General features: G+C 66.9%; 53 protein-coding genes. 15 read left to right on the top strand and 38 right to left on the bottom strand.

The features are described 5' to 3' along the window. The first annotated feature begins 13 nt into the window (after positions 1 to 13). Positions 14 to 1,537, top strand: coding sequence for a fumarate hydratase (locus tag ACE3SL_RS13675; protein WP_374526280.1), 1,524 nt, complete (start codon positions 14 to 16; stop codon positions 1,535 to 1,537). A 48-nt stretch (positions 1,538 to 1,585) separates the two neighbouring features. On the opposite strand, the gene ACE3SL_RS13670 is transcribed toward ACE3SL_RS13675, so the two are convergent. The 6 genes from ACE3SL_RS13670 to ACE3SL_RS13645 all read right to left on the bottom strand — a co-directional run bounded on the left by ACE3SL_RS13670 (position 1,586) and on the right by ACE3SL_RS13645 (position 6,030). Further along, positions 1,586 to 1,798, bottom strand: a complete 213-nt coding sequence (locus tag ACE3SL_RS13670) for a hypothetical protein (protein ID WP_374526279.1) — start codon at positions 1,796 to 1,798, stop codon at positions 1,586 to 1,588. 62 nt (positions 1,799 to 1,860) lie between these two features. Then, positions 1,861 to 2,904, bottom strand: a complete 1,044-nt coding sequence (locus ACE3SL_RS13665; protein WP_374526278.1) for a copper resistance protein B — start codon at positions 2,902 to 2,904, stop codon at positions 1,861 to 1,863. After that, positions 2,901 to 4,676, bottom strand: coding sequence for a copper resistance system multicopper oxidase (locus ACE3SL_RS13660; RefSeq protein WP_374526277.1), 1,776 nt, complete (start codon positions 4,674 to 4,676; stop codon positions 2,901 to 2,903). The genes ACE3SL_RS13665 and ACE3SL_RS13660 overlap by 4 nt, the downstream gene beginning before the upstream one ends. Before the next feature lie 96 nt (positions 4,677 to 4,772). Then, positions 4,773 to 5,345, bottom strand: coding sequence for an RNA polymerase sigma factor (locus tag ACE3SL_RS13655; protein ID WP_374526276.1), 573 nt, complete (start codon positions 5,343 to 5,345; stop codon positions 4,773 to 4,775). Beyond that, positions 5,342 to 5,782: a periplasmic heavy metal sensor gene (locus ACE3SL_RS13650; RefSeq protein ID WP_374526275.1), complete on the bottom strand. Its 441-nt coding sequence runs from the start codon at positions 5,780 to 5,782 to the stop codon at positions 5,342 to 5,344. The genes ACE3SL_RS13655 and ACE3SL_RS13650 overlap by 4 nt, the downstream gene beginning before the upstream one ends. Continuing rightward, positions 5,782 to 6,030 carry a hypothetical protein gene (locus tag ACE3SL_RS13645; protein WP_374526274.1) on the bottom strand — a complete coding sequence of 83 codons (249 nt, stop codon included), beginning with the start codon at positions 6,028 to 6,030 and terminating at the stop codon, positions 5,782 to 5,784. The genes ACE3SL_RS13650 and ACE3SL_RS13645 overlap by 1 nt, the downstream gene beginning before the upstream one ends. 136 nt (positions 6,031 to 6,166) lie before the next feature. Between ACE3SL_RS13645 and copC the strand changes: the two genes are divergently transcribed. Continuing rightward, positions 6,167 to 6,538 (top strand): copper homeostasis periplasmic binding protein CopC, encoded by a 372-nt coding sequence (copC, locus tag ACE3SL_RS13640; protein ID WP_374526273.1) that lies wholly within the window; start codon positions 6,167 to 6,169, stop codon positions 6,536 to 6,538. A gap of 118 nt (positions 6,539 to 6,656) precedes the next feature. Here the strand turns inward: copC and ACE3SL_RS13635 are convergent, their stop codons facing one another. From ACE3SL_RS13635 to ACE3SL_RS13615, 5 genes are all read right to left on the bottom strand, one after another. Beyond that, positions 6,657 to 8,219 carry a carboxylesterase/lipase family protein gene (locus ACE3SL_RS13635; RefSeq protein WP_374526272.1) on the bottom strand — a complete coding sequence of 521 codons (1,563 nt, stop codon included), beginning with the start codon at positions 8,217 to 8,219 and terminating at the stop codon, positions 6,657 to 6,659. A 41-nt stretch (positions 8,220 to 8,260) separates the two neighbouring features. Further along, positions 8,261 to 10,471 carry a TonB-dependent receptor gene (locus tag ACE3SL_RS13630; RefSeq protein WP_374526271.1) on the bottom strand — a complete coding sequence of 737 codons (2,211 nt, stop codon included), beginning with the start codon at positions 10,469 to 10,471 and terminating at the stop codon, positions 8,261 to 8,263. A 194-nt stretch (positions 10,472 to 10,665) separates the two neighbouring features. Beyond that, positions 10,666 to 11,688, bottom strand: a complete 1,023-nt coding sequence (locus ACE3SL_RS13625; protein WP_374526270.1) for a sugar phosphate isomerase/epimerase family protein — start codon at positions 11,686 to 11,688, stop codon at positions 10,666 to 10,668. A gap of 23 nt (positions 11,689 to 11,711) precedes the next feature. Continuing rightward, entirely contained in the window at positions 11,712 to 12,878 is a 1,167-nt protein-coding gene (locus tag ACE3SL_RS13620) for a Gfo/Idh/MocA family protein (protein ID WP_374526269.1), read from the bottom strand. Continuing rightward, positions 12,875 to 14,392, bottom strand: a complete 1,518-nt coding sequence (locus ACE3SL_RS13615) for a sugar MFS transporter (RefSeq protein WP_374526268.1) — start codon at positions 14,390 to 14,392, stop codon at positions 12,875 to 12,877. Before ACE3SL_RS13615 ends, ACE3SL_RS13620 begins: the two co-directional genes overlap by 4 nt. 111 nt (positions 14,393 to 14,503) lie before the next feature. Between ACE3SL_RS13615 and ACE3SL_RS13610 the strand changes: the two genes are divergently transcribed. Then, positions 14,504 to 15,514: a LacI family DNA-binding transcriptional regulator gene (locus ACE3SL_RS13610; RefSeq protein WP_374526267.1), complete on the top strand. Its 1,011-nt coding sequence runs from the start codon at positions 14,504 to 14,506 to the stop codon at positions 15,512 to 15,514. Positions 15,515 to 15,531: 17 nt separating this feature from the next. Here the strand turns inward: ACE3SL_RS13610 and ACE3SL_RS13605 are convergent, their stop codons facing one another. After that, a complete protein-coding gene (locus ACE3SL_RS13605; protein WP_374526266.1) occupies positions 15,532 to 17,220 on the bottom strand; it encodes a GMC oxidoreductase in 1,689 nt (562 codons plus the stop codon). Positions 17,221 to 17,234: 14 nt separating this feature from the next. Beyond that, positions 17,235 to 17,852 (bottom strand): gluconate 2-dehydrogenase subunit 3 family protein, encoded by a 618-nt coding sequence (locus tag ACE3SL_RS13600; protein WP_374526265.1) that lies wholly within the window; start codon positions 17,850 to 17,852, stop codon positions 17,235 to 17,237. A gap of 156 nt (positions 17,853 to 18,008) precedes the next feature. On the opposite strand from ACE3SL_RS13600, the gene ACE3SL_RS13595 reads away from it, so the two are divergent. Next, on the top strand, positions 18,009 to 18,419 hold the full coding sequence (locus ACE3SL_RS13595; RefSeq protein ID WP_374526264.1) for a cytochrome c family protein: 411 nt from the start codon (positions 18,009 to 18,011) through the stop codon (positions 18,417 to 18,419). 34 nt (positions 18,420 to 18,453) lie between these two features. Further along, entirely contained in the window at positions 18,454 to 19,494 is a 1,041-nt protein-coding gene (locus ACE3SL_RS13590) for a sugar phosphate isomerase/epimerase family protein (RefSeq protein WP_374526263.1), read from the top strand. A gap of 33 nt (positions 19,495 to 19,527) precedes the next feature. Here the strand turns inward: ACE3SL_RS13590 and ACE3SL_RS13585 are convergent, their stop codons facing one another. The 9 genes from ACE3SL_RS13585 to ACE3SL_RS13545 all read right to left on the bottom strand — a co-directional run bounded on the left by ACE3SL_RS13585 (position 19,528) and on the right by ACE3SL_RS13545 (position 29,652). Further along, the gene (locus ACE3SL_RS13585) at positions 19,528 to 20,127 is read right to left on the bottom strand and encodes an NADPH-dependent FMN reductase (RefSeq protein WP_374526262.1); all 600 of its coding nucleotides are present in this window, start codon (positions 20,125 to 20,127) and stop codon (positions 19,528 to 19,530) included. Between the two features lie 14 nt (positions 20,128 to 20,141). Then, positions 20,142 to 22,382, bottom strand: a complete 2,241-nt coding sequence (locus ACE3SL_RS13580; RefSeq protein ID WP_374526261.1) for a TonB-dependent receptor — start codon at positions 22,380 to 22,382, stop codon at positions 20,142 to 20,144. A gap of 25 nt (positions 22,383 to 22,407) precedes the next feature. Continuing rightward, entirely contained in the window at positions 22,408 to 24,147 is a 1,740-nt protein-coding gene (locus ACE3SL_RS13575) for a sulfatase-like hydrolase/transferase (protein WP_374526260.1), read from the bottom strand. A 115-nt stretch (positions 24,148 to 24,262) separates the two neighbouring features. Further along, entirely contained in the window at positions 24,263 to 25,549 is a 1,287-nt protein-coding gene (locus ACE3SL_RS13570) for a hypothetical protein (protein WP_374526259.1), read from the bottom strand. 96 nt (positions 25,550 to 25,645) lie between these two features. After that, positions 25,646 to 26,119 carry a MarR family winged helix-turn-helix transcriptional regulator gene (locus tag ACE3SL_RS13565; RefSeq protein ID WP_374526258.1) on the bottom strand — a complete coding sequence of 158 codons (474 nt, stop codon included), beginning with the start codon at positions 26,117 to 26,119 and terminating at the stop codon, positions 25,646 to 25,648. Between the two features lie 4 nt (positions 26,120 to 26,123). After that, positions 26,124 to 26,414: a hypothetical protein gene (locus tag ACE3SL_RS13560; protein ID WP_374526257.1), complete on the bottom strand. Its 291-nt coding sequence runs from the start codon at positions 26,412 to 26,414 to the stop codon at positions 26,124 to 26,126. A gap of 80 nt (positions 26,415 to 26,494) precedes the next feature. After that, positions 26,495 to 27,583, bottom strand: a complete 1,089-nt coding sequence (gene pip / locus ACE3SL_RS13555; protein WP_374526256.1) for a prolyl aminopeptidase — start codon at positions 27,581 to 27,583, stop codon at positions 26,495 to 26,497. Between the two features lie 12 nt (positions 27,584 to 27,595). Next, positions 27,596 to 28,300, bottom strand: coding sequence for a histidine utilization repressor (hutC, locus tag ACE3SL_RS13550; protein ID WP_374526255.1), 705 nt, complete (start codon positions 28,298 to 28,300; stop codon positions 27,596 to 27,598). Then, entirely contained in the window at positions 28,297 to 29,652 is a 1,356-nt protein-coding gene (locus ACE3SL_RS13545; protein WP_374526254.1) for a formimidoylglutamate deiminase, read from the bottom strand. Before ACE3SL_RS13545 ends, hutC begins: the two co-directional genes overlap by 4 nt. 83 nt (positions 29,653 to 29,735) lie before the next feature. Here ACE3SL_RS13545 and hutI point away from each other — a divergent pair, with 83 nt between their 5' ends. Genes hutI through ACE3SL_RS13520 form a run of 5 tightly spaced genes read left to right on the top strand, consistent with a single transcriptional unit; the run spans position 29,736 to position 35,491 of the window. Beyond that, complete coding sequence (gene hutI, locus ACE3SL_RS13540; RefSeq protein WP_374526253.1) at positions 29,736 to 30,935, top strand: imidazolonepropionase; 1,200 nt, start codon at positions 29,736 to 29,738, stop codon at positions 30,933 to 30,935. Continuing rightward, positions 30,932 to 32,461: a histidine ammonia-lyase gene (gene hutH, locus ACE3SL_RS13535; RefSeq protein ID WP_374526252.1), complete on the top strand. Its 1,530-nt coding sequence runs from the start codon at positions 30,932 to 30,934 to the stop codon at positions 32,459 to 32,461. Before hutI ends, hutH begins: the two co-directional genes overlap by 4 nt. After that, on the top strand, positions 32,461 to 33,261 hold the full coding sequence (hutG, locus tag ACE3SL_RS13530; RefSeq protein WP_374526251.1) for an N-formylglutamate deformylase: 801 nt from the start codon (positions 32,461 to 32,463) through the stop codon (positions 33,259 to 33,261). Before hutH ends, hutG begins: the two co-directional genes overlap by 1 nt. Beyond that, a complete protein-coding gene (hutU, locus tag ACE3SL_RS13525; protein ID WP_374526250.1) occupies positions 33,261 to 34,928 on the top strand; it encodes a urocanate hydratase in 1,668 nt (555 codons plus the stop codon). Before hutG ends, hutU begins: the two co-directional genes overlap by 1 nt. Further along, entirely contained in the window at positions 34,925 to 35,491 is a 567-nt protein-coding gene (locus ACE3SL_RS13520) for a HutD family protein (protein ID WP_374526249.1), read from the top strand. The genes hutU and ACE3SL_RS13520 overlap by 4 nt, the downstream gene beginning before the upstream one ends. On the opposite strand, the gene ACE3SL_RS13515 is transcribed toward ACE3SL_RS13520, so the two are convergent. Beyond that, positions 35,476 to 37,110: a sulfatase-like hydrolase/transferase gene (locus tag ACE3SL_RS13515; RefSeq protein ID WP_374526248.1), complete on the bottom strand. Its 1,635-nt coding sequence runs from the start codon at positions 37,108 to 37,110 to the stop codon at positions 35,476 to 35,478. The genes ACE3SL_RS13520 and ACE3SL_RS13515 overlap by 16 nt on opposite strands. 124 nt (positions 37,111 to 37,234) lie before the next feature. Here ACE3SL_RS13515 and ACE3SL_RS13510 point away from each other — a divergent pair, with 124 nt between their 5' ends. After that, on the top strand, positions 37,235 to 37,840 hold the full coding sequence (locus tag ACE3SL_RS13510; protein ID WP_374526247.1) for a TetR/AcrR family transcriptional regulator: 606 nt from the start codon (positions 37,235 to 37,237) through the stop codon (positions 37,838 to 37,840). A 41-nt stretch (positions 37,841 to 37,881) separates the two neighbouring features. Here the strand turns inward: ACE3SL_RS13510 and ACE3SL_RS13505 are convergent, their stop codons facing one another. Next, a complete protein-coding gene (locus ACE3SL_RS13505; RefSeq protein WP_374526246.1) occupies positions 37,882 to 39,699 on the bottom strand; it encodes an arylsulfatase in 1,818 nt (605 codons plus the stop codon). Positions 39,700 to 39,825: 126 nt separating this feature from the next. Here ACE3SL_RS13505 and ACE3SL_RS13500 point away from each other — a divergent pair, with 126 nt between their 5' ends. Continuing rightward, positions 39,826 to 40,554, top strand: a complete 729-nt coding sequence (locus tag ACE3SL_RS13500) for an enoyl-CoA hydratase/isomerase family protein (RefSeq protein WP_374526245.1) — start codon at positions 39,826 to 39,828, stop codon at positions 40,552 to 40,554. 118 nt (positions 40,555 to 40,672) lie between these two features. On the opposite strand, the gene ACE3SL_RS13495 is transcribed toward ACE3SL_RS13500, so the two are convergent. Genes ACE3SL_RS13495 through ACE3SL_RS13485 form a run of 3 tightly spaced genes read right to left on the bottom strand, consistent with a single transcriptional unit; the run spans position 40,673 to position 43,004 of the window. Beyond that, positions 40,673 to 41,422 carry an N-acyl homoserine lactonase family protein gene (locus ACE3SL_RS13495; protein WP_374526244.1) on the bottom strand — a complete coding sequence of 250 codons (750 nt, stop codon included), beginning with the start codon at positions 41,420 to 41,422 and terminating at the stop codon, positions 40,673 to 40,675. 5 nt (positions 41,423 to 41,427) lie between these two features. Further along, positions 41,428 to 42,231 carry an enoyl-CoA hydratase/isomerase family protein gene (locus ACE3SL_RS13490; RefSeq protein ID WP_374526243.1) on the bottom strand — a complete coding sequence of 268 codons (804 nt, stop codon included), beginning with the start codon at positions 42,229 to 42,231 and terminating at the stop codon, positions 41,428 to 41,430. After that, positions 42,228 to 43,004, bottom strand: coding sequence for an SDR family NAD(P)-dependent oxidoreductase (locus tag ACE3SL_RS13485; RefSeq protein ID WP_374526242.1), 777 nt, complete (start codon positions 43,002 to 43,004; stop codon positions 42,228 to 42,230). Before ACE3SL_RS13485 ends, ACE3SL_RS13490 begins: the two co-directional genes overlap by 4 nt. A 316-nt stretch (positions 43,005 to 43,320) precedes the next feature. On the opposite strand from ACE3SL_RS13485, the gene ACE3SL_RS13480 reads away from it, so the two are divergent. After that, positions 43,321 to 44,904 carry a Na+/H+ antiporter gene (locus ACE3SL_RS13480; RefSeq protein WP_374526241.1) on the top strand — a complete coding sequence of 528 codons (1,584 nt, stop codon included), beginning with the start codon at positions 43,321 to 43,323 and terminating at the stop codon, positions 44,902 to 44,904. Between the two features lie 23 nt (positions 44,905 to 44,927). Here ACE3SL_RS13480 and ACE3SL_RS13475 read toward each other — a convergent pair whose 3' ends face one another. The 11 genes from ACE3SL_RS13475 to ACE3SL_RS13425 are packed head-to-tail and all read right to left on the bottom strand — an operon-like array spanning position 44,928 to position 53,929. Next, positions 44,928 to 45,455, bottom strand: a complete 528-nt coding sequence (locus ACE3SL_RS13475; RefSeq protein WP_374526240.1) for a 3-hydroxyanthranilate 3,4-dioxygenase — start codon at positions 45,453 to 45,455, stop codon at positions 44,928 to 44,930. A gap of 4 nt (positions 45,456 to 45,459) precedes the next feature. Next, positions 45,460 to 45,891 (bottom strand): RidA family protein, encoded by a 432-nt coding sequence (locus tag ACE3SL_RS13470; RefSeq protein ID WP_374526239.1) that lies wholly within the window; start codon positions 45,889 to 45,891, stop codon positions 45,460 to 45,462. Next, positions 45,888 to 46,667 carry a 2-keto-4-pentenoate hydratase gene (locus ACE3SL_RS13465; protein WP_374526238.1) on the bottom strand — a complete coding sequence of 260 codons (780 nt, stop codon included), beginning with the start codon at positions 46,665 to 46,667 and terminating at the stop codon, positions 45,888 to 45,890. Before ACE3SL_RS13465 ends, ACE3SL_RS13470 begins: the two co-directional genes overlap by 4 nt. Positions 46,668 to 46,677: 10 nt before the next feature. Then, complete coding sequence (locus tag ACE3SL_RS13460) at positions 46,678 to 48,150, bottom strand: 2-hydroxymuconic semialdehyde dehydrogenase (protein WP_374526237.1); 1,473 nt, start codon at positions 48,148 to 48,150, stop codon at positions 46,678 to 46,680. Then, positions 48,147 to 48,977 (bottom strand): alpha/beta fold hydrolase, encoded by an 831-nt coding sequence (locus ACE3SL_RS13455; RefSeq protein ID WP_374526236.1) that lies wholly within the window; start codon positions 48,975 to 48,977, stop codon positions 48,147 to 48,149. The genes ACE3SL_RS13460 and ACE3SL_RS13455 overlap by 4 nt, the downstream gene beginning before the upstream one ends. Continuing rightward, the gene (locus ACE3SL_RS13450; RefSeq protein WP_374526235.1) at positions 48,974 to 49,717 is read right to left on the bottom strand and encodes an ABC transporter ATP-binding protein; all 744 of its coding nucleotides are present in this window, start codon (positions 49,715 to 49,717) and stop codon (positions 48,974 to 48,976) included. The genes ACE3SL_RS13455 and ACE3SL_RS13450 overlap by 4 nt, the downstream gene beginning before the upstream one ends. A gap of 2 nt (positions 49,718 to 49,719) precedes the next feature. Further along, the gene (locus ACE3SL_RS13445) at positions 49,720 to 50,472 is read right to left on the bottom strand and encodes an ABC transporter permease (protein ID WP_374526234.1); all 753 of its coding nucleotides are present in this window, start codon (positions 50,470 to 50,472) and stop codon (positions 49,720 to 49,722) included. After that, positions 50,469 to 51,026, bottom strand: a complete 558-nt coding sequence (locus tag ACE3SL_RS13440) for a VOC family protein (protein ID WP_374526233.1) — start codon at positions 51,024 to 51,026, stop codon at positions 50,469 to 50,471. Before ACE3SL_RS13440 ends, ACE3SL_RS13445 begins: the two co-directional genes overlap by 4 nt. After that, positions 51,023 to 52,075, bottom strand: coding sequence for an ABC transporter substrate-binding protein (locus ACE3SL_RS13435; RefSeq protein WP_374526232.1), 1,053 nt, complete (start codon positions 52,073 to 52,075; stop codon positions 51,023 to 51,025). Before ACE3SL_RS13435 ends, ACE3SL_RS13440 begins: the two co-directional genes overlap by 4 nt. After that, positions 52,072 to 53,094, bottom strand: coding sequence for a fumarylacetoacetate hydrolase family protein (locus tag ACE3SL_RS13430; RefSeq protein WP_374526231.1), 1,023 nt, complete (start codon positions 53,092 to 53,094; stop codon positions 52,072 to 52,074). The genes ACE3SL_RS13435 and ACE3SL_RS13430 overlap by 4 nt, the downstream gene beginning before the upstream one ends. A 7-nt stretch (positions 53,095 to 53,101) precedes the next feature. Beyond that, positions 53,102 to 53,929 (bottom strand): sulfite exporter TauE/SafE family protein, encoded by an 828-nt coding sequence (locus tag ACE3SL_RS13425; protein WP_374526230.1) that lies wholly within the window; start codon positions 53,927 to 53,929, stop codon positions 53,102 to 53,104. Positions 53,930 to 54,113: 184 nt separating this feature from the next. Between ACE3SL_RS13425 and ACE3SL_RS13420 the strand changes: the two genes are divergently transcribed. After that, positions 54,114 to 54,917, top strand: a complete 804-nt coding sequence (locus ACE3SL_RS13420; RefSeq protein WP_374526229.1) for an aspartate dehydrogenase — start codon at positions 54,114 to 54,116, stop codon at positions 54,915 to 54,917. 25 nt (positions 54,918 to 54,942) lie between these two features. Continuing rightward, the gene (locus ACE3SL_RS13415; RefSeq protein WP_374526228.1) at positions 54,943 to 55,389 is read left to right on the top strand and encodes a VOC family protein; all 447 of its coding nucleotides are present in this window, start codon (positions 54,943 to 54,945) and stop codon (positions 55,387 to 55,389) included. The last annotated feature ends 263 nt before the right edge of the window (positions 55,390 to 55,652 follow it).

The following is a 55,652-nucleotide window of genomic DNA, read 5'->3' as shown; positions in this document are numbered from 1 at the left end:
AAAGACTGCACCCATGAACACCGTCATCATCCGCGAGGACGACCTCGTCGAAACCATCGCCGACGCGCTCCAGTACATCAGCTATTTCCACCCGATGGATTATATCCGCGCATTGGGCGCCGCGTACGAACGCGAAGTCTCGCCCGCCGCGAAGGACGCAATGGCGCAGATCCTCTCGAACAGCCGGATGTGCGCCGAGGGGCATCGCCCGATCTGTCAGGATACAGGCATCGTCACCGTCTTCATCAAATGGGGCATGGACTGCCGCCTCGACTCACCCCGCAGCCTGCAACAGGTCGTCGACGAAGGCGTGCGCAAGGCTTACCTCCACCCCGACAACAAGCTGCGCGCCTCGATCCTCGCCGATCCGGCGTTCAGCCGCGTCAACACCAAGGACAACACGCCGTCGGTCCTCAACGTCGAGATGGTGCCCGGCAACAAGGTCGTGATCGACGTCGCCGCGAAGGGCGGCGGCAGCGAGAACAAGTCCAAGTTCAAGATGATGAATCCGTCCGACAGCATCGTCGACTGGGTGCTCGAAATGGTGCCGCAGATGGGCGCCGGCTGGTGCCCGCCCGGCATGCTCGGCATCGGCATCGGCGGCACCGCCGAAAAGGCGATGCTGCTCGCCAAACAGTCGCTGATGGACCCGATCGACATGACCGAGCTGCTCGCGCGCGGACCGTCGAACCCGACCGAGGAGCTGCGCATCGAGCTTTATGAAAAGGTCAATGCGCTCGGCATCGGCGCGCAGGGGCTCGGCGGGCTCGCGACCGTGCTCGACGTCAAGATCGCCGACTGGCCGACCCACGCCGCGTCGAAGCCCGTCGCGATGATTCCGAACTGCGCCGCGACGCGCCACGCGCATGTGACGCTCGATGGTAGCGGCCCCGCCTTCCTCGAGCCGCCGGTGCTGGCGGACTATCCGCAGATCGACTGGACGCCCGACAAGGCGGCGATCCGCGTCGATCTCGACACTCTGACGCCCGAGGTGGTCGCGAGCTGGAAGCAGGGCGACCGCCTGCTCCTGAACGGCAAGATGCTCACCGGCCGCGACGCCGCGCACAAGCGCATCGCCGACATGCTCGCGAAGGGCGAGGAGCTGCCGGTCGATTTCAAAGGCCGCGTGATCTATTATGTCGGCCCGGTCGATCCGGTCGGCGAGGAGATCGTCGGCCCCGCGGGTCCGACGACCGCGACGCGCATGGACAAGTTCATGGGACTAATGCTCGATCAGGGCCTGCTCGCCTGCGTCGGCAAGGCCGAACGCGGCCCCGCCGCGACGCAGGCGATCGCGAAGCACAAGAGCGCCTATCTGATGGCGGTCGGCGGCGCGGCTTATCTGGTGGCGCGCGCCATCAAAGGCAGCAAGGTCGTCGGCTTCGCCGACCTCGGCATGGAAGCGATCTACGAGTTCGAGGTGCAGGACTTCCCCGTCACCGTCGCCGTCGACAGCGAAGGCCAGAACGTCCACGTCAACGCGCCGCTGGTCTGGCAAAAGCGGATCAAGGACGAGGGGCTGCTGGAGAAGGCGTAAATCCAGGACGTCGCGGCGCGGAATTCCGTGCCGCGACGGGCCCGAACGTCAGACGCCGCAGATCAGCTCGCTCTGTCCGCGCGATCGATTGTTCGCGTCGGTCGCCCTGATCGTCGTCGTGACCGCGACATCGTCGGCGGTGGCGAAATCGCCATTCTTGCCGATCTTGAAGCCCATCTGCCGAAAGGCAGCCTGAACCTTGCTCGCCGGGTCGCCGGACGCCACGCCCTGCCACTCATAGCCGACGATCACCGCGGTCACGCGCAGGCCGCGGCGGGCGGGTGTCCGGATCGCGGCTGACCGGGTGCTAATAGCGTCGGCGATCAGAACCAGGCTTTCACTCCCATCACGAAACTGACGCTGCTCGCATCCTCGCCCGCGGCGCGGGCAAAGCGCGCGGTGTCGCCAATCTTGCGCGTCCATTCGACGCCGACATAGGGCGCGAATTCCCGAACGATCTCATAGCGGAGGCGGAGGCCGAGTTCGACGTCGGAAACGCCCGACCCGATGCCGTTTTCGGGCACGTCCTGCGCCGCGACGTTGATCTCGGCGCTCGGTTGCAGGATCAGCTTCCGGGTGAGGCGCTGGTCGTAGCTTCCTTCGAGCCGGGCGGAGAGGTCGCCCTTGTTGGACAGGAACAGCGCGCCCTCGACCTCGAACCAATAAGGCGCGAGCCCTTCAAAGCCCAGCGTAGCATATGTCCGGTCGGGCCCATGGCCGAAATCCTGCCGGATGCCCGCCTGCGCGTTGAAATAGGGACCGATCGCGCGGCTGTAGAGCGCCTGCGCCTCGCCGCTTTCGATCCCTTCGCCAAACGCCGTTTCGCCTTCGCTTTTCAAGGTCAGCCGGTCGATGTCGCCGCCGTACCACGCCTCGCCTTCCCAGCGGAAACCGTCGCGGCCCTTACGCGCCTGATATTCGGCGAGGTTGAGACTGATGAAACCGATCTGCTGCGCGCCGTTTTCGAGCATCATTTCGTGGCGCGAATGCGCCATTGCGTCTTTCGGGAAGATGCGGTCGGCGTACCAGTCCTCGGGCGGCGGCGGCGCGGGCGCATCGCCCGGCGGCAGATCCGTACCGCTGGCTGCCGGCTTTTCGGACATCGCCGTCCTATCGTGTGCGGACGCCTGTTTGGGGGTGCAATGCCCCATGCGCGCATGTTCGGGCGGACAGTCGGGATCGGACGCTTCGCCGGCCGGCGCGCTGTCGATCGTGCAATGGCCCATTGCCGCGTGCTCGGGGGCACAGGTCGGCGCTTCGGGCGCGGGCTGCGAAGTGTGCATCGCATGATCCATCGGCTGCGCCGCGGCCGGGGTCGCAAAGACAAAAGGCGCGATGCCGGAAAGGAGGAGCACGATGCGGCTCATTCGCCGTCTCCCTTCGGACGCACGCTGACGACGCGCATCATCCCGGCGTGCATATGATAGAGAAGGTGACAGTGAAACGCCCAGTCGCCGAGCGCGTCGGCGGTGAAATCGAAGCTCGCGGTCCCGCCCGGCTGGACGAGCACCGTATGCTTGCGCGGCGAGCGGTCGCCCTTCCCCGTGACCAGTTCGAAGAAATGGCCGTGCAGGTGAATGGGATGGCTCATCATCGAATCGTTGATGAGGTTGATCCGCACGCGCTCGCCCAAAGTGAAGGGGATCGGCTCGTGATGGTCGGACATCTTCACCCCGTCGAACGACCACATGAAGCGTTCCATATTGCCGGTGAGGTGGATGTCGAGCGAGCGCGAGGCGGCGCGCACGTCGGGATTGCGGTCGAGCGCGACGAGGTCATGATAGGTGAGCACCCTGTGCAGGGCATCCTCGAGCCCCTGCCCCGGCTCGCCCATGCGGTCGACCGGCATCGGCGAGATCGACTGGACGCCCGGGTCGCGCTTGACCTGCGGGGCGAGGTCGAAATCGCGCATGCTGTGCTTCATGCCGCCGCCCGCGCCATGGTCCATGCCCGCCATCGCGGCGCCTTCGGTCGCAGGGGTGCAATGGCCCATCGCGGCGTGTTCGGGCGGGCAATCGCCCTCCCCCATCGCGCCCATGCCCATGTCCTTCATCGTCGCGAGCGGGCGTTCGCGCAGCGGCGGCACCTCGGCGGCCATGCCGGCGCGCGGGGCGAGCGTCGCGCGCGCCATGCCCGAACGGTCGTTCGCCTCGGCAACGAGCGTGTAGGCGCGGTCCAGGGCGGGGGTGACGATGACATCATAGGTTTCGGCGACCGCGATCTGGAATTCGTCGATTTGGGCCGGCACGACATTGAGCCCGTCGGCCTGCACCACCGTCATGCGAAGGCCGGGGATGCGGACGTTGAAGATCGACATCGCCGAGGCGTTGATGATGCGCAGCCGCACGCGCTCGCCGGGCCGGAACAGCCCGGTCCAATTGTCGCGCGGGCCGTGGCCGTTGACGAGGAAGCTGTAGGTCGAGCCGTTGACGTCGGCGATGTCCGCCGGGTCCATCCGCATCTTGCCCCACTCGATGCGATCCTTCAGCGGCTGGTCCTTCCCAGCAAGCAGCCCGGCGAGCGTCTGTCGCTGCCGGTTGAAATGGCCGGGATCGGCCTTGAGCTTGCGGAAGATTTCCTCGGGCGCGAGCCGGCTGTGGTCCGACAGCACGACGACATGCTCGCGGTCGTAGCCAATCGGGTCGGCGCCTGCGGGATCGATGACGATCGGTCCATAATGGCCGAGCTGCTCCTGCAGCCCCGAATGGCTGTGATACCAGTATGTCCCTGACTGAACGACGGGGAATTCATAGACGAAGGTCGATTTCGGCCCGATCCCCGGAAAGCTGACCCCCGGCACGCCGTCCATGTGAAAGGGCAGGATCAGCCCGTGCCAGTGGATCGAACTGTCCTCGTCGAGGTCGTTGACGACGGTGAGGCGCGCGGTCTGCCCCTCCTTCAGCCGGACGAGCGGCGCGGGAACCGTGCCGTTGATCCCGATCGCGCGGGAGAGCTTGCCGTCGATCCGCATCGTCTGCCGTGCGATGCGCAGCGTGATGTCGTTCCCCGAAACGGTCGGCAGGGTCGCGGCGATGCCGGGCGATAGCGTTTGCGCCCAGGCCGGGAACCAGGGCGCGAGCGCGGCCGCCGCGCCGCCGCCCAATGCTCCGCTCACGAAACGACGCCTGTCTATCTGCATGATCTTCCCGATTGTTGACGCTGGGCTGCAACTCCTTACGCAGCGGCGCGCGACGCCCCTTGCCGCAGCGGGAGATTTTTGGATAGCCGGACTGGCCTATTCCGCGCGCTCGCCCAGCAGCGCGCGCAATCGGGTCCGGGCGCGATAGAGCCGCGTCTCGACCGTCTTTTCGCTGACCTGCAGCAATTCGGCGGTCTCGGCCTGGCTGAGGTCCTCGACCCCGCGCAGCACCAGCACCTCGCGCAGATTGTGCGGAAGCGCCGCCATCGCGGCGCGGACGCGGGCGAGTTCGGCGCGGTCTTCGGCTTCGACGTCGGGCGGCGGCCCGTCGCTCGCCACGTCGTGCGCGCTTTCGAGCGGCAGCGCGCGGGTGAAGAAGGCCCGCACCGCGCGGCGGCGTGCCCAGTCGCGGCACTTGTTGATCGCAATCCGCGAAATCCAGATGCGGAACGGCCGGTCGCCGTCATAGCGCGCAAGCGCCGCGAAGCCGGCGACGAACGTCTCCTGCGTCAGGTCCATCGCCGCATCGGTATCGCCGACATGCCCCCGGATCAGGCGAAACACCGGCGCCTTGTGGCGCGCGAGAAACTCGCGATAGGCGTCCTGCCGTCCAGACCCGGCCAGCGCGGCGAGTTCGCCGTCGCTACATAGCGAAAGCCCGGGGCTCACCGCGCATCGGCGGTCAGCGCCTCGACCACAACCTTGTCGAACATCTTCGCCTGATCGGGATCGAGCACGCCGCGCATCGCGAACAGATGCTGGAGCGTTTCCTTTTGCAATTCGCCCATCACCGCGTGCGTCTCGTCGATCGCCTTCGTGACCTGCGGGCCATAGCCATGTTCGGCCTCGATCGCCTGCGCGAGGCGGACATTGGCGGCGCGCATCGCACGTTCCAGCGCCTCGTGCCGCGCCTTGAACTGCGCTTCGATCGGGCCGAGCCTCTGCTGCTGCGCGGGCGACAGCTTCAAGTCGCGGTGCAGCATCGCGTGGAGCTCGGTCTCGTTCGCACGCGGCGCATCGACCAGCGCGCGGCCGACGAAGACGCCCGCCAGTGCCGCCAGAAAGGCGATCAGGGCAATGACGAGCAAACGGCGCGGCGTCGTCATCAACGCGAATCCAGCGGGCTTACGGGGGCGAAGGGAGTCAGCGGGCTCGCAGCGACGGCCGACGGCGCGAAGGCGCTCCCGGCGATCACTCCGCCGCCGAGCGAAACGAAGGCGGCAAGCGCAACCGTTCGCCGCATCGCCGCCGCCTCGCGGCGGCGCGCGGCGAGCAGGTGCAGCACGCGCTCGTCGAGCGCGTCCAGCGCCGCGGGCAAATCTGCCGCATTCAGGATTCGAAGTTCGTCGTCCATCGGCTCGTCGCCATTCCTTCCAGACCGATATACGCGCGCCTGCCCGTCAGCCCTCAACGCCGCCCGACCATTATTTTTCAAGGGCCATCCCGCCGCCACGCGTATAGCCGGGACGGACATCCAGTTGGAGTATTTTATGAACAGGTGGCTTTCCCTCTCCCTCGTCGCCGCGCTTACGCCGGGTGCCGCGCTGGCGCACGCCAGGCTCACCGGCTCCACCCCGGCGGCGAATGCGACCGTATCGAAAGTGACCACGATCGGCCTGACGTTCAGCGAAAAGCTGATCGCCTCGACCGTGAAAGCCGAACTGGTGATGACGGGCATGCCCGGCATGAAGGACCATCCGCCGATGAAAATCGCCTTCACCTCGGCGATGGGCAAGGACGGCAAGTCGATGACGCTGCAACTGAAGCGCGCGCTCGCCCCCGGCACCTACAAGGTCCAATGGTCGGCGGCGGGCGCCGACACGCACCGCATGGGCAGCGAATTCAGCTTCACCGTAAAGTAAGGCAGTGGCCGAGCTTCCCTGATCGGCATCCGGTTCGCGCTGTACGCCGACCTCATGCTCGTCACGGGACTGGCGGCCTTTCGCTCTATAGGCGGGCGTGGCTCGGCTCGATAACGCGTCAGTCCGGTGCTGGGCGGACGAGATCGAGTCTCTCTGTCCACGGGTCTTTGCCCGATCGCGCTGCCCCGTCCGGCGCGAAATCCATCACCTCGCCGGGGCGAAAGCGGGGCCAGTCCGCCAGGCCCGATCCGTTCGGATTTCCGGTCTTGACGAAATTGACGACGAAGCCGCTGATCGCCGTCGCCATGGCGCGGTCGCCCGCCGTCGTTGCCGGCCCATATTTGGTCGCCACCGTGTCGAGGAAATAGGGAATGTCGCTGGCATGGGCCGCGCCCTTCGCTCCGTCGCGCGCCGTTTCCGCAACATAGGAGAAGCGATAGTGATAAGCGGGCTGCCCCGCCGCCGCCACGCGGCCGGCGACGTAGCGCGCGGGTTCGATCATGAACCGGTCGCCGCCAACCTTCAGCATCGCGTCGAAGAAGGCCGCATCGCCCTTCGGATCATAGATTGCCTTCGCTTTTGCCGCATTCGCACCGAAGCTCTCGAATATCTGCTCCTTGGTCCTCGCGGGCACGAAGCCAATATCGGCGCTGGTCGCGCCGACCATCACCGGCACGCGCGCCTGAGCGCCGCGATCGAACATCGCCTCGACGCTGCCGGTCTGCGTCACCCCGTCGGTGACGGGACCCGACCAGGTCGGCGGCCCCGCTGGCGGCGCGAAGAGGCTCGCGAGATTGAGTCCCGACACGATGCGCTCGGCAGGCAGCGCCCTCAGCGCGGCCAGCGCGGTAGCGTCCGTTCCCTCGATCCCGACGCTTTTCGCGAAATTGAGTCCGATCGTTTCGGCCGACGGCAGGCCAGGCAGATCGCGCGCCATCTCACGCTGCTGGCCAGCGGTGCGTCCGCCCCCGGACATGACGATCGCGCCGCGGAACAGTCCGCGCGCGGCGGGCGCGCCGAGCAGGCTGAGCACCGACATGCCGCCGGCCGATTCGCCCATGATGGTGACGCGGCCGGGATCGCCGCCGAAGGCCGCGATATTGTCGCGCGTCCAGCGCAGCGCCGCCTGCTGATCCATCAGCCCCCAATTGCCGACCGGCCCTTCGCCGGCAGCGGTCAGAGCGGGGTGCGCGAAGAAGCCGAAACGCCCGACGCGATAGTTGAAGCTCACGACGATGATCCCCGCGCGCGCCAGCGCCGAACCATCGTAGACCGCAGGCGATGCCCCGCCGTTCACGAAGCCGCCGCCATAGATCCAGAAGAGCACCGGCAGTTTCTTGCCCCTGGCGCCCGCCGGCGCCCAGACGTTGACGGTCAGGCAATCCTCCGAGGGCGCGGTGCCAAGGGGTGCGGCATCGCTCGGGAATGGCAGTTGCATGCAGTCATGCCCGAAGGCGGTCGCGTCGCGAACGCCTGCCCAGGGAAGGACCGGCTGGGGCGCGCGCCAGCGGAGCGGCCCGACCGGGGGAGCGGCGAAGGGAATGCCGCGAAACGCCAAGATCCCCGCCTCGGCCGTTCCCGCGACGCGGCCTCCCGTCACCGCGACGACGGGACCCGCGGCCGGCTCCGCGGCTGCGGGTACGGCGGCGGCAAACAGTGCAGCAGCGACGAATATTCTCATGCTTCTTCTCCCCAACTGCGCTGTCTGCCTGCCTGTTCGCCCTAGAACTTCACCCCCGCACGGACGCCATAGGTGCGCGGATCGGCAAGATAGGCGGAACTGCTATATTGCGCCGACGCCCCCTGCAGGGTGATCACATTCTCCAGATTTTTGACGAACCCCTGCACGAAGAAGCGATCGTCGGGCGCCCTGTAGGTCAGCGTCAGGTCGGTCTTGTGATAGCTCGGGTTGCGGAACACCACGGGAACCGCGACGTCGGACAGCAGGTAGGAGTCGCTGACGCGAACGCGCGCCCCGAACTCAAGACGGCTGCCTCCGCCGAGTTCCTGCGTGAAGGTATAGCCCGCCGAAGCCGTGATGGTCGGCGAACGATCGAGGCGGACGCCCGCATAATCGATCGTCGGAACCGGGCGAAACGACGTATAGCGCGCCTTCAGCCAGTTGAGCGAGATGTCGAAATGATGCGCCGGATGCGGTGACAGCACGGCCTCCAGTTCGACACCATCGACCTTCGCCGCGCCGGCGTTGGTCGTGACCTGACAGGGACCGCCGCAGATGGTCGACGAATAGCTGAGCTGCATTCCCTTATAATCATAATGGAACAGCGAACCGTTCAGCCGCAGCGCTCCGTCGGCGAAGCGACCCTTGATGCCCGCTTCATACGCGGTGATCGTTTCGGGATCGTAATAGAGCGCTTCGGCGGGCAGCGAACAGCCGGTGCCCGTTCCGATCTCGCAACCGTCGTTGAAGCCGCCCGCCTTGTAGCCCGTCGAAACCGACGCATAGAGCAACGTGTTGCCGAGGTCATAGTCGAGCCCCGCGCGCCACGTCACCTTGCTGAAGGTCCGCCGCGCGTTGTTCTGCTGGAGCGGAAGGATGCCGATCGGAGCGGGATATTCGAGGATCGTCTGGCCGACGCGCGACTTGAGGTCGTGCGAATAGCGGATGCCGCCGGTGAATTTCAGGGCGGGAACGAGTTCATAGGTGAACTGGCCGAACACGCCCTTCGATTCCGAAATCGTCGGGTCCTGCGGGAAGCCGTAACGGATCACCCCCGCGGGCGTTCCTACCGGGAAGATCGCCATCGGCGGATTGATGATGAACGCACCGATTCCCGACTTTTCCTTGAAATAATAACCGCCGACCTGCCCGGTGAACGCGCCGCCGTCATCATAGGCGAAACGCAATTCCTGCGAGTTCTGCCAATAATGGCCTTCGAACACGCCGCGCTGGGCGGTGGGGAAGAAGGGGGACAGATCCTGCGGCCCCTGTTCGTGCCGGTTAAACTCGCGGTAGCTGCCGAGATAGGTCATGGTGACCGGACCCAGCGCCCAGTTGAGCTCGCCCGTGATGCCCCATGTGTCGTTGTCGTAGAAGGATTCAGAGCCTTCGTTATAATCCCGCGTCCGCTGGGCCGTCGAGCCGATGTCCTTGTAGACCGGGCTGCGCGTGCCCCGCGTGAACGGGCGGCTGAAGAAATTGGTCAGCCGCACGGTGTTCGCGGGGCGTCCGTCGATCTTGCTGTAGTCGCCGCGCAGCAGCAGCGTGACGTCGGGACCGAAATCGATCAATGCCGACAGGCGGGCCGACAGATTTTTCTTCCCCGGATCGAGCTTCCAGGGCGAGTTCGCCCAGGGCCGGATATAGGAATCGCGGCGGTCGTAATTGACCGCGCCGCGCAGCGCGAAGCCGGGCGCGACGGGCACGTTGAGCATCGCGGTCGCCTGAACGGTGTCGAAATTGCCATAGGTCGCATCGACCGAGGCCGCGAAACGATCGACGGGCCGCGCCGAGATGACATGGACCACGCCCGCGGTCGAGTTGCGGCCGAACAGCGTCCCCTGCGGGCCGCGCAGCACCTCGACGCGCTCGAGATCGAAGAAGCTGACCTCCTGCGCCTGCGGACGTGCGATATAGATGCCGTCGAGAAGGAATGCCGCCGACGGATCGCCCTTTTCGGTGCCGTCGCGGCTGGTGACGCCGCGAATCGTGATCTGAAGCCCGTTGCCGCGGTCGATCGACAGGTTGGGGACGACGTCGGCAAGCTGGGTCGGGTTGCTGATGCCCGCATCGCGCAACCCCTCGCCGCCGATCGCAGTCAGCGCGATCGGCGTCTTCGAGGCGAGCGATTCGGTTCGCGTCGCGGTGACGACAATATCGCCGTCCTGCACCTCGGGCTGCTCTTGCGCGAGTGCGGGCGACGCCACCAGCGCAGCGGTGACGCAAAGATAGGTACGCAGACGATGTGCCATTGGCCTTCTCCCTCCTGTTATCTTTTCCATGAACTCGATTACAGTTCATATTTTTCAGAGGTAAAACCCATGGCAGGGCGCGAGTCAAGTAATCGATTACATATCCGTTATGATTATCCTGATTTTTATATGTGATAACGTTATCATTCCTATATCGGCGCTCCGGACGGCGAAGTCGCCGCGCGGTCGCCGCGTCAGCCCTTCCCCGCGCCGCCGGCGAAGTCGTCGAACGCGCGATCGGTCACGCGGATGATATGGTCAGCGATGAACCGCGCGCCCTCGCGCGCACCGTCTTCGGGATGCTTCAGGCAGCATTCCCACTCGAGCACCGCCCAGCCCGGAAAATCATATTGGGCCATTTTCGAGAAGATGGTGCGGAAATCGATCTGGCCATCGCCCAGCGAGCGGAACCGCCCGGGGCGGTCGATCCACTCCTGATAACCGCCATAGACCCCCGACCGGCCGCTCGGGCGGAACTCGGCGTCCTTCACATGGAACGCCTTTATGCGCTCGTGATAGAGATCGATGAAGGCGAGATAGTCGAGCTGCTGCAGCAGGAAATGGCTGGGGTCATAGAGGATGTTGGCACGCGGATGACCGCCCACCGCCTCCAGGAAACGCTCGAAGGTCGCGCCATCGTGCAGATCTTCGCCCGGATGGATTTCATAGGCGACATCGACCCCGACCGCGTCGAAGGCATCGAGGATCGGACGCCAGCGGCGCGCGAGCTCGGCGAACGCCTCCTCGATCATCCCCGCCGGGCGCTGCGGCCACGGATAGAAATTCGCCCAGGCAAGCGCGCCCGAGAAGGTGACGTGCGTATCGAGCCCGAGGTTGCGGCTCGCCTTCGCCGCGAGCAGCAGCTGTTCGGTCGCCCACTCTCTTCGCGCGTCGGGCCTGCCATGGAGATGCGCGGGCGCGAAGGCATCGAACAGCCGGTCCTGCGCCGGATCGACCGCGATCAACTGCCCCTGCAGATGCGTCGAAAGCTCGGTGACCGCGAGGCCATGCGCGGCGAGCGTGCCGGTCAGCTCGTCGCAATAGTCGCGGCTCACGGCGGCGAGTTCGAGGTTCACCAGCCGTCCCCCGGTCGGAAGCTGAAGTCCCTTGTAGCCGAGCCCGCCCGCCCAGCCCGCCATCCCCGCGAGGCTGTCGAACGGCGCTTCGCTGCCCTCGAACTGGGCCAGGAAAATCGCGGGACCCTTTATCGTTCTCATGAAAAACCTTTCGGATGGGGAGGTCAGGGTCGCGGGGCGATTGCTTCGACCGGCTGCCATGCGCCGCCCGCTGCGGAAGAACGGAGCGCGGCATCGACGCAGCGCAGCCCGCGCACGCCATCCTCGATCCCGCAAAGCGGGGTCTCGGCGATCGGCATCGAACCGCGGATCGCGTCCGCGAAATCGCGGTAGATATTCGCAAACGCTTCGATGAAACCTTCGGGATGCCCGGCTGGCAGCCGCGTCGCCGCGGCCGCCACCGGCCCGAGCCAAGGTCCGCCTGCGCTGACGATCTCATCCGGGCGGTCGGGCCAGCGCAGATAGAGATGCTGGCTGTCGGCGTGCGACCACTGCAGTCCGCCGCGCTCGCCCCAGATGGAGAGGCGGAGATCGTTGCGCGCGCCCGCCGCAACCTGCGTCGCCGCGACCAGCCCGCGCGCGCCGCCCGCGAAGCGCAGCAGCAATGTCGCATCGTCGTCGAGGCTGCGCCCCGGCACGACCGCCGCGAGATCGGCAAGCAGATGCTCGATCCGCTCGCCCGACACATATTCGGCAAGGTTGAGCGCATGGACGCCGATGTCCGAAATACACCCGCCGACGCCCGTCCGCGCGGGATCGGTGCGCCAGCCGGCCTGTTTGTTGTTGCCCCGCTCGACCGGCTCGGCGAGCCAGCCCTGCGGATATTCGACATGGATGCGGCGGATGCGGCCCAGCTCGCCGCGCACAATGCGCTCGCGCGCCTCGCGGATCAGCGGATAGCCGGTGTAGGTATAAGTGACCGCATAAAGCGCGTCCGAGGCCGCGACATGATTCTGCAGCGCCAGCGCCTCGGCGAGCGTCGCGGTCGCTGGCTTATCGCTGATCACATGCACCCCCGCCGCGAGCGCCGCCGCCGCGATCGGCAGATGCGTGTCGTTGGGGGTCGCGATCGCGACCAAGGCGATGCCATCGGGGCGCCGCGCTTCGGCCGCGAGCATCGTCGCGACATCGGGATAGGCGCGCTCCGGATCGATCCCATAGCCCGCCGCCGCCTCCAGCGACCGCGCGTGGTCGCGGCTGAACACACCCGCGCGCAGGCGCATCGCGCCGTCGAGCTCGGCCGCCATGCGGTGCACCGGCCCGATGAACGAGCCGGGGCCGCCACCGACCATCGCCATGGCAAGGGGCACCATACCAGCGGGCACGGTCATGCCTCGCTCCGTGCCGCCGCGAGCGTAACGGGCGCATAGCCGCCGCGCGACCGGAAGAAGAGGATCAGCGCGAGATAGATCGCCATCATCAGCACCGGCAGCAGGGCGACCTCGCGCAGCGCGCCCTTCTTGCCCTCGACGACCACCGTCTCGACCGCGCGGCGCTCGGTTTCGGGGGCTCGCGCGACCGACGCTGTATCGAGCGCGCGGTACGATCCGAACACGCCATGCTGCGGGGCCGACAGATGCGTGTCGGCGAGCCGGGTTTCGTGCGCACGGTCATAGGCCGCGAGCCCGGCGGCGGTCGAACGGTCCTGGATCGTGCCGAGCAGGCTCGCCCCGACGATTCCCGCCGCGAGCATCCCGGCGCCCGCCATGACGTTCACCGTCACCGCGCCGCCGCGCGGGAAGCGTTCGGACGCGACCGCCAGGCTGGTGCCCCAGAAGAAGCTCTTGCCGATGCCATAGAGGGTTGCCGCCGCGAGCAGCGCCACGCCGGTCGCGCCCGCCATCCAGAACAGGCCGACCGCAGCAAGCCCCGACGCGATGGCGAGCGTCCCGAGCGGGGTCGCGACGCGCACGATCGACCCCGCGAACAGCCGGATCACGAAGACGAGCGCGGCGGTATAGACGAGCACCCAGCCCGCCTCGATTCCCCATCGCGCCATTTCGGGCTCCATCAGCGACACGATCCAGCTGTCGGTGCTGAGTTCGGTGATCGCGAGCGGGATCATCACGAGGACGAGGATGACATAGAGTGGATGCCCGGCCGAGCGGGCATAGACGCCGTAAACGGCGGTCAGCGCGGCAACGGCGGAAACGATCGCCCAGCCCGGCAAGTCGGCGACGCGCCCGATCTCCATGCACATCAGCGACAGAATGACGAAGGCGCTGACGAAGCCCGCTTCCTTCAGCATCTCGCGATAGGACACGCCCGCCGCGACGCGCTCGCTGATCGGGAAGCGCTGCCCGAACAGCGCCGCGGCATAGACGAGAACCGGAACCGCCATAATTCCCGTCTTCACCCGCCAGTCGACGGCTCCGCCAAGCGCAATCGCAAAGACTCCTCCCAGCATGAGTCCGAGCGGCCAGGCCGCGTGCAGCCGGTTGAGCCAGCGCGGCTTGTCCTCGTGATAGAGGGTCGCGATCAGCGGATTGGCGGCCGCCTCGACCGCGCCATTGCCCAGCGCCATGATGAAGGTGCCGATATAGAGCGGCCAGTAGCCGCTCGCCGTCACCAATATGCCCAAGCCCACGATATGGCAGGCGGCGGCGAAACCGAAGGCGCGGCGGAATCCGATCCGGTCGATGACGAGGCTGAGCAGCACGATGGTGATCGCGAAAGGCCACAGGCCGACGCCGAGCAATTCGCCCTTCTGGGTCTCCGAAAGCCCGAAGGCGACGCCCCATTCGTCGACGACCATCGCGCGCAGAACGAAGCAGAAGGAGGTCGCCGTGATCGCGGCGAAGGATATGCCGAACAGCCGCCGCCGCGAATCAAATGCCCCGTCCACATCCCTCTCCCTATTTTTGTAATGGATTACATTATGCACAGCGGCGTTGAATCGCAAGGCCAATAATATTAAGCTTCCCAACGCTTTTCATGATGAGAGAACGTTTTCCGGATGACGACAATTGCAGATGTGGCGCGCGCGGCGGGGGTTTCGACGGCGACGGTATCGCGCGCGCTGAGCAACCCCGGCGCGGTCAGCGAACCGCGGCGCAGCCAGGTACTGCAGGCGGCGAAGGCGCTCGGCTATGCGCCCAACTATGCCGCGCAGAGCCTCCGGACGACGCGGTCGCAGCGGATCATCCTGACCGTTCCCGACATCTCGAACCCCTTCTTCTCGGCGGTGATCCGCGGCGCCGAGGAGGCCGCGCTCGCCGCGCGCTATTCGCTGCTGATCGGCGACACGCATCACGACAGCGAGCGCGAGGAATATTATGCCGCGATGCTGACCCGCCGCGAGGCCGACGGCATGGTCTTCCTCGGCCACCGGCTCGCGCCGACCATGGTCGCGCTGGTCGCCAAGCAAGGCGCCGAGGCGCCAATCGTCAACGGCTGCGAATTCGAACCGGGACTTAACGTCTCGAGCGTCCATATCGCCAACGCCGTCGCGGCGGCCGAGGCGATGCAGCATCTCTACGACCTCGGCCATCGCCGGATCGGGGTAATCACCGGCCCGCTGCTGAGCCCGATCAGCCGCGACCGGCTGAGCGGGGTGCAGGGCGCCGCCGCGGGGCAGCGATTGTGGGACGAGGTTCTGGTCCGCACCGGCGATTTTTCGGTCGATTCGGGCGAAGCGCTGACCCACGAACTGCTTGCCGAAGATCATCCGCCGACCGCGATCTTCTGCTTCAGCGACGAAATGGCGATCGGGGCGATCGCGGCACTGCGCGAACGCGGTCTCGACTGCCCGCGCGACGTCTCGGTCGTCGGCTTCGACGACATCCGCTACGCCCGCGCCTTCCAGCCCGCGCTCACCACGATCAGCCAGCCCAAGGAAGCGATCGGCCGCAAGGCGGTCGAGATGCTGCTCGCGATCCTTTCCAAAAAGGCCGAGGGCGTCGCGTCGATCACCCTGCCCCACGAACTTGTCGTGCGCGAAAGCACCGCGCCGCCGCCCGCCCGCTGAGCGCGCCGCGAGCCCGGTCAGAGCTGGCCGGCCTTCATCCGCTCGACCGCATGATTCGCGGCGCGCGCGGTCAGCGCCATATAGGTGAGCGACGGGTTCTGCGCGGCGGTCGATGTCATGCACGCGCCGTCGGTGACGAACAGGTTCGCGATCTCGTGCGACTGGTTGAAACCGTTGAGGTAAGAGGTCTTGGGATCGCGCCCCATCCGCGCGGTGCCCATTTCGTGGATCGCGAGGCCGCCCGGCGGGATCGCGGTCCGGATCGCCTGCACGCCGACCGCGCCGCCGGCAGTCAGCATCGCCACCGCTTCCTTCGAGATATCCTCGGCCATCGCTTTCTCGTTCGCCCCCCATTCGAACCGCGTGTTGAGGATCGGGATGCCCCATTTGTCCTTCTTTTGCGGATCGAGGCTCAGCCGGTTGTCGTAATAGGGCAGGCATTCGCCGAAGCCGGCGATGTAGATGAACCACGGCCCAGGCTCGCGCAGCGACTGCTTCAGCGGCGCGCCGAACCCCGGCGTCATCGCCCCGCGCGTCCAGTTGGAGCGCGCCGCGGCGCCCTGCAGCCCATAGCCGCGCAGGAAGGGCGCATCCTTTTTTCCGACGTTGCGAAAGCGCGGCATGTAGAGGCCCGCGGGGCGATTGCCGATCGGCTGGCTGTCGAGCATCCCCGGCACGATGCCGAAGGCGCCGCCGGTCATCAGGTGGTCCATCAGATAATGGCCGAGCACCCCGCTCTTGTTGCCGAGGCCGTCCGGATATTGCTCGCTCGTCGAATTGAGCAGGATCTGGGTCGAGCCCAGCGTCGAGGCGTTGAGGAAGACGATGCGCCCGCGATAGGTGGTGCGTGTCCCCTTGGCGGAATCGATGACGCGCACCCCCGACACCCTGCCCGCCTTCGGATCATGATCGAGCCCCTCGACGATCGCGTCGGTGACGATGGTGAGGTTGCCCGTCGCCTCGGCGGCGGGGAGCGTCGAGCTGATCGAGCTGAAATAGGAGCCGGTCGAGCAGCCCCGCTGGCACGGCCCGCAATAATGGCACGCCGCACGGTCGCCGAGGTCTTGCGTCAGGATCGCCGACGGCGCGATCATCAGCCGGCGGTCGGGATAGGTTTTCGCGATCCCGTCGGCGACATGCGCCTCGCAGCGATTGAGCGGCATTCCGGGCTGGAAACGGCCGACCGGTGCCGTGGGGGCGTCATAGTCCGACTGTCCCGACACGCCAATGAAGCGCTCGACATGATCGTACCAGGGCCGGATGTCCTCATAACGGATCGGCCAGTCGACGCCATGGCCGTCCTCGGCATTTTCGGTGAAATTGATCGGCCCCAGCCGCGGCGTGACCCGTCCCCAGGTGATCGAGCGCCCGCCGAGATGATAGCCGCGAATCCAGCTGAACGGATGCTCGGCATCCTGGCCGTAGGGATGCGCGCTGTCGTTGACGAAGAAATGGTCGGTCGCCTCGCCGAAGGCATAGCAGGTGCGCTGGATCGGATAGTCGCGCTCATAGCGGTGCCGGTCGCCCAGATTATGGAAGGGAAACTCCCAGTCGGCCTTATGCTCGCCGACATAATCCTCGGGCGTGATCGAGCGCCCGCGCTCGATGAGCAGGACTTTCAGCCCCTTTTCGGTCAGCTCCTTCGCCGCCCAGCCGCCCGAAATGCCCGAGCCGACGACGATCGCATCGAAATCCTGATTCGACATGGTGAGGCTCCCGGTCAGTAGGCGCTGAAAGGCGACAGCGAATAGAGGATGAAGGACTCGGCGCGGTCGCCCGGCTTGAACGGCGCGTCGGGCACATATTCGTTCGGGACCATGTCCGACCGGAGCTCGACCGATCCGCCGAGCTCGCTCGTATAATAGCCGTAGACGGTGAGCCGCTTCATCAGCGCGGCGAACGGCGTGCGCGCTCGCCCGCCCGCGACAGGAGCCGCCATCGCCGCTTCGGCAGCGGCGAGCTGCTTGCCGTAATAGTCATTCTTCGCGGCCTCGGCGAGGTCGGCAAACGCCTTGCCGTGCCCGGCACGCGCGCCGTCGCCGAAGGCCGCCATGCCGTCCAGAAAATGCGTCCGTTCGGCAGGATCGAACCAGTCGGCCACCATCATTTCGATGAAGGCCGGCACCCCCGCCGCTTTCGCGCCGCCGGTATCGGTCGCGGGAAGGATCGTTTCGGCGACGGCGGCGATCAGCGCGCGCGTGTCGGGCGACCATGGCACGGGCGCCGCCATCGCGGCCCGCGCCGCAGGGGCGATCAGCCCGACCCCCAGAAAGGCGGCGAGCTTGAGCAAATCACGGCGGCCGGTAAGGGCGCCGCCGGCAGTCTGAGCGGATGGCATTGACCTCTCCCTTGCTTATGTTATGATCATTGCGTAATCGATTGCAAAACCCCGTGCAAGAGGGTAAATCGATAGAAATATATGAACGAATGATCGCGAAGCCATGTCATATGTAATCATTTACATATACGGATGCGCGGGGAAGAAGGGACGAGGATGAATAAGAAGGCCATGCCCGTGCCGCGGATCGCCGGCCTGTCGGCAATCGCGACCACGCTGCTGTTTTTTGCAGCGCCCAGCGTGACCGCCACCGGCGCAGCTCCTGCCGATCCGGCGAAGGCGCGTACCGCCTTTCAGGCCTGCGCCGCCTGCCATTCGGACAAGGCCGGCGTCACCCGGATGGGGCCGAGCCTCGCGGGCATCTTCGGCAAGCCCGCCGCGCAGGCGAAGGGCTTTCGCTATTCCCCCGCGCTCGCGAAGGCGAAGCTGCGCTGGGATCGCAAGACGCTCGACGCCTTCATCGCCAGCCCCAAGGCGGTCGTACCCGGCAATCGCATGAGCTACCCCGGGGTTTCGGACCCCGCCAAGCGCGCCGCGATCATCGACTATGTGCAAAGCCTGCGCTGAAGGCGGGCAAACAACGAGAAACGAGAGGGACAGGATGATGAAGGGTCGCCACATCGCACCGCTTTTGATGATATCGTCGGCGTTCGCCGCCGGGGGCGCGTCCGCGCAAGACCATGGCGCGCATGACCATGGCGCCCACAAGAAGGCGCCCGTCGCGGCCCAATGCCTCGGCCTGCCGGTCGAGAAGATCGCGATCCAGACCTATGTCTTCGCCAGCACGCTCGCGGACATCCCCGTCCCCGCCGAATGGGACACGCTGCCCGTCGCCGAGAAGTTCGAGCGGCTGAAACCCTCCTTCGCCAAGCTCGCCGGCGCGAAGCCCGATCCTACAAAGCTCGAGGCGGTCCTCAAGCAGATCGCGGCGATCGGCTATCGCAATATCGAGGGAATGGACCTGATCGGCGGCAGCGATCCCGCCGGCTATGCGAAGCTCCTCAAGGACAACGGCCTGCAGGCGGTGGCGAGCCACGCCAACCTCGACAAGGACAAATGGCCCGCGACTCTCGCCGCGGCGAAGGCGCGCGGGCAACGCTTCATCGGCTCGGGCGGCTTCGGCGGACCGGGACTCGACACGCTCGACCATGTCCTCGAAACCGCGCGCAACCTCAACGCGCTCGGCGAGGCCGCCGCCGCCGAGGGGCTGACCCTCTATGTCCACAACCACACCGGCGAGTTCGACAATCGCTTCCCCTATGATCATGGCGACGGCAAGCCGGTGATGACCAGCGCGTGGGAGATCGTCGCAGCGAACACCGACCCGCGCTTCGTCCAGTTCGAGGTCGATATCTTCTGGGCGCGCCTCGCGTTCAAGCCCGACCGCTTCGACGACCTGCTCGCCTTCCTGACCAAATATCGCAGCCGCATCGCGCTGCTGCACATGAAGGACCTTTCGGCGACCGGCTCGGTTACCGACATGGGCGCGGGAACGACCGACTGGCGCCGCGTCATCGAGGCCGCGGGACCGCAGATCGCTTATTATATCTATGAGTATGACTTCCCCTCCGACCCTGCAAAATCGGCGAAGATCGGGTTCGACTATCTGAGCTGCGGCGGGCAGAAGCAGGCCGGCGGGTAACGGCACAGGCGGTCTGCACCGCATGTCCTCCCCTCATCCTGCAAGCGGCAGATCCTGACCCCGGTGCCGCGCCGCGCCGGCGACCGCCTCGACCAGTTCGCCCAAGAGCGTGCGGAGCAAGGGGTCGGCCAGCGCGCCGCCCTCGTCGAAGGCGCGGTGGGCGTGCGGGACGCTGAGCTGTTCGGGCACCACCCAGGCGTGGACGCTGGTCAGGATATGGCGAAGCTGCGACAGGCCGCGCAGTCCGCCGAAGGGACTCGACGAGGCCGACAGCAGCCCGAAAGGCTTGCGGCGAAAGGCGCGATAGGCCTGCGGCGCCTCGCCCTCGCTGGGGCAGGAAAGCCAGTCGAGCGCGTTCTTGAGCATCGCCGTGACCGAACCATTGTGCTCGGGGCTGGCGATGATCACTGCGTCGTGGCGGCGAAACATCGCCTTCAGCGCCAGCGCCTCGGGCACCTCGTCGAGCGACAGGACGTCGGCCCCGAAGAGCGGCAGGCGATAGTCGGACAGCGAAAGCCGCGTCGCGCCGAGGCCGCGGTCGCGCGCCGCCTGCAGCGCGCAGTCGACCAGCTTTTCATTGAGCGAGCCGCCGCGGATGCCCCCGGCGAGCAGCAAGAGCTCGGGTTGCGGCACGCGCCTCTCCCTCGTCAGAAATCGAGCGACAGCTGCAGCGTCACCGTTCGCGGCGCGCCGACGAGCGCCATGTGGCTGTTGCCGCCGAAGGTGGGGGTATTGAAACCCTGGCTCGTGGTGACCTTGTTGGTGAGGTTGCGGCCCACCAGCGCGACCTCCCATTTGCCGTCCTCGCGGCCCACCGCCAGCCGCGCGTCATATTTGGTGAAGGCGGGCTGCGAATTGAGCGGATTCATGTCGGGCTGGAAGAAAGAGCGCGACTGATAGTTCGCCGAGACATTGCCCAGCACATAGAGGCTGCCCGACACCGGATATTTGGCCTCGATGAACGCATTGCCCGTCCATTCGGGCGCACGGACAAGGCGAACGCCGGCTAGATTATTGGTGCGCGGGCTGCAGGTAGGCGGGGCATTATAGAGGCAGGCGCCGCCCGGATAATCCTTGTAATGGGCATCGAGATACCCAAAGCTGCCGCCGACGCGCCAATAGTCGCCGATGCCGACATTCGCGTCCATCTCGATCCCCTGGGCGATCGCCGACGCTGCGTTGCCGGTGATGAAGGCGGTGCCATTATATTCCGACACCTGCAGGTCGGCGAAATTGGTACGGAACAGCGCGACATTGAACTGTCCCTTGCCGTCCAGGAACCGGAATTTCCCGCCGAGTTCCCACGACCGCGCCCGTTCGGAATCATATTGGAAGGTCGCGAACCCGCTCTGGATATTGAAGAGGAGCAGCGCGTCGTTCGACACGAAGCCGCCGCCCTTGGTGCCGGTCGCATAGCTCAGATACACATAGGCATCGTGCGAGAATTCGTACCGGATGCGCGCCGAATAGTCCCACAGGCTCTCCTTGCGCGTTTCGGTCAGATCATAGGGCAGATAGGTCGGCGGAAACACGCCGACATTGCTCGAGATCGCATTGCCCACGCGGCGTTCGTGCGAATAGCGCAGGCTGCCGCTGAGCATGATCCGCTCGGCGACCGGAACTTCGACCGACACGAAAGGCGACCAGGATTTGCCGGTCTGGTTGAACTGCCGGAGCGACAGGCCGTTGAGCGGGGCGGGAAGGCCCGCGCTTTGCGCGTTGAAGGTCGAGGCCTGCTGGATATGCAAATCGGTGTCGATATAGGTCAGCCCGGCGATGAAGGCGCCATCGTCGCCGATCGGGTGCTGCGCGCGCACTTCCTGAAACAGCGAATTCGACTGTTCGGTGATGTCCGATTCCAGAAAGGTCAGCGGACCGTCATAGTCCATGTTCACGCCGCCCTTCAGGTCCTGCCAGGCGGTCACCGAGGTAAAGCGCCAGTCGCCGGCATCGAGGTTCATCGTGAGCTGGGCCATCGTCGTTTTGGTATTGTCATATTCGGGTGTGGTTCCCGCGGAGGCGCGGCGGAACGACGGATATTCGGGGACGTCGGCGCCCGAATTGCGCACCTTGTTGCAAAGGAAGCAGCTCGCATCGCCGATATAGTTGAACACCAGCGCGCCGCCGTCGACGCGGTTCGACGAATGCTCGACCTTGACCAGCGCCTCGAAAGTGTCGCTCGGCTCCCACAGGATCTGGCCGCGCACCGCTTCATAATGCGACCCGAATTCGTCGCGGCCGGTCAGCGTATTCTTCATATAATCGCCGATCGCGCCGGCGCGGCCGGTCAGGCGGACGCTGATCGTGTCCGACAGCGGCCCCGACACGGCGCCGTCGAGGTTCCAGCCGCCATGCTCGACCTCGCCGCTCGCGCGCACGAAGCCCTCGAACTCGCGCGTCGGGCGGCGGGTGACGACGCTGATAGCGCCCGCATTGGTATTCTTGCCGAACAGCGCGCCCTGCGGCCCGCGCACGACCTCGACGCGCTGAATGTCGAGCAGCGGGTTCTGAAAGGCGCGCGAACGGCTGAGATAAACGCCGTCGATGAACAGGCCGACCGACTGCTCGAACGACAGATTGCCGGTGCCGGCGCCGAGCCCGCGCATCGTGATCGCGAAATTGCCGTTGGTGCGGTCGATCTGGAGGTTGGGAACGCCGTCCGCGACATCGTCGAACAGCAATGTGCCCTTCTGCTCGAGCTGCTCGCCGCCGACCACCGCGACCGAGATCGGCACTTCCTGCAGCGTCTGCTCGCGGCGCGTCGCGGTAACGATGATCGTCTGGTCATCGCGCGCGGTTGCGCCGTCCTGTGCAGCCTGCTGCGCAAAGGCGGGCGTCCCGATGGCGAGCGCCAGCGCGGCGCCGCAAAGCAATCTTCCGGTCCTCATAATCCCTCTCCCCAGGATGAATGGGTCAGGCCAGTTTCAGCGTGTCATATTGTGCGGCCGGACCCGGATATTCGGCGCCCTTGTCCTCCCCGACCTCGGCCGCGATCAGCGCGTTGGTCTGGGTATTCAGGCGTTCGATGAGCGATTTGTGGGCGGCAGGACGCCAGGCGAGATTGTCGATCTCGTCGGGGTCGGCCACCGTGTCGTAGAGTTCGAGGTCGTTATAGGCGACGAGGTCGTCCCAGCGCCGCGGGATATGATGCTGCGCGGGCGCGAAATAGCGCGCGAACTTGTAGCGGCCGTCGTGGACGCCGCGATGCAGGCGGCGCAGCATCAGGTCGTTGTCGGGCAGCGGCTTGGTCTCGGCCACGCCGGGCGGAACGTCGGGCGCATTCCAGCCATAGCGTACCGCATAGTTGAAGAAGATACCCGCCTTGTCGCGGCTCGTCCGCGCGGTGGTCGAGGCGATTGCCGCCGACAGGTCGTGCCCGACCAGCTTCGGCTGCATCTCGCGCCGCGCCGCCTCGTCAACCCCGGCGAGCGACAGCATCGTCGGAACGAGATCGACCGCGCTACCGAGCGCATGGGTCGTGCGCCCGCCGGGAAGGTCGGGATGAACGACGATCAGCGGCACGCCGACATCCTCCTTGTAGATGGTGCCGCCCTTCTGCCGCATCCCGTGCGCACCGGCGCGCTCGCCATGGTCGGAGGTGAAGACGATGATCGTGTTTTCGAGCTGGCCCGAGGCGACGAGCGCGTCGAGCACCGTCTGCATATGGCGATCGACGTCGCGGATGCAGTTGAAATAATAGCTCTGGTTGCGGCGCCAGACCGCCTCGTCCTCGTGCCGCATCCGGCCGTAGAAGGCGCCCGAACTGGCGTTGATCGCGGCATGGGCGCGCGGCTTGCGCGACAGATCGTCGGCGGCGAAGCTGCGCGGCAGCGGAAAATTCCAGTCGCGTTCGTAAACCGGATCGCCGGGCGCGGCGAGCAGCGGCGCGACGAGGTTGGGCCGCGCGCGCGTCGCCTCGCCCTCGCCGCTCGGGTCATAGAACATGATGTCGTGCGGATTGACGAAATTGACCGCCATGAACCAGGGTGCATCGTCATCGTCGTCAGCGAAGGTACGAAGCTGGCTCGCCGCCTCGGCCGCGGTGACGCCGTCGCTCATGAAGCCTTCCCACGACAGCCCCTCGCGCTCGCCGTTGAAATTATAGCCCGAGAAACCGAAGGGTTCGAGGATGTTGCTGGTGTTCGGATAGATGCCGCCGGCGACGCCGCGCAGATTCAGCCCTTCGTTGATGTTCGAAAGATGCCATTTGCCCTTGTAGGTCGTGCGATAGCCCGCGCGGCGCAGCATCGTCCCGATCGTCGGAATGCTGGGTTTGAGTTCGGGGTGCGGCGGCGAATTGGGATTGGCGTAAACGCCGGTGTGCTGCGTGTGCAGCCCGGTGTAGATGTTCGAGCGCGACGGGCCGCACGGCGTCGTGTTCACATGATAGCGATCGAAGAGGATGCCGCGCTCGCGCAGCCAGTCGTGCGCGGGAAGCGGCAGGCCGGCGGGGATGTCGGCGAGCGCGCGTTCCTGGTCGTTGACCATGAAGAGGATGTTCGGGCGGCGGGGCGTCTGGGCTTTACCTGCCCGCACCTTGCCCGACCGCGCCGGCGCGGCGCCCTCCGCGGCGCTCGCGCCTTTCGCAGCGACCAAGGCCGCCGCGCCACCGGCAAGCAAGGTCCGCCGGTCGATCTCTGCCCTGTCGTGCATCCCGCACCTCCCAAAGCCGGTCGTGCCGCTGTTTTCTTAGTATGCTAAGATAATGGACGCCGAAAAATATTTGTCAAGTTGCTTGCGCAAATTTCGGCGCCGGAAGATTTACGCCTCAGAAGATCGGCGTATTGGGCGGCAGATCGATCAGCGAGCGGCCCAGCAATTCGGTCGCCCCGTCGAAGTCGTAGACGACGTGGCTCGCCATCACATTGACGTCGCGCAGCGCGCGCTGGAGCGGGCTGTTCGTCATATGCGCACTCGACCCCGCACCCTCGACCAGCAGCCGGATCGCATCGCGGCAAAGGTCCATCGCCAGCGCGACCTGCGCGCGCAGCGCGATGCGGTCCGCATTGCTGACCAGCCCGTCGCCCGCCGCCTCGGTCAGCGCGACATTGCGGCGCCCGACCTCGCGCAGGATCATTTCGGCGGTGGTGGTCTTCGCCGCGGCTTCGCCGAGTCGCATGTGCGCCGACGCCTTTTCATTCTGCTTGACCGTCGTGCCGAGCATCGTGCGGACGCCGATGCGTTCCTTGAAATGATCGACCGCCGATCGCGCGACCCCGACCGCGCCGATCGCCGCGGTGATCGCGAGGAAGGGGGTCATCGGCATCCGGTAGATCGGGTTGTGCGCATGGATCTTCGCGCCCGGAGCGTTGCCGTTGCGCATTTCGCCCATGTCCATCACGCGATGCTCCGGGACGAATATGTCGTCGCAGCGGATGTCGTTGCTGCCCGTGCCGATCATCCCGTCGACGTGCCAGGTGTCGAGAACCTCGACCTCCTCGGCCGGCAGCGAGAAGAAAAGCTGGCGCGGCGGGCTTTCACCGGGGACCATGCCGGTGACCATCACCCAGTCGGCGTGCATGACACCCGTACCCCATTTCCAGCGGCCGGTCAGGCGATAGCCGCCGGGAACCGGCGCAGCGACGCCCGGCGGATTGGTGGCGCCCGGCGCGATGATATAGGGAAAGGCGCCGCCGAAGGTTTCGTCCTGCAGCTTCTCGGGAAATTGCGAGAGCATCCAGTTATGCTCGACGCAAAAGGCGGTGACCCAGCCGGTCGAGCCGCACCCCTCGGCGATCGGCAGCATCGCGTCGATGAAGCTGTCGATGTCGAATTCAAGCCCGCCGTAACGCTTGGGCACGAAATGATAGAAGACCCCGGTCTTGCGGATCGCATCCCAGACCGCATCGACCGGCCGCCGCAACCGCTCGCATTCGAGCGCGTGCGCGGCGACGAGCGGCTTCAGCGCGGTCGTCCGGCGCACCAGCTCTTCGGGCGTCAGCGCATCGAGCTCCTCGCGCGAGAGCCAGTCGCCGCCCGCCGGAATGCGGCGATCGGCGAAAGCTTCTTCTGCGGCTGCGGCCTCCACTTTGCGCGTCTGAACGGCGATAGTCATGACATCCATCCTCCCGGCAAGCCTGAATCGGCTGTTGGCGCGAGAATGAGTCGCGACGGGAATAATGTCAAGTAACTTAACTAAATTGACGAAGCCTCATTCTTGCGCACTCTGCCGCGCGGCCTCCTCGATCGCCTCGGGCGGCACGCGCGGCGGATCACCCCAGTCCATGCGCATCGCATCGCGGAGGCCGTGATAGGCGGGCAGGCCGATCCGCTCGACCAGCTTGAGTTCAAGATAATGCAGCGCCTTCGCGGCGGCACGGCGCGTGGTGTTCGCCTGTTCGGCGAAGCGGACGATCCGCGCGCGGCGGTCGTCGGGGTCGGGGACGATCTCGACGATGCCGCGCGCCTCAAGCTCGCTCAGCATCAGGCTGATCGCCTGGCGGGTGACGCCGAGGTTGCGTGCGATACGCGTCGCGCGATGTTCGCCGGCGGAGATATTCGCGATCAGCATCGACTGCGCGCGGCTGACGTTCGGAATCCCCGCTTCCTTGAGCGCGGCCTGGAGCGCTTCGTCGAACCAGTAGAGGGCGCTCAGCAGGTTCATCATCAGGAACGGGCTGTCCATCGTCTTACCGCCCCTTCGCCGCGATGTAGCGATCGGCCCGCCCCTCGAGGATGTTCCGCGGCAGCGCGCCCTCGCCGAGCGACGCCGCGGCACCGGGATAATCGTCGAGCCGGTCGTAATTGGTCTTGAAGCCGGGCTGCGCCTGCGCCTCGGTGTGCAGCACGATCCGCGCGTCGAAGGCCCGATCGAGGACCTGCAGCAGCGCCGCGGCCGGCGCCGCCTGCGCCATGGCGGGCGAGGCGACGGGAAGGACCGGGGCGGCGGGCGCGAGCAGCAGAGCGAGGACAAAGCGCATAAAATCTCCTGTGGGCCGCGCGCTTGTTGCCTACCGACCCGAACGACGCAACCATTCGGCCTGATTTTTCGAAAGGCTTGTCAGGCGATGCGCGGCAGGCCGTCCATGATCGCGGTGAGCGCGAGCGCATTCTCACGCTCCATTGCGCTGTGCCCGGCGTTGGTGACGACATAGGCCGCGGGCTCGGCGCCCGCGCTGCGCAGCGCCGCAACGAGCCGCAACGCTTGCGTCAGCGGACAGACCTGATCGAAGCGGCCATGGACAATATGGACCGGGATCGAGGCGAGCGTCGCGGCGCTGCCGAGCAAATGGCCGGGTTCGATGAACAGGTCGTTCGCAAAATAATGCGCCTCGATCTGCGCGAAGCAGAGCGCGAAATCGGCGTCGCCGAACTTGCCGGTCGATGCCGTCTCGGGGATCATGTTCGAGATCACGCCTTCCCACAAAGACCATGTAAGCGCGGCATGGAGCTGTTTCTCACGCTCCTGCCCGGTCGCCGGCACCATGTCGAAGATCGCCTTGTACGACGCCATGACGTCGCCGCGTTCGGCGACGCTCAGCACCGACAGCAGCTCGCCCCATTCGCCCGGATAGGCGATATAGGCGCCGGGCGCGGTCAGCGCATAGGGCGCCTCGTGCCATGTCGCGGCATTGCCCTGATAGAGATAGAGAAGATCCTCTGCCGCGCCCAGAAAGATTCCGCGCAGGATCAGGCTGGCGCAATGCTGCGGGAAAGCGATGGCATAGGCCATGGCGAGCGTGCTGCCCCAGCTTCCGCCGAAGACGTGCATCCGCCCGCTTATGCCGAGCGCATCGCGCAATTTCTCGATGTCGCCGATCAGGTCGGCGGTGGTGTTGTTGCGGAGCGCCGCGGCGGGGCCGGCGGCGGCGACATTGGGCTCGCTCTTGCCGCAGCCGCGCTGGTCGAACAAGATGACGCGATAGCGCGCGGGGTCGAAGAAGCGCGCCATCTCGGGCGAGCAGGCGCCCCCCGGCCCGCCGTGAAGAAACATCACGGGCTCGCCATCCGCCGGGCCATATTCCTCCCAATAGATGCGGTGCCCCGCCGCGGCATCGACCTCCAGCCAGCCGCTGTTCGCCGCGGCCGCCGCCGGATAGACCCAGCCGTCGCCGATCTTGCTGCTGGTTTCGAGACGCGAGAAATCCATGGGGCTTTTCCTTCAAGGCCGAAAATGCGCGACGAGGGCGTGGCGGTCGCCCGGATAGACCTGCCGCGCATAGGTGATGCGCTCCTCGCCGCGCCACGTCCAGCGTTCGAGCGCCATGCACGCCGCGCCCGCCGAAATGCCGAGCGCGACGAGTTCCTTGGCGCCCGCGTTGAAGGCGGTGATGCGATGCTCGGCCTCAGTCCAGGGGACATGCGCGAGCAGCCACGAGCCCGGCGGCTCGACCGCGAAGTCGATTTCGGCGGCTTCGGGAACCGCGGCGAGGTTGATCAGGCGGCGTTCGAGCGCATAGGCGCGGCCGCCCGCATGGTGCCGGCATTCGAGCGCGAGCACCTCGCCGCCGTCGATCTGGAGCAGGCGCTTGTCCTCCTCGTTGGCAGCGCGCACCTCGCGGCGGTCGAGGTCGAGGCGATAGGCCTCGTCCAGCGCGGCGATCTCGTCGCGGATGTCGGGAATTTCGAGCGCGGCGCGGTGGATGCGCGGGTGCGAGACGAAGGTGCCGGCACGGCGGCGGCTCTCGATCAGCCCCGCCTCCATCAGCGCGCGCAACGCGCGGTTCACGGTCATCCGCGAGCAGCCATAGCTCGCCATCAACTGATGCTCATAGGGAATGCGGTCGCCGGGCTTCCATTCGCCCGACATGATCCGCGCCTCGATCTCGCGGCGGATGCGGGCATGGAGGGCACCGCCCGGCTTCATGCGAAGAGCCGTGCGATCGTACCGCGGTAGCGGGCGCCGATCGCGTCGCGCGCGATGTGACGCCCGCCGACGACCCGCTTGACCCCGCCGCGCCACACGCAATCGACGAGGCGCGCGGCGCCGCCGAAGATCCAGCTGTCGAGGATCGCGTCGCCGGAGCGCCCCGCAAAGAAGGGGTCGCGCGCTTTGAGGCTGACGATGTCGGCCGCTTCGCCGACCACGAGCCCCGCGCCCGGCCGCCCGAGCGCCTGCCCGCCGCCCGCAAGCGCGCCGCGATAGAGGCTCGCGCCGGTCGACTGCCCCGCGCCGCCCGCGAGCAGGTTGCGGCCGCGATGCGCGAGCCGCTGGCCATATTCGAGCAGGCGGAGCTCGGCGGCGGCGTCGATCTCGACGTTCGAATCCGACCCGACCCCGAAACGCCCGCCTTCGGCGAGAAACTCGCGGGCGGGGAACAGGCCGTCGCCGAGGTTCGCCTCGGTGATCGGACAGAGGCCCGCGACCGCGCCGCTCTCCACGATCGCGGCGCGCTCGGCGTCGGTGATGTGCGTCGCGTGGACGAGGCACCAGTCGGGGCCGACCGCAGCATTCTCCATCAGCCATTCGACCGGCCGCGCGCCGCTCCACGCGAGGCAGGCTTCGACCTCGGGGACCTGTTCGGCGATATGGATATGGACCGGCGCGCCTGCCGCCATCGCCGCGACGCTTGCCAGCTCGTCCGCGGTCGCCGCGCGCAGGCTGTGCGGCGCCACGCCGACCAGCGCATCGTCGAGACCGGCGACCGCCTCGCGCGATTCTTCGAGCAATTTCGCGAACCGGTCGACGCCGTTGATGAAACGCCGCTGGCCGTGCGTCGGCGCGATGCCGCCGAAGCCCGAATGGGCGTAGAAGACCGGCAGCAGGGTCAGGGCGATTCCGGTTTCGGCAGCAGCCTCGGCAATCGCGCCCGCCATGACCGCGAGGTCGTCATATGGCCGGCCATCGACGTCATGGTGGAGATAGTGAAATTCGCCGACGCGGGTGAAGCCGCTTTCGAGCATCTCGGCCTGCGCGAGCGCGGCAATCGCCCGCATCCCTTCGGGATCGAGGCGATCGACGAAGCGATACATGACCTCACGCCAGGTCCAGAAACTGTCGTTACCCGTCCCCGCGCGCTCGGCGAGTCCCGCCATACCGCGCTGGAAGGCGTGGCTGTGCAGATTGGGCAGGCCGGGCAGAAAAATGTCGTGGCGCTCGTCGTCCGGCGCGGCTTCGACCCCGGTTTCGATGGCGGAAATCCGGCCCTTTTCGACCGTCAGCCGGACGCTGCTCCGCCAACCGTCCGAAAGCCATGCCTGCTCGCACCAAAGCGCCATCGATCATCCCATCTGGACATCTTTATCCGTCTGCCATTAATGTATATACATAATTGAGTCGGCCAGCAAGCAGGAGAGGCCCGATGCGTAGCGACCGCCTGTGGACCAATGCCCGCCTTGCGACGATGCAGGAGGGCGTATCCGGCCTTGGGGCTATCGACCATGGCGCGGTCGGCATGGCGGCGGGCGCGATCACCTATGTCGGGCCGATGGCCGATGCGCCGCCGGCGGCTGAAGTTATCGACTGCGAGGGGCGCTGGATCACCCCCGGCCTGATCGACCCGCACACGCATCTGGTCTTCGCAGGCGACCGCATTGCCGAGTTCGAACTGCGCCAGAAGGGCGCCTCCTATGAGGAGATCGCGCGCGCCGGCGGCGGCATCGTCTCGACCGTCCACGCGACCCGCGCCGCGAGCGAGGCCGATCTGGTGGCGAGCGCCCTCCCCCGGCTCGACGCCCTGATCGCCGAGGGGGTGACGACGGTCGAGATCAAGTCGGGCTATGGCCTGTCGGCGGCGGACGAAGCGAAGATGCTGCGCGCCGCCCGCGTGCTCGGCGAAGTCAGGCCGGTGACGATCCGCACGACCTTCCTCGGCGCGCATGCGCTCCCGCACGAATATGCGGGCGATGCCGATGGCTATATCGATCTCGTCTGCGAGACGATGATGCCCGACATCGCGGCGGCGGGGCTCGCCGATGCGGTCGACGCCTTTTGCGAGACTATCGGCTTCACCCCCGCCCAGACCGAGCGCGTGTTCGCCGCCGCCGCGCAGCACGGCCTGCCGGTCAAGCTCCACGCCGAGCAACTCTCGAACCAGCATGGCGCCGCGCTTGCCGCGCGGCATGGCGCGCTGTCGGCCGATCATCTCGAATATCTGGACGCCGAAGGCATCGCCGCGATGGCGGAGGCGGGAACCGTCGCGATGCTGCTGCCCGGCGCCTATTATTTTCTCCGCGAGACGAAACTGCCGCCCGTCGCCGCGCTGCGCGCCGCGGGTGTCCCGATCGCGCTCGCGACCGACTGCAACCCCGGCACCTCGCCGCTGACCTCGATCCTGCTGACGATGAACATGGCGGCGGTGCAATTCGGGCTGACCGTCGACGAATGCCTGCTCGGCGTCACGCGCCACGCCGCGAAGGCGCTCGGGATGCAGGGCGAGGCCGGGACGCTGGAGGTCGGCAAGCATTGCGACCTCGCGATCTGGGACATCGAGCGGCCCGCCGATCTGGTCGGCCGGATCGGCTTCAACCCGCTGCACCAACGAATCTGGATGGGACAATGAATATGGTGACGATCACCCCCGGCGCGATGACGCTCGCCGACTGGAACGCGATCTACGAGGGCGCAAGCGCGGCGCTCGATACGGCCGCGTGGGATGCGATCGACGCGAGCGCCGCCGCGGTCGCGCGGATCGTCGCGAAGGGCGCGCCCGTCTATGGCATCAACACCGGCTTCGGAAAGCTCGCGAGCGTGCGGATCGCCGACGATGAGCTATCGACGCTTCAGCGCAATATCGTGCTCAGCCACGCCGCAGGCACCGGCGCTCCGTCGCCGACGCCGATCGTGCGGCTGATGATGGCGCTGAAGCTCGCGAGCTTCGGCATGGGTGCGTCGGGGGTGCAGCGCGCAACGGTCGCGATGCTCGCAGCGATGCTGGCAAAGGGCCTGACCCCCGTCGTGCCATCGCAGGGGTCGGTCGGCGCGAGCGGCGACCTCGCGCCACTTTCGCATATGGCCGCTGCGATGATCGGCGTCGGCCAAATCGAAGTCGGCGGTCAGACGCTGCCCGCCCCCGAAGCACTCGCGCAGGCGGGGCTCACGCCGCTCGATCTCGGCCCCAAGGAGGGGCTCGCGCTGCTCAACGGCACGCAATTCTCGACCGCCAATGCGCTCGCCGGGCTGTTCCGCACCGAAACCCTGTTCCGCTCGGCCCTCATCACCGGCGCGCTGTCGACCGAGGCCGCGAAAGGCTCCGACGCGCCGTTCGATGCGCGCATCCATGCGCTGCGCGGCCATGCCGGACAGCGCGAGGTCGGCGACGCGCTGCGCGGGCTGATGGCGGGATCGGCGATCCGCGCCTCGCACGCGGTCGACGATCCGCGCGTGCAGGACCCTTATTGCCTGCGCTGCCAACCGCAGGTGATGGGCGCTGCACTCGACCTCTTGCGGCAGGCCGGAACGACGCTGGGCATCGAGGCGAACGGCGTTTCCGACAATCCGCTGATCTTCGCCGATACGGACGAGGCGCTGTCAGGCGGCAATTTCCACGCCGAGCCCGTCGCCTTCGCCGCCGACATGATCGCAATGGCCTTGTGCGAGATCGGTTCGATCTCCGAGCGCCGCATCGCAATGCTTGTCGATCCCGCACTTTCGGGACTTCCCGCTTTCCTGACCCCCCGCCCCGGGCTCAATTCGGGCTTCATGATCCCGCAGGTCACCGCCGCGGCGCTCGTCAGCGAGAACAAGCAGCGCGCCTATCCGGCCAGTGTGGACTCGATCCCGACCAGCGCCAATCAGGAGGATCATGTCTCGATGGCCGCGCACGGCGCGCGCCGCCTGCTCGACATGGCCGACAATGCCAGTGCGGTGATCGGAATCGAGCTGCTCGCGGCGTGCCAGGGGATCGACTTCCACGCGCCGCTGACATCGAGCGACGCCCTCGAAGCGGCGCACACGCATCTGCGTGCGGCGGTGCCGGCGCTCGAGGACGACCGCCATTTCCATCCCGACATGGAGGCGGCGACCGCGCTGATCCGCTCGGGCAGCCTCGTCGCCGCAATACCTGCTAGCCTGCCGGGGCTCGGCTGATGGATTGGCTGCGCGTCCATCGCGGCGACGCACCACTCGTCGTCGCCTTTCCGCATGGCGGCACCGGCCTTGCGGGGCTCGACGAGCAATTCGTCTCGCCGTGGCACGCGCAGATAGATACCGATTGGTGGATCGCCGAGCTCTATGCCTTCGCCGCCGATCTGGGCGCGACGACGGTCGCGACCGATATTTCGCGCAGCGTCATCGACATGAATCGCGATCCCTCGGGCGCCTCGCTCTATCCCGGGCAGGCGACCACCGAACTGTGCCCGACGACGACCTTCGATGGCGACCCGCTCTATCGCTTCGGCGAGCCCGACGAGGCGGAGATCAGCCAGCGGCTGGGTCACTATCACCGCCCCTATCACGACGCGCTGAGGACCGAGCTCGACCGGCTCAAGGCCGCGCACGGCCAAGTCGTCCTCTACGACGCCCATTCGATCCGTAGCCACGTCCCGCGCCTGTTCGATGGCGAATTGCCGCAGTTCAACATCGGCACCAACGGCGGCGCGACCGCAGCCCCCGAACTCGAGGGCCTTGTCGCGAACATCTGCGCCGCGAGCAGCCATAGCCATGTCGTAAACGGCCGCTTCAAGGGTGGCTGGACGACGCGCCACTACGGCCGCCCCGAAGAGGGCATCCATGCGATCCAGATGGAGCTCGCGCAGCGCGGCTATATGGCCGAACCCGCCGAGATCACCCACGCCAACTGGCCCTCCCCCCTCGACCCGAACCCCGTGATCCGGCCCGTCCTCGAACAGATTATCGCCGCGACCCTCGATTTTGCGAAAGGATTCTGATGACCCGCCTCGACAACAGCCGCGTGATCCGCCCCGCGACCGGCCCCGAAATCAGCGCGAAAAGCTGGCTCACCGAAGCGCCGATGCGGATGCTGATGAACAACCTCCACCCCGACGTCGCCGAGCGACCCGAGGAGCTGGTCGTCTATGGCGGCATCGGCCGCGCCGCGCGCGACTGGGAAAGCTATGACAAGATCGTCGAGACGCTGAAGCGCCTCAATGACGACGAAACCTTGCTCATCCAGTCGGGCAAGCCGGTCGGCGTGTTCCGCACCCACGAGAACGCGCCGCGCGTGCTGCTCGCGAACTCCAACCTCGTCCCCGAATGGGCGAATTGGGAGCATTTCCACGAGCTCGATAAGAAGGGTCTGATGATGTACGGCCAGATGACGGCCGGAAGCTGGATCTACATCGGCAGCCAGGGCATCGTTCAGGGCACCTACGAAACCTTCGTCGAAATGGGACGCCAGCATTATGGCGGCGACCTTTCGGGCCGCTGGCTGCTCACCGCCGGGCTCGGCGGCATGGGCGGCGCGCAGCCGCTCGCGAGCGTGATGGCGGGCGCGTCGTGCCTTGCGATCGAATGCCAGCCGAGCCGGATCGAGATGCGCCTGCGCACGGGCTATCTCGACAAAGCAGCGAACAGCATCGACGAGGCGATGGCGCTGATCGAGGAAAGCTGCGCCGCGAAGACGCCGATCTCGGTCGGCCTGCTCGGCAATGCCGCCGAAATATTGCCCGAAATGGTCCGCCGCGGCATCCACCCCGACCTGCTTACCGACCAAACCTCGGCGCACGATCCGGTCAACGGCTATCTCCCTGCGGGCTGGACGCTCGACGAGTGGTTTGCCAAGCGCGAGAGCGATCCGGCCGCGGTCGCCAAAGCCGCCAAGGCGTCGATGGCGGTGCATGTGCAGGCGATGCTCGACCTGCAGGCGGCGGGCGTTCCGACGACCGATTACGGCAACAATATCCGCCAGATGGCGAAGGATGAGGGCGTCGAGAATGCGTTCGATTTCCCCGGCTTCGTCCCGGCCTATGTCCGTCCGCTCTTCTGCCGCGGCATCGGCCCCTTCCGCTGGGCGGCGCTGTCGGGCGATCCCGAGGACATCTACAAGACCGACGCCAAGGTGAAGGAGCTGCTCCCCGACAACGCCCATCTCCACCACTGGCTCGACATGGCGCGCGAGAAAATCCACTTTCAGGGCCTGCCCGCGCGCATCTGCTGGGTCGGGCTCGGCGACCGCCACCGGCTGGGACTCGCATTCAACGAGATGGTCGCGTCGGGCGAGCTGAAAGCCCCCGTCGTCATCGGCCGCGACCATCTCGATTCGGGCTCGGTCGCCTCGCCGAACCGCGAGACCGAAGCGATGCGCGATGGGTCTGACGCGGTCAGCGACTGGCCCTTGCTCAATGCCCTCCTCAACACCGCATCGGGCGCGACCTGGGTCTCGCTCCACCACGGCGGCGGGGTCGGCATGGGCTATTCGCAGCATAGCGGCATGGTGATCGTCGCCGACGGCACGCCCGAAGCAGCGAAGCGGCTCGAGCGCGTATTGTGGAACGACCCCGGCACCGGCGTCATGCGCCACGCCGACGCGGGCTACGACATCGCGCTCGACTGCGCGCGCGAGAAGGGGCTCGACCTCCCCGGCATATTGGGTTGAGCGGCGTTCGCCTGCTCCGTGCGCGGGATCGGGTCGCACGGTCGTGGAAGAATGGCGGCGGCGTCACACACGACGTCGCCGTCTTTCCCGAGGGGGCGGACGACGAAAGCTTTCTGTGGCGCGCGAGCGTTGCGACGATTGCGGCGGCGGGGCCTTTTTCGCGGTTTCCGGAGATCGACCGCGCACTGATGCTGCTCGATGGCGAACTCGTTGCCAAGGTCGGCGACACCGCCCACCGCCTCCGGCCCGGCTCGTCGGCGCTGCCGTTCGCAGGCGAGGACCGGGTGAGCGCAGCGCCAGTGGGCGAGGTCTGCACCGTCCTCAACATCATGGCGCGGCGCGGGACCTTTTCCGCCAAGCTCGATCGATGGCAAGCGGCGCGACCGACGCCGGCGGACCATTTGCTGCTGCTGGCTACCGACACCGCCAGAGTCGAGATCGGCGGGCGCCGGTTCGACCTGTCGGCGAACGACGCGCTGCTGATCGACGGACCTGCCGGACTTTCGCTATCGCTCGACGGACCCGTTGCCGCGGCCGAGCTGGTCCGTCAGTTCGTCCAGTAGATATAATCCTGACCGTCCTTCCACGGCGCGTTGAGCGGCACGTCGATGCGGACCGGCCCTTCGATCAGCCCCGGCCAGATCGGTTTCGCCATCCCCCGGTTCTGCGCCTCGATCATCGCGCGAAGCTGGGCCACGCGCTGCGGCTGCTCGGCCGACAGATCGTGCCGTTCGGTAGGATCGGTGGCAAGGTCGTAAAGCCGCGCCTTTTCAGGCCGTTTCGTCACCTGCAATTTCCAGTCGCCCATCCGCACCGCGCGATAATCGCCCGAGCGCCAGTATATCGCGGCGCGCTTGGCCGGGCCGGCAAGGATATTCTCGCTGTCCATGACGCGGTCCGCGGGCAGCTTCGCACCCGCCGCCGCCGCGATCGTCGCGAAGATGTCGAGGTGCCCCGTGATGTCGGCGCGGGTCGATCCGGGTGCGATATGTCCCGGCCAGCGCATGAAGAAGGGCGTGCGGATGCCCCCTTCGAAGAAAGTCGCCTTCCACCCGCGATAGGGCGCATTCAAATCGGGGATGCCGTTGTACCAGGCGCCACCATTGTCGCTGGTGAAGATGACGAGCGTATTGTCGTCGATCCCGGCACGCTTCAATTCGGCCATCACGTCGCCGATCCGCCGGTCGAGCTGCGCGATCATCGCGCCATAGACGCGCGTCTTGTGGTCCTTGATCTGGGGGAATTTCGCATAATCCTCCTTCGTCGCCTGCAGCGGCGTGTGCGGCGCGTTGAAAGCGAGATAGAGGAAGAAGGGGCGGTTCCGGTTCGCCTCGATCGCCTTAATCGCCTCGTCGGCGAAATAGTCGGTCATATGCCCCTTGACGTGAAAACGCTTGCTGCCGTTGAACGTCACCGCCGGGCGCAGATTGGCCCAGATGAAGCGGTCGATCGGATCCCACGGCAGTTTCGCGTTGACCCCGTCGGGATCGTCGTCGTCCAGATATTTGGCCCCGCCCGCGAGCACCGCGAGGCTTTCTTCGAAGCCCTGCGCGTTGGGTTGCAGATTCGGCGCCTCGCCGAGGTGCCATTTGCCGATGTGCAGCGTGTGATAGCCCGCCGCCTTCACCGCCTCGGCGATCGTCACCTCGCTCGCGGGAACGCCCATATCGGGATAGTCGGGGATGTCGTCGGTGATCAGTTCCTTGTGGAAGATCGGCTTCAGCGGACCGAGCCCTGCGCCGTGCGCGAGGTTTTCGGCGAATTCGACGGGCACCGCCGTATATTCGAAGCCGAAGCGGGTCGGATAGCGCCCCGTCATCATCGCCGCGCGCGAGGGCGAGCAGGTCGCGTTGGCAGCATAGGCAGTGGTGAAGTTCAGCCCCTGATGCGCGAGCGCGTCGATGTTCGGGGTCTGGACGATGCCGCCCGCGACCCCGCCGCCGTTGAGGCTGATGTCGTTCCAGCCCATGTCGTCGGCGACGATCAGGATGATGTTGGGCGAGCGCTTGCCTTCCGGCGCCATGGTCGGCCCCTGCTGCCAGGCAACCGGACGGTTGGGCTGCACCGGGTCGCGCCAATCCTGAAGCAGGCCGGGCAGACGATATTTATTCGCCTGAAAGCCCCAATAGCCGCCCGCGCCAAGCAGCGCGAGGACGCCAAGCGCCACCCATCTTTTCTGCATCCCCGCACCCCTTCCCGCTTGCCCGTTATATTATGGCACTATATGTGTCACTATATGGAAGGTAACGCAAGATGGTCGGGCGCGGCCATTGACGCGAAGCGCAAGCTGGGCCAGCGGAGGAACCATGGCGGGCGAGGCACAGACCGAAGCGGCCGACGACGGCAAGCGGATCGACGGGCGGCGCGAGCGCGGCCGGTCGAGCCACAAGCGCATCGTCGCCGCGATGATGAACCTGATCGAGGGCGGCGATTTGATGCCGAGCGCGGCGCGCGTCGCCGAGGAGGCGGGCGTCGGCCTGCGCACCGTGTTCCGCCATTTCGACGATATGGACTCGCTCTATCGCGAGATTTCGCGGACCGTCGCCGATCGCATTTGGCCGGTGATCACCGCGCCCTATGACGATGCCGACTGGCGCGCCAATCTTCGCGACCTGACGCGCCGCCGCGCGCGCGTGTTCGAGACGATGCTGCCCTTTCGCCTCGCCGCGAACGTCAAGCGCTTCCAGTCAGCCTATCTGATGGGCCAATATGCGCAGGTCGTGACGATGGAACGCGACCTCGTGCTGCGGCTGCTGCCTGCCGAAGTCCGCGGCGGCCGCTATCAGGTCGAGGCGCTGTGCGCGGCGCTATCGTTCCAGAACTGGCGCGCGATCCGGCAGGACCAGGGGCTGTCGGTCGAGGACGCGGCCGGGGTCGTCCTGCATATGGTCGAGGCGCTGATCGAGGCTTGACCCCTCCCAAGTCATTCTCGCGAAGGCGGGAATGACGGAGATTAAGTTTTGGATCGACGGCGGCGGCGCCAGGCCCAGACCAGCGCCGCCAACCCGATCAAAATCCCGCCGAGCACCAGCCCCGCCTGGATCGCGCGCTTCTTTCCCTGCTGGCGCCAGGCATAAAGGTTGATCTGCTCATCGGCCGTATAGCCGGCGGGCATTTCGAGCACGCCATTATCCTTGGCAAAGGCCGCATAATCGGCGCGCATCGCCGCGAAGCGGTCGGGCATCGCAGTCGCGAGATTCTTCGTTTCGCCCGGATCGGTCCCGATGTCATAGAGCCGCCATCGCCCATCACCCGTCGGTGCGAGGTTGCGAACCAGCTTGTAATCGCCGCGGAACAGGGCGGCGTTGCCCGACAGTTCGTAGCCGAGCGGCGCGTCACCATGAACGCTGCCTTCGGCGCCCGCGAGCATTGGGACGAGGCTGCGTCCCGCGAGCCGCTCGACCGGGCGACCGTTCCACGTGCCGTCCTGCCCCGCCACTCCCGCAAGGTTGAGCAGCGTCGGCAATATGTCGGTGACATGCGCGAGGCCGCCGTTGATCGCGCCCGCGCGGACCTGCGAATGGCCGGGCCAGGCGATGATCAGCGGCGCGCGCAGCCCGCCCTCGGTCGCGCTGAACTTATAGCCCGACAGCGGCGACGAAGCGGCGCTCGCCCAGCCGGGGCCGATCGCGCTGAAACTGCCGCGGCGGCCGATATTCGCGGTCGAGGTGTCATATTCCATCCCGAGGAACAGCCGGTTGCGCAGCCGGTTGTAGGGATCGGTCGGCTCCGCTCCATTGTCGGAGAGGAAGACGAAGATCGTATTGTCGTAATCGCCGGTTGCCTTGAGGTGCGCGACGAGCCGCCCGACTTCGCGGTCCATCGCGGTCGCCATCGCGCCATAGGCCTGCATCACCCGGATCGCCGCCGCGCGCTCCCCGGCATCGAGCTTCGCCCAGTCGGGGGTCGTCTTCATCGTCACCAGCGCGGTGCTCGCGGGCATGATGCCGAGCGCGATCGCGCGCTTCGCCCGCGCTTCGCGCAAGGCGGTCCAGCCCTCGCGATACATCGCCGAATAGCGCGCGATGTCGCTGTCGGGCGCCTGCACCGGGATATGGTTGGCAAGGAAATTGACCGAGGCGAGGAAGGGCTTCCCGCTCGCGCGGTCGGCCTCGATATAATCGATCATCTTCTGGACGACGAAGCGCGACGAATAATAATCCCTGGGCAGCGTCGCGGGCTTGCCATTCTCGGTCCAGGCGGCGGTGTCGTACATGCCCTCGATGGGGCGCTGCTCGAAATTGTCGGCGCCTGCATCGGCGAGGCTGAAGGCGCGGTCGTAGCCGCGCGCGCCGGGAAGCCGCTTCGCATCGCTGCCGAGGTGCCATTTGCCGGTCAGATAGGTGCGGTATCCGGCCGCCTTCAGCAATTGCGCGATCGTCACGACGCGCAAGTTCATCACCGTGTCGTATCCCGGCTTGCCGCGATGTTCGTCGGGGATCGTCTCGGGCATGTTGCCGAGCCCGGCGCGGTGGTTCATCACCCCGCTCTGCAGCATCGCGCGCGTCGGCGAGCAGGAGCCCGCGACGTGGAAATTGGAAAAGCGCATCCCCGCCGCCGCGAGCGCATCGATGTTCGGGGTCGCGATCTCGCTGCCGAACGACCCGACGTCGCTGAACCCCCAATCGTCGGCGAGCAGGATGACGATATTGGGATGGTGCGGCGGTGCCGGGTTGGCTTTGGCCGGCACCGCCGCGAGCAGGGCGAGCGCGGCCAGGGCCCCACCACCCCGGACAAGGCGGCCGGCCCCCCAGCCGGTATGTCCGCGCATTGTCATCGCCTTTCCCCCCGCGAAAACTTATGACACTCATTATGCCAGAATATTGCAAAGTCAATGCTCTTGGCAGGCCCGGCCTTTACTGCTTGGACGGACGGGAACCGGAAAAGGGAGAGCGAGATGAACCAGCTGGTGCTGCGGGAGGATGCGGACGGCATCGCGACGCTGACGCTGAACCGCCCCGACAAGCGCAACGCGCTGAACCTCGCGCTGTGGGGCGAACTCGACGCGCACGTCGAGGCGATCGCGGCGGCGGGCGAGCGGATCGGCGCGGTGATCCTGCGCGCTGCGGGGCCGGCCTTCTCTGCCGGCAACGACCTCAAGGAACGCGGGCTTGAAGCGCCGCGGCCGCATTATCAGGCGTCGATCGTGACCAAGCTCGCCAATCTGCCGCAGCCGCTGATCGTCGCGGTGCAGGGCGGCTGCTTCACCGGCGGGCTGGAGCTCGCGCTTGCGGGCGACATCATCGTTGCGGGCGAGAGCGCGCGCTTCGCCGATACCCACGGCAAGTTCGGGCTGGTGCCGATCTGGGGCATGAGCCAGCGCCTGCCGCGCCGCGTCGGCGAATGGAAGGCGCGCGAGATCAGCTTCACCGGCCTGCCGGTCGACGGGCGCGAGGCGGCGCGGATCGGCCTCGCCAATCATTGCGTCGCAGATACCGGGCTCGACGAGGCAGCGTGGGGGCTGGCCGAAGCGATCGCCGCCCAGTCACGGCACAGCGTCTTCGCCTACAAGCGCCTCTATCGCGAGCAAGCCGACCTGCCGCTGGGGCCGGGGCTGGCGCACGAGGTGTTCAACAGCGCCGGGGTCGCGCCCGATTTTGCCGAGCGGGTGGCGAAGCAGTTTTAAGCCCACATCCTCGATTGAAAAATTGCGTGTCCCCGCGAAGGCGGGGACCCATCTCCGGCAGGTGCCAATTGGAACCGGCGGGAGATGGGCTCCCGCCTTCGCGGGAGCACGGGGCTTATTAAATGATCGGCTTCCCTTCCTCGACGCTCGCCCATTGGCGCCCGTCGTGGCCGAAGAAGATATGCGCGCCCGCGCAGCGACGGCGGTTCAGAAACTCCATCGTCCTGAGGCCCGCTTCGCGGTCCACCACCGCCTGTTGCAGCACCATCAGATCGAGGTTGCGCTCGGTGTAGCAGCAGTCGGCGGCGAGCAGCACTTCGCGCCCGCTCGGCAAGGTGACGATAACGCTCTGATGCCCCGGCGTATGGCCGTAGGTCGGGACGATCCGCACGCTGCCGTCGCCGAACAGGTCGAGCTCGCCGTCGATCGCGCGCACCGGCTGGCCGGTATCGTAATCGACCGCTTCATACAGCCCCGGCTCCTCGACCGCCTGCGCCGCCGCGAGCTCGCGCGACTGGACGATCATGGTCGCATTGGGCAGGCTGGCGTTGCCGCCGCAATGGTCGATGTGGAGGTGCGAGTTGATCACCCAGTCGATGCTCGCCGGGTCGACGTCGATGCTGCGAAGCCGCGCCGCAATCTCCTGCCCTTCGAACCATTGCAGCCCGAACTTGTCCGGCGGCAGCGCGTCGGCGAGCGTGCGACGATAGCGCACCCCCATGCCGCTGTCGAACAGCGCGCGGCCCTTGGGATGGTCGATCAGATAGGAGGGGACCGGACCCTTGAGATAATCGCCCGTCTCGCCCGCAATGAAATAGCCCGGGCGGCACTGAAACCAGCCGGTGTTGAAGGCATAGAGGGTAAGCATGCCGCTCACCGCTCGCGATAGTTCGGCGGGCGCTTGCCGAGGAAGGCGGCGAGCGCTTCCTTGTGATCCTCGGTCGCCGACAGGATCACCTGCTGCCGGTCCTCGATCGCCATCGCGGCGTCGAGACTCTGCGCGTCGATATTGAGGTTCAGCGCCTGCTTCGACAGACGCAGCCCCCACGGGCTCGTCGCCAGCATCTCATCGGCGAGCGCGAGGCCGCGATCGAGCAACGCCTCCTCCTCGACGATCTCGCTGACCAGCCCGGCGCGCAGCGCGCGCTCGGCGTCGATGAAGCGCCCGGTCAGGATCATCTCCGACGCGAGGCTCGCGCCGACGAGACGCGGCAGGAAATAGCTCGACGCCATGTCGCAGCCGCCGAGCCCGATGCGGATATAGGCGGCGTTGCAGCGGAAACTCGGCGCGGCATAGCGCACGTCGGACGCGAGCAGCAGCGACAGCCCGCCACCCGCCGCGGCGCCATGGCCTAGCGCGATGATCGGCTGCGGACAGGCGCGCATCTTGCGATAGATGGTGCCGATGCGCGTCTGCGTGCGCAGCGTGCGGAGCACCGGCGTCTCGTCCGATACCCCATTCCCCAGGCGGTCCTCCTGAATGTCGAGTCCGGCGCAGAAGCCGCGCCCGGCGGCGCGCAGAATGACGACGCGCACCTCCTTGCGCTCGGCGAGCCCGCCGAAATAGTCGTTGAGCTCGCCGACCAGCCCTTCGCTCAGCGCGTTCAATCGCCCGGGCCGGTTGAGCGTCGCGATTTCGACCTGCCCGCGCGCCTCGACGAGCAGTTCGCCGCTCACAGCGTCTGCCCGTCGTCGATCGTGATAACGCTGCCGGTGATCCCCTGCGCGGCGTCCGAACAGAGCAGCAGCAGCGGCGCGTGCAGGTCGCTCGGCGGGCGCAGGCGCTGGCGCGGGAAGGAGGCGACGAATTTCCTGCCCGCCTCGCTATTGAACAGGTCGGCGGTCATCTCGGATTCGAAATAGCCGGGCTGGATGATGTTGACGCTGATCCCGCGCCGCGCCCATTCGCGCGCCATCGCCTTGCCCATGTGGCGCACCGCCGCCTTGGTCGCGCCATAGACCGAAGTTGCCGGATAGACGCGCTCGGCGGTGATCGAACCGATCAGGACGATACGCCCATGCTCTTTCTCGCGGCTGCCCGCGGCTTCGAGCCGGCGCGCGCCTTCAGTCGCGGTCAGGAACACGCCGCGGACGTTGGCGGCAAACAGCCCATCGACCTCCTCGACGCTGAGCGCCGTCGCCACCTTCTCGGTCGCGACCCCGGCGTTGGCGACGATCGTATCGACGGTGCCGAACGCCGCTTCGGCGGCGTCGTAGGCGGCCTTGGTCGAGGCATCGTCGGTGACGTCGAGCGACACGGCGATCGCCTGCCCTCCGGCCGCCTCGATCGCCGCGACCTGCTCGGCGAGCTTGTCGGCGCGCCGCGCCGCGAGCACGACCTTCGCGCCCGCCGCGGCAAGCGCCTTTGCGAAGCCGGCGCCGAGTCCCGACGATGCCCCGGTCACGAGCGCGACGCGCCCGGTCAGATCATATTTGGGTTGCCCGGCCATGCTTTCTCTCCTCGCTGTGTTTCCGTAACGGCCTTGGCGCCAACTGACGTTAGCGTCAACCTGCGGCGAAACGAGCACAAGGGGGTTGACGGGATGATTTTGTTCACTTAATGTTCTCATCGTGCACACACAACCTGTTCCCCCGTCGCAGCCGCCGAGCGCGGCGGGCGGGGGATAAAGGTCTTCCCTCCTTTGCGGCCGCCCCCGACACCATTGATTCGCGGCGGAAAGCGCGCCAGTTTCGGAGCGACCGAACCGGCAGGAGGTGCCGCCATGCTATCATCCTTCGACGTCGCAGCGGATCGGGACTGACGCGGTGCATGCCGTCGAGGCCTTCGAGCTGATTCTGATCCTGCTGGCGCTCGTCGTCGGGCTGCACTGGCTCGCGCTGAAGCTGCGCTGGCCGCCCGCAACCGCATTGCTCGTCGGCGGCGGGGCGCTCGCCTTCGTGCCCGGCCTGCCCGCGATCTCGCTCGATCCCGAACTCGCGCTCGTCCTCTTCCTGCCGCCGCTGCTGATGGACGGCGCCTATTATACCGCGCTCGGCCGGTTCCGGCGCCATCTGCCCGGAATCCTGTCGCTCGCGGTCGGCGCGGTGGTGTTCACGACGTTCACGGTCGGGGTGGTCGCGCACTGGATCATGCCCAGCCTGCCCTGGGCCGCCTGCTTCGCGCTCGGCGCCATCGTGTCGCCGCCCGACGCCGTGTCGGCGCGCGCCGTGCTGAAGGGCGTGACCCTGCCCCGCCGCCTGACCGCACTGCTCGAAGGCGAAAGCCTGCTCAACGACGCGACCGGGCTCATCCTATTCCGCTTCGCGGTCGCCGCAACGCTGAGCGGGGTCTTCCACTTCGGGGACGCGGTGCGGAGCTTCGGGGCGGTCGCAGTAGGCGGCGGCGCCGTCGGCGCGGCGATGGGCATGCTCTGGGTCTTCGTCGTCCGGCGCTTGCAGGACCGCATCCTCGTCGTCATCGCGCATGTCTCGCTCTGCTGGATCGCCTATCTCGCGGGCGAGGCCGCGCATGTCTCGGGAGTGATCGCAACCGTCACCGCGGGACTGGTTCTCGGCTGGTATCAGCATGTGATCCTGTCGGCCGACACGCGGCTCGTCGGCAATTCGGTGTGGCAGATCCTGGTCTTCATCCTCGAAGCCTTCGTCTTCATCCTGATCGGCTTTTCGCTGCGCGGCGCGATCGAGCGGATCGGCGGGATCGGTGCGATGCCGGCCTCGACGATCCAGATGGTCGCAGGCGTCGTGCTGACGATCGTCGTCGCGCGCTTCGTCTGGATCTTCGCCGCCGAAGCCTTGCTCGCCCTCGCCCGGCAAGCGGGTGCGAGGCGCGCGCGGCCGCTCGGCTGGCGGCAGGCGACGGTACTTGGCTGGGCGGGGATGCGCGGGGTGGTGACGCTGGCGGTGCCGTTGACCCTGCCCGCCGACATGCCCGGCCGCGACCTGATGCTGATTTGCGCTTTCGCGGCCATTTTCGCGACCGTCGTCGTGCAGGGATCGAGCCTCGGCTGGCTGATCCGCCGCATTCGCCCCGTCGATAGCGATCTGCCCGCCAAAATGACGATGGCAGCCGCCGAAGGCGCGATGGCGCGGGCGCGGCTGGCGGTGATCGAAGCGCGCGCCTATGATGCGGACGGTACGCTCGTCCATCCGCAGATGCTCGAGGAATCGCGCAAGCGGATGCGGTTCATGGAACGTTATGAAGCCGATGCCGGGACCGAGATGGAAAATCTCCGCCCGCATTTCGACATCCTGCTCGCGGCGATCGCGGCGAGCCGCGAAGAGCTGATCCGCGTCCATCGCGCGGGGCTGATCGAGGATGAGGTTCTCCACGAACTCGAACGCGACCTCGATATCGAGCAGATGGCGCTGGTCTTCCAGCGCGGCGATTGACGGCCGCGAGGGTCAATAGCGGATCAACCGCCGTGCTTGCCCGGATGGACCGTCCCGCAATGGCCGCAGGTGCGCAGGTCCTCGCTGGCATAGAAGGCGTCGAACAAAGGCGGCAGGTCGCGGACGATGCTCTGAAGCTGCACCTCAACGCGGTGGACGATGTGGCCGCAATCGTCGCAATACCATTGGAAGGCGTCGATCACGCCCTCGGGCCGCTTGCGCTCGATGACGAGGCCGACGCTGCCCGCAACGGGGCGCTGCGGCGAGTGCGGGACGTTCGGCGGCAACAGGAAGATGTCGCCGGCGCGGATCGGCATGTCCTTCGGTCCCTCGTCGGTCCACAGGCGCAGATTCATATCGCCCTCGATCTGGTAGAAGAACTCCTCGAGCGGATCGACATGATAGTCGGTGCGCTGATTGGGTCCGCCGACGACGGTGACGATGAAATCGGCATCCTCCCAGATCTGCGCATTGCCGACCGGGGGTTGCAGCACGTCGCGATGATCCTCGATCCATTCGCGGAAGTTGAACGGCAATCCATAGGTCAGCATGGCGTCATCCTTTCGATGCGCGCGGGATGAAGGCGGTCGCCTTGATCTCGATCAGCAGATGCGGGTGGGGAAGCTGGTGGACCGCGACGGTCGTCCGCGCGGGGCCCGTTTCGTCGAAATATTCGGCGTAGACGGCGTTATAACCGCCGAAATCATTCATGTTGACGAGGAAGCTCGTCACGTCGACGACATCGGCGAGCGAGCCGCCCGCGTCGGCGAGGATCGCGCCGATATTCTCGATCACCGCGCGCGTCTGCTCGGCGATGTCGAGGCTGACGGTGCCGAACTCGTCGGCCGAGGCACCCGCGAAGCTGTTGTCGGCGCGGCGCGAGCTGGTGCCCGAGACGAAGACGAAATCGCCCGCGCGGCGATAATGCGGAAAGCGCCCGCGCGGGCGCGCTTTGCCGGGGATCACCCGGCCCTCACTGTCGCTCATGCCGCGCCTCCATCGATCGTGAAGCCGACGCGGCCGAGATGGCCGGCGTCGAGCGAGACGGCACGCGCATCGCCGATCGCCGCCGCCGCGGTCGCGCCACCCAGCATTACCGTCCAGCCCGGCTGAAGCACCAGCCCCGCCGCACCCGCGAGCCGCGCCGCCGCGACGAGCGAGCGGATCGGGTCGCCGAGGATCGCGGCGCTCGTCCCCGTTTCGGCGACGGCTTCGTCGACGCGCATCACCATCGCGACGTCCGATACGTCGGTGTCGGCGGGCAGCCACGGCCCGGTGACGAACGCCGACGACGAGGCATTGTCGGCGATCACGTCGCCGAGCGCGAAGCGGAAATTCTCGTAGCGGCTGTCGATGATCTCGAGCGCCGCGGCGACCGCATCGATGGCCTCGAGCGCCTCTTCGCGCGTCACCTCGCCCGACAGCGGCGCCTTCAGCCGCACCGCGACCTCGGGCTCGACGCGCGGGTGGATGAACCGTGCGCGGTCGATCGCGGCGCCGTTGGTGACGACCATGTCCGACGTCAGCCGGCCCCATATCTGGTCCTTGAGCCCCATCTGGACCATTTTGGCCTCGCTGGTGAAGCCCATCTTCACGCCGACGAGCGCCGCGCCGCGCGCAAGGCGATGGCCGATCGCGGCGCGCTGGATTTCATAGGCCTCGGCGAGCGGCAGATCGCCCGCCTCGCCGGTGATCTGCGGGATCGCCCTTGCCTCGCTGGCGGCGGTGTCGAGCCTTGCGGCGATTGCGGCAATGTCTGCCATGATATCCCTCTTAAAGCTTTACGCAGATATTGGTCGGTTCGGAATAGAAGCCCAGCGAATGTTCGCCGCCCTCGCGCCCGATACCCGACAGCTTCATGCCCCCGAACGGCGTGCGAAGATCGCGCAGGAACCATTCGTTGACCCAGACGATGCCCGTTTCCATCTGCGCCGCGACGCGGTGCGCGCGTCCCACGTCGCGCGTCCAGATCGCGGCGGCAAGACCATAGTCGGTGTCGTTGGCGAGTTCGACGGCTTCTTCTTCGCTGTCGAAAGGCGCGATGTGGCAGACGGGACCGAAAATCTCCTCGCGCACGCAGCGCGCATCGGGCCCGAGGCCGGTGAGGATCGTCGGCTGCACGAACGCCCCGCCCGCTAGCGCGCCATCCAGGCCGGGAATGCCGCCGCCGGTAACGACCGTCGCGCCCTCGTCACGCGCGAGCGCATAATAGGACAGCACCTTTTCGCGGTGGCCGTGCGAGATCAGCGGCCCCATATCGGCACCCGACCACGGATCGCCGACGGTCAGCGCCTCGGCACGCTCGGCCAGCGCTTTCACGAAGCGGTCGAAGATCGGCCGCTCGACATAGACGCGCTCGGTGCAGAGGCACACCTGCCCGCAGTTGGAGAAGACGGAACGTACCGTGCCTGCGACCGCTTCGTCGAAATCGCAGTCGGCGAAGACGAGCGCGGCATTCTTGCCGCCGAGTTCGAACGAGACGGGTTTCACCCCCGCCGCCGCGACGCGCATGATCGCGCCGCCGGTCGCCGATTCGCCGGTGAAGGTGATCGCGTCGATGTCGGGATTGGCGGTCAGCCATTCGCCCGTCGAGTCCGCGCCGAAGCCGTGGACGAGGTTGAACACGCCCGGCGGCACCCCGGCTTCGTCCATCACCTCGGCAAGCAAGGTCGCGGTCGAGGGGGTTTCCTCGCTCGGCTTGACGACGACGACATTGCCGCACGCGAGCGCGGGCGCGACCTTCCACGTCATCAGCAAGAGCGGCAGGTTCCACGGCGAAACGATCGCGACGACACCCAGCGGCCGCGCGATCGCATAGTTGATCGCGCTGCGCCCGCCCGGCAGGTCGGTGCGGAAACTCGGCATCGCGCGCGCCTCGGCGATCGCGGCGAAGGCGCGAAAATTGGCGGCGCCGCGCGGAATGTCGATCGTGCGCGCCTGATGCAGCGACTTGCCGGTGTCGGCGATCTCCGCCGCCGCGAACTCGTCGAAGCGCGCCTCGATCCCCTCGGCGATGCGGACGAGCAGCTTGCAGCGCTCGGCCTGCGACATCTGGCCCCACGGCCCCTTGAGCGCGGCGCGCCCGGCGGCGACCGCGCGGTCGACCAGTGCGCGGCTCGCCTGCGACACGCGGCCCGCGACGCTGCCGTCGACGGGGTTCACATTGTCGAACCAGCGCTCGCCCTCGACGAAAGCGCCGTCGACATAGTTCAGCACCGGGCGCTCGGCGAAGGGATAGACGCTCATGCCGCGCCTCCGACCGCGACATAGCCCGCGGCATTGCTGTGCGCGGGGCCGGCCTTGCCGACATGGTCCGCCATCTGGAGCAGCGACAATATCGTGTCGTTGAACTGGGTCGGCGCTTCGAGGAAGGCCGAATGCCCCGCATCATTGACCTCGACGAGAAAGGAGCCCGCAACCTCGGCCTGCGCGAGGCGCACCGCCTCGATCGGGAAGATTATATCCTCGACCCCTGAGAGAAAGAGGATCGGGAAGCCCCTGCCGCCGAGTTCGGCGGCCGGGCGCGCGTCGAAACTGCCGGTCAGGCTGTGGCGGTCGGCGGCGTTGAAGCTCGCGATCTGGCTGTAGAGCGCCGCCAACTCGCGCAGCGCGTTCGCGCCGAGGACGCGCTCAATCTGCGACAGCGCGGCGGTCTTCGCACGCGCGGCGTCCATGATCGCCTTGACCTCGCCCGTCTCGGCGATCCCGTGCAGGCTGTCGCAGACGGCGAGCGCCGCGACGCGCTCGGGCGCACGGTGGGCGAAGCCGATGCAGGTGCCCGCGCCCATCGACTGGCCGACGAGCGCGGCTTTCTCCACGCCCAGATGATCGAGCAGCGCGGTCAGGTCATCGACGAAGGCATCGCGCCCGCGCCCGTCGAGGTCGCGCGACAGGCCGAAACCGCGATGGTCGAAGGTGATGACGCGGTTCGACCGCGACAGCGCATCGAGCTGGCGATACCAGATCGCATGATTGCCGCCGATCCCATGCGCGAGCACGACCGCGGGCCCTTCCCCATGCGTCTGCCAGTATATTTCGGCGCCTGTGGTCGCCAGCACACCGCTTTCCATCATGATACTCCCATCAGCTTGCTGAGCCGCACGACATAGTCGCCGAACGCCGGGTCCTCGCGCGTCGCGCTGGGGTCGCGCGGGCGCGGCAGGTCGATGCGGACATCCTCGATAATCGTCCCCGGCCGCTCCGACATCACGAGCACGCGGTCGGAGAGCAGCACCGCTTCCGATATGCTGTGGGTGACGAGCAGCACGGTCTTGCGGTCGCGCTGCCAGATGCGGAGCAGTTCCATGTTGAGCCGGTCGCGGGTCAGCGCGTCGAGCGCGCCGAACGGTTCGTCCATCAGCAGCACCCGCGGCCCGCGGGCGAGCGCCTGGCCGATCGCGACGCGGTGGCGCATCCCGCCCGACAGCTCGCCGGGATAGCTTGCCTCGAAGCCGGTGAGGCCGAGCGTCTCGACCAGCGCCGCGATCGCCGCCGCGTCGGGACGCTTCGCCGCCGGGTCGAGGTCGACCCCGAGCAGCAGATTATCGCGGACGTTGCGCCACGGCAGCAGGTTCGAGGTCTGGAAGACGAAGCCCATTTCGGCGGTCGGCGCGGTGACCTCGGCGCCGCCGAAGCGGATGCTGCCTTCCTCGAAGGGGACGAGGCCGGCGATCAGGCGGAGGAGCGTGCTCTTGCCGCAGCCCGAGGGGCCGAGGATCGAGACGAATTCTGCGTCGCCGATCCCGGCGCTGACGCCTTGCAGCACCTGACGGCCGCCGAACAGCTTGCCGGCGTTCGAGAGGGAAATCACCATGCTCATGCTGCGCGCCACCAGATGAAGCGCTCCCAATAGGCGACGCCGTAGAAGAGCAGCAGCGAGAGGATCGTCACCGCGATCAGCGCCGCGAAGGTCAGCGTCGTGTGCCCCGAACCCGAAGCGGTGAGGATGAGGTTGCCGAGGCCGTCGTTCGAGCCGACGAACTCGCCGACCACCGCGCCGATCACCGCGAGCGGCATCGCGACCTTGCAGCCGTCGAGAAAGCTCGGCAGCGCGGCGGGGAGGCGGAGGCGCCAGAAGGCCTGCATCGGCGTGGCGCGGAGCGCGCGGAAATGCTCTTCGAGATGCGCCGGGGTGCTCGCCAGCCCGCCGAGCGTCGCGATGATGATCGGGAAGAAGGCGAAGAGGAACGCCATGATCAGCTTCGACGCGAGGCCATAGCCGAACCAGACGACGATCAGCGGCGCGAGGCCGATCTTGGGGATCGATTGCAGCGCGACGAACAGCGGATAGACGGTGCTTTTGGCGGTGCGCGAGAAATGGATCAGCGCCGCGATCGGCACCCCGAGCGCGACCGCGATCAGGAAGCCCCAGAAGACCTCGGTCAGCGTGACGAGGCTCTGCGACAGGATCGGCCCGCGCGACTGCCAGAGTTCGCCGAGGATCGCGCTCGGCGGCGGCAGCAGATAGGATGCGACGCCCGACGCGCGGACGCCATATTCCCACGCCAGGGCGAGCAGCAGAAAGAAGCCCGCGCTGATCGCGGTGTCGCGATTGACGAGCCTGCTCACGCGCCATCTTCCTTGTCGAGCAGCGCCTGAATGCGCGCGGGCGGCGGGACGAGGAAGCGGTCGAGGTGCCAGCGGTCGAAGGTTTCGAGATCCTTCCCATCCCAGACCGAGGGCTCATAGGGGCTGTCGGCGGTGATCTGCGTCATGTCGGTGTAGAATTCGACATTGTTGCCGTCGGGATCGCGGAAGACGAGGAAGCTGTTCGCCCCCGGACCGTGCTTGCCGATACCGCGATCGATGGTGATGCCGCGCGCGACCAGCATCGCCGCGACCTTCTCCATCTCCTCGATCGTTTCGAGGCGGTAGGAGAAATGCTCGACCGCGGGATAATGACCCTCGGGGATCGCGCTATGGCCCGGCGGAAGCTGGAGAAGCGCGAGATCGTGATGATCCTCGCCGGCGCGCAGGAAGACCATGTTGTGGTCGATCCAGTCGGACACTTCGAGGCCCATCACCTCGGTATAGAAAGCGAGGCTGCGATCGATGTCGCGCACCTTGAGCACGAGGTGGCCGAGCCGCGTCGGGCGCGGGCGGTAGGAAGCGGGATCGGTCATGGCTGATTCCCCATCGGAACGAAGGCGTTGGTGAAGAGCTGCGGCGTCTGGTCGAAGCCCTGAAGCTGGCCGCTCGCCTGCAGCGTGGTGACGGTACGCTCGATCTTTTCGGGTGCGAGGCGGTGCGAGCCGCCCTCGGCTGCCATCAGGTCGGCGGTCTCGCGAATCTGGCGTTCGGTCACCGTCTCGTCGAGCAAGGGATAAGCCTTGCGGATGATCGCGAGCGCGCCCTTGGGATCGCGCGCCGCGTCGGCATAGCCGCGATAGGCGGCCTTGAGGAACGCGCGCGCCAGATCGGGCTGCTTCTCGATCAGCGCGTCCTGCGTCGCGAAGCCGCTACCGTAGACGTCGAGCCCGAAATCGGCATAGGCGATGCGGCCGATGGTGACGCCCTTCGCCTTCGCCGCCTTGTCGAACAGCGCCATCGAATTGCCGAGCCAGCATTCGGCGGCGTCGATCCGCCCCTCGACAAGCGACGACACCACGATCGCGGGGTCGAGTTGAATCTGCTCGACGCGCGCCGGGTCGACGCCATTGTCCTTGAGCCATGCCGGGAGCAGCGCCTGGATCATCGAACTTTGCCCGGCGCCGAAGCGCAGACCCGCGAGATCGGCGGGCTTGGCGATATCGTGCCGCTCCTTGACGAAGCAGGCGCCGGCGGGAAGCCGCATGTTGATGCCGCCGATCATCCGCACCTTGCCGCCCTTCGCGCGGGCCAGCGCGACCGACAGCGGGTCGATATAGGCGAATTCGAACATGCCCTGGTCGAGCTCGTTCGCGGTCCGCATCCCGCCGAAGCCGCGCACCGGCTCGACGGCGAGCCCCGCGTCGGCGAAATAGCCCTTGTCGATCGCGACGAAGATGCCCGCCATGCTGCCCTGCGGCAGCCACGCCATGTTGAAGCGGACGGTTCGCGCACCCTCCGCCTGCTTCGCGGCCTGCGGCGCATTGCCGCCGAACGCGCTCCACAGCGTCAGCGCGGCGATGGCCGCGACGACGAGCAAGGGCGCGACCAGTGCGCGGCGCGAAAAGGCGGTCTTCGGCGTCATGCGCGCGGCAAATGCGGCGCGGCGACGGGGTTGCGGAGCTCGCCGATCCCCTCGACCCAGGCATCCATGACGTCGCCGTCCTTGAGGAAAACGCCGCGCCCCATTCCGACCCCGGCGGGGGTGCCCGAGGCGATGAGGTCGCCCGCCTTCAGTTCGAGGATCGTCGAGAGATAGGCGATCTGTTCGTAGATGTTGAAGATCATCTCCGACGTGTTGCCGTCCTGCATCGCCTCGCCGTTGACCTTGAGGCCGAGGCGGATGACATGCGGATCGCCGAGGCAATCGCGCGGCACGAACACGGGGCCCAGGGGCGTGAAGCTGTCGAAGCTCTTGCCGCGGAACCAGTCGTGCGAGAAGGGAAAGTCGGTCCGCCGCGTGCGGTCGCGGGCCGACACGTCGTTGACGATCGTATATCCCGCGATGAGGCTGTGCGCGTCGTCGGCGGCGACATTCTTGCCCGCGCGGCCGAGGACGACGCCGAGCTCGACCTCCCAGTCGGGGCGCGACACTTGCGGCGGGACGACGACGGTTTCGTTCGGGCCGACGACGCTCTCGATGGTCTTCAGGAAGATATAGGGCTCGCTCTCGGCCTTTTCCGCGAGCTTGGTCTTCATCTCGTCGGCATGTTCGATGAAATTCGACGCGGCGGCAAAGATACGGCGCGGCTCGAACGGCGCGGCGAGCGCTGGGGCGTCGATCGCACCGGCCGCTCCGTCGAGTGCGCGAGCAAGCGCGAACAGCCCTTCGCGCCGCGCATCCCAGTCACGAATGATCGCGGTGACGTCGCCCGCCACCCCGGCGAAGCCATGCTGCGCAGCGGCCTCGTGCAGGTCGTGAAAGGCGTCGCCGACGCGAATCGTCGGGCGCGCGCCTTCGGGCGTGGCGCGGGTGGCGAGGGCAAAGCGGGTCATGCGTCGATCATCCTTCTGAAAATTGCGTGCGAAACCAGGCACGGTGCAGCCGAGCGCGAGCCCGGTGCCGATCGCCGCCAGCGCGGCGCGACGATCGAGCTCCGCCACCGCCCGCTCACCCGAAAGCCCGGATCAGCATCCGCACCGCGACGACGGTGAGGAACAGGCCGAACAGGATGCTGAGTTGGCGCTTCGACAGCGCGTGCGCGATGCGTGCGCCCCACGGCGCGGTGACGAAGGTTGCGGGACCGATGATCGCGAGCCCGATCAGATTGACATAGCCGAGGCTGCCAGGCGGCAGGTCGGGGACGTTCCAGCCGGTGACGACGAAGGCGACCGTCGCGGGGGCGCTGATCATCAGCCCGAACAGCGCCGCGGTGCCGACCGCGCGGTGAATGGGCACGTTGAACAGGGTCATCACCGGGACGCTGAGCGTGCCGCCGCCGATCCCCATCATGCTCGACACCCCGCCGATCGCAAAGGGAATCGCCTGCCCGACCACGCCGCCCGGCATCGTCTCGGCAATATGCTTGCCTTCGAGCGGCAGCAGCATCTTGATCGCGACGAGCAAAGCGACGATGCCGAACACCGCCGACAGCACGTCGCCGGTGACGTGGCTAGCGAGCAGCACGCCGGCGATCGCGCCGAGGAAGATGGCGATGCCCCAGCGTTTCAGCTGGTCGTGATCGACCGCACCCTTCGCTTCGTGCGCGCGCGACGAGGAGATGGCAGTCGGGATGATCGTCGCGAGCGAGGTCGCGACGGTGACGTGCATCCTCACCGAGGAATCGACGCCAAGCGCCGCGAGCACGAGGTCGAGCACTGGCACGATCACGATGCCGCCGCCGACGCCGAGCATCCCGGCGATCACTCCGCCGACCGCGCCGGTCAGCAGCATCATCGCCGCGAGCGTCGCCATTTCCGGATTCAAAAGCGCGTGCATGGCTCCCCCATAAGTTCGGTCCCGATTGTGCGGGGCGAATGATATGCAGTCAAAGATAGAAAATGCGATAGCCTATAATCAAAAATGCATATCAGACCCGAGGGCCATCCTATATTCGTTCGAGGATAGCGGAGCGGATAATCGATATTATCGCATATAACGGCGACCCCGTAGCGCGAGGGATATGAAACGCATTGGCATCGCCGGGTTCGGCACCATCGGCCGCGTCGTCGCGCGCCATATCGAAGCAAGCGACCTGCCGCTGACGCTCGCGGCGGTATCGGCGGGCGACCGCGCACGCGCCGAGGCGGCGATGGCAAAGCTGAAGCAGCCCGTACCGATCGTCGATACCGCCGAGCTCGTCGCCCTGTCCGACGTCATCGTCGATTGCGCCCCGACCGCGGCGTTCCGCGAGATCGCCGAGGCGACGCTCCGCGCCGGCAAGACGCTGGTGACGGTCAGCGGCGCCGCGCTGATGCAATGGCCCGAAGCGGCCGACCTCGCCCGCGCGCATGGTGGCCGGCTGATCCTCGCGACCGGCGCGCTGCTCGGGCTCGACGCGGTGCGCGCGGCGGCGATCAGCAACATCCATTCGGTGACGATGGTGACGCGCAAGCCGGTCAAGTCGCTGATCAAGGCCGAGCATGTCGTGCGCAACAACATCGACCTGACCGCGATCACCGAGCCGCTGAAGATCTTCGAGGGCAATGCGCGTGAGGGCGCGATCGCCTTTCCCGCCAACGTCAATGTCGCGGCGGCGCTCGGCCTCGCGGGCGTGGGCCCCGAACGCACCCGGCTCGAAATCTGGGCCGATCCGGCGCTCGAGCGCAACACGCACCGCATCGTCGTCGATTCGGACAGCGCGCGGCTCGAGCTGGGGATCGAGAATATCCCGACTGTCGAGAATCCCGGCACTGGCCGCATCACCGCGCAAAGCATCGTCGCGGCGCTGAACGATCTCGTCAGCCCGATCCGTATCGGCACCTAATTTTCCAACACGAAAGGTTCGACCTATGACCACCCGTCTCCGCCATGTGGCGATCGCCTCCGCTGACCCCGATAATTCGGTCGGCTTCTTCACCGACGTCCTCGGCTGGACCGTCGCCGGCAAGATCGACAGCCGCAACGCACGCGGCTATTATGTGACCGACGGCCACATCAACATCGCGCTGCTCTGCTTCAAGAACCGCCCCGCCGCAGGGATGGAATTCCCCGAGGGCTATACCGGCCTCCACCACATCGGCTTCCAGTGCGACGACATCGCCGAAGTCGTCGAACGCTTCGAGAATTCGGGCTATGCGCCGCGCCACGACGTCAATCTGGCGCAGGGGCTGGGCAAGAATCCCGCAAAGGACAATGCCGAATACAAGATGGCGGGGCCGGAGAATGTGATGGTCGATGTGTCCGAGCGCGGCTGGGCCGGGACCGAAAGCTTCAAGGGCGCGCCGCCGGCGGCGTGATGCCGCATCGCCCGACAATCAAAAGAGCCGCTGGAGAATGCTCCGGCGGCTCTTTTGATATGACGAAATGGCCAGACAATCCTCTGCTGGGATGGCGGCTTTCGCCCGGAAGCGGAAGCCAAAGCTGAGGATCAGCGTGCAATAGGCACCCCCTTCGTGGGGTGATCGGCGTGCAAAAAGGACCCCTTCATCCCGGGGATATAGTCGGCCGACTGGTTTTGATCAGTTGGCGAGAACGGGATGTTGATTGTGGAGACAGTGGT

It is taken from the genome of Sphingopyxis sp., assembly GCF_041916015.1.
In the GTDB taxonomy this organism is placed as follows: Bacteria; Pseudomonadota; Alphaproteobacteria; order Sphingomonadales; family Sphingomonadaceae; genus Sphingopyxis.
Note: the sequence above shows the minus strand (reverse complement) of the source record. Positions and strands in the feature narration are given on the sequence as shown.

Excerpts from the sequence above, each read along its gene's own strand:
- ACE3SL_RS13595 (WP_374526264.1), top strand. The coding sequence starts at position 18,009 with ATGAATAAGAAGGCCATGCCCGTGCCGCGGATCGCCGGCCTGTCGGCA.
- hutC (WP_374526255.1), bottom strand. The coding sequence starts at position 28,300 with ATGAAGCCGGGCGGTGCCCTCCATGCCCGCATCCGCCGCGAGATCGAG.
- pip (WP_374526256.1), bottom strand. The coding sequence starts at position 27,583 with ATGGATTTCTCGCGTCTCGAAACCAGCAGCAAGATCGGCGACGGCTGG.
- ACE3SL_RS13425 (WP_374526230.1), bottom strand. The coding sequence starts at position 53,929 with ATGCACGCGCTTTTGAATCCGGAAATGGCGACGCTCGCGGCGATGATG.
- ACE3SL_RS13510 (WP_374526247.1), top strand. The coding sequence starts at position 37,235 with ATGGCGGGCGAGGCACAGACCGAAGCGGCCGACGACGGCAAGCGGATC.
- ACE3SL_RS13455 (WP_374526236.1), bottom strand. The coding sequence starts at position 48,977 with ATGATGGAAAGCGGTGTGCTGGCGACCACAGGCGCCGAAATATACTGG.
- ACE3SL_RS13420 (WP_374526229.1), top strand. The coding sequence starts at position 54,114 with ATGAAACGCATTGGCATCGCCGGGTTCGGCACCATCGGCCGCGTCGTC.
- ACE3SL_RS13440 (WP_374526233.1), bottom strand. The coding sequence starts at position 51,026 with ATGACCGATCCCGCTTCCTACCGCCCGCGCCCGACGCGGCTCGGCCAC.
- ACE3SL_RS13565 (WP_374526258.1), bottom strand. The coding sequence starts at position 26,119 with ATGGACAGCCCGTTCCTGATGATGAACCTGCTGAGCGCCCTCTACTGG.
- ACE3SL_RS13675 (WP_374526280.1), top strand. The coding sequence starts at position 14 with ATGAACACCGTCATCATCCGCGAGGACGACCTCGTCGAAACCATCGCC.
- ACE3SL_RS13600 (WP_374526265.1), bottom strand. The coding sequence starts at position 17,852 with ATGCCATCCGCTCAGACTGCCGGCGGCGCCCTTACCGGCCGCCGTGAT.
- ACE3SL_RS13465 (WP_374526238.1), bottom strand. The coding sequence starts at position 46,667 with ATGGCAGACATTGCCGCAATCGCCGCAAGGCTCGACACCGCCGCCAGC.
- hutG (WP_374526251.1), top strand. The coding sequence starts at position 32,461 with ATGGATTGGCTGCGCGTCCATCGCGGCGACGCACCACTCGTCGTCGCC.
- ACE3SL_RS13635 (WP_374526272.1), bottom strand. The coding sequence starts at position 8,219 with ATGAGAATATTCGTCGCTGCTGCACTGTTTGCCGCCGCCGTACCCGCA.
- ACE3SL_RS13470 (WP_374526239.1), bottom strand. The coding sequence starts at position 45,891 with ATGAGCGACAGTGAGGGCCGGGTGATCCCCGGCAAAGCGCGCCCGCGC.
- ACE3SL_RS13645 (WP_374526274.1), bottom strand. The coding sequence starts at position 6,030 with ATGGACGACGAACTTCGAATCCTGAATGCGGCAGATTTGCCCGCGGCG.
- ACE3SL_RS13665 (WP_374526278.1), bottom strand. The coding sequence starts at position 2,904 with ATGAGCCGCATCGTGCTCCTCCTTTCCGGCATCGCGCCTTTTGTCTTT.
- ACE3SL_RS13660 (WP_374526277.1), bottom strand. The coding sequence starts at position 4,676 with ATGCAGATAGACAGGCGTCGTTTCGTGAGCGGAGCATTGGGCGGCGGC.
- copC (WP_374526273.1), top strand. The coding sequence starts at position 6,167 with ATGAACAGGTGGCTTTCCCTCTCCCTCGTCGCCGCGCTTACGCCGGGT.
- ACE3SL_RS13500 (WP_374526245.1), top strand. The coding sequence starts at position 39,826 with ATGAACCAGCTGGTGCTGCGGGAGGATGCGGACGGCATCGCGACGCTG.
- ACE3SL_RS13605 (WP_374526266.1), bottom strand. The coding sequence starts at position 17,220 with ATGTCGAATCAGGATTTCGATGCGATCGTCGTCGGCTCGGGCATTTCG.
- ACE3SL_RS13575 (WP_374526260.1), bottom strand. The coding sequence starts at position 24,147 with ATGCACGACAGGGCAGAGATCGACCGGCGGACCTTGCTTGCCGGTGGC.
- ACE3SL_RS13515 (WP_374526248.1), bottom strand. The coding sequence starts at position 37,110 with ATGCAGAAAAGATGGGTGGCGCTTGGCGTCCTCGCGCTGCTTGGCGCG.
- ACE3SL_RS13505 (WP_374526246.1), bottom strand. The coding sequence starts at position 39,699 with ATGCGCGGACATACCGGCTGGGGGGCCGGCCGCCTTGTCCGGGGTGGT.
- hutH (WP_374526252.1), top strand. The coding sequence starts at position 30,932 with ATGAATATGGTGACGATCACCCCCGGCGCGATGACGCTCGCCGACTGG.
- ACE3SL_RS13625 (WP_374526270.1), bottom strand. The coding sequence starts at position 11,688 with ATGAGAACGATAAAGGGTCCCGCGATTTTCCTGGCCCAGTTCGAGGGC.
- ACE3SL_RS13650 (WP_374526275.1), bottom strand. The coding sequence starts at position 5,782 with ATGACGACGCCGCGCCGTTTGCTCGTCATTGCCCTGATCGCCTTTCTG.
- ACE3SL_RS13590 (WP_374526263.1), top strand. The coding sequence starts at position 18,454 with ATGATGAAGGGTCGCCACATCGCACCGCTTTTGATGATATCGTCGGCG.
- ACE3SL_RS13610 (WP_374526267.1), top strand. The coding sequence starts at position 14,504 with ATGACGACAATTGCAGATGTGGCGCGCGCGGCGGGGGTTTCGACGGCG.
- ACE3SL_RS13415 (WP_374526228.1), top strand. The coding sequence starts at position 54,943 with ATGACCACCCGTCTCCGCCATGTGGCGATCGCCTCCGCTGACCCCGAT.
- ACE3SL_RS13620 (WP_374526269.1), bottom strand. The coding sequence starts at position 12,878 with ATGACCGTGCCCGCTGGTATGGTGCCCCTTGCCATGGCGATGGTCGGT.
- hutU (WP_374526250.1), top strand. The coding sequence starts at position 33,261 with ATGACCCGCCTCGACAACAGCCGCGTGATCCGCCCCGCGACCGGCCCC.
- ACE3SL_RS13460 (WP_374526237.1), bottom strand. The coding sequence starts at position 48,150 with ATGAGCGTCTATCCCTTCGCCGAGCGCCCGGTGCTGAACTATGTCGAC.
- ACE3SL_RS13580 (WP_374526261.1), bottom strand. The coding sequence starts at position 22,382 with ATGAGGACCGGAAGATTGCTTTGCGGCGCCGCGCTGGCGCTCGCCATC.
- ACE3SL_RS13450 (WP_374526235.1), bottom strand. The coding sequence starts at position 49,717 with ATGGTGATTTCCCTCTCGAACGCCGGCAAGCTGTTCGGCGGCCGTCAG.
- ACE3SL_RS13495 (WP_374526244.1), bottom strand. The coding sequence starts at position 41,422 with ATGCTTACCCTCTATGCCTTCAACACCGGCTGGTTTCAGTGCCGCCCG.
- hutI (WP_374526253.1), top strand. The coding sequence starts at position 29,736 with ATGCGTAGCGACCGCCTGTGGACCAATGCCCGCCTTGCGACGATGCAG.
- ACE3SL_RS13545 (WP_374526254.1), bottom strand. The coding sequence starts at position 29,652 with ATGGCGCTTTGGTGCGAGCAGGCATGGCTTTCGGACGGTTGGCGGAGC.
- ACE3SL_RS13435 (WP_374526232.1), bottom strand. The coding sequence starts at position 52,075 with ATGACGCCGAAGACCGCCTTTTCGCGCCGCGCACTGGTCGCGCCCTTG.
- ACE3SL_RS13570 (WP_374526259.1), bottom strand. The coding sequence starts at position 25,549 with ATGACTATCGCCGTTCAGACGCGCAAAGTGGAGGCCGCAGCCGCAGAA.
- ACE3SL_RS13630 (WP_374526271.1), bottom strand. The coding sequence starts at position 10,471 with ATGGCACATCGTCTGCGTACCTATCTTTGCGTCACCGCTGCGCTGGTG.
- ACE3SL_RS13485 (WP_374526242.1), bottom strand. The coding sequence starts at position 43,004 with ATGGCCGGGCAACCCAAATATGATCTGACCGGGCGCGTCGCGCTCGTG.
- ACE3SL_RS13560 (WP_374526257.1), bottom strand. The coding sequence starts at position 26,414 with ATGCGCTTTGTCCTCGCTCTGCTGCTCGCGCCCGCCGCCCCGGTCCTT.
- ACE3SL_RS13475 (WP_374526240.1), bottom strand. The coding sequence starts at position 45,455 with ATGCTGACCTATGGATTGCCGTTCAACTTCCGCGAATGGATCGAGGAT.